General features: G+C 65.5%; 52 protein-coding genes and 4 pseudogenes. 21 read left to right on the plus strand and 35 right to left on the minus strand.

All coding sequences use genetic code 11. The annotated features are described in order from the left end of the window. The coding region (locus C486_RS13675) for a 3-dehydroquinate synthase II (protein ID WP_008457109.1) at positions 1-391 on the minus strand (391 nt) is incomplete at its 3' end. A 223-nt stretch (positions 392-614) separates the two neighbouring features. Here C486_RS13675 and C486_RS13680 point away from each other — a divergent pair. Continuing rightward, entirely contained in the window at positions 615-1,196 is a 582-nt protein-coding gene (locus C486_RS13680; protein ID WP_008457110.1) for a hypothetical protein, read from the plus strand. A gap of 35 nt (positions 1,197-1,231) precedes the next feature. Here the strand turns inward: C486_RS13680 and C486_RS13685 are convergent, their stop codons facing one another. Then, positions 1,232-2,098, minus strand: coding sequence for an HFX_2341 family transcriptional regulator domain-containing protein (locus tag C486_RS13685; RefSeq protein ID WP_008457111.1), 867 nt, complete (start codon positions 2,096-2,098; stop codon positions 1,232-1,234). Between the two features lie 225 nt (positions 2,099-2,323). On the opposite strand from C486_RS13685, the gene C486_RS13690 reads away from it, so the two are divergent. Further along, positions 2,324-3,004 (plus strand): HAD family hydrolase, encoded by a 681-nt coding sequence (locus tag C486_RS13690; protein WP_008457112.1) that lies wholly within the window; start codon positions 2,324-2,326, stop codon positions 3,002-3,004. 42 nt (positions 3,005-3,046) lie between these two features. Here the strand turns inward: C486_RS13690 and C486_RS13695 are convergent, their stop codons facing one another. Beyond that, positions 3,047-3,586, minus strand: a complete 540-nt coding sequence (locus C486_RS13695) for a hypothetical protein (RefSeq protein ID WP_049910570.1) — start codon at positions 3,584-3,586, stop codon at positions 3,047-3,049. Between the two features lie 184 nt (positions 3,587-3,770). Then, complete coding sequence (locus C486_RS21365; protein WP_014865732.1) at positions 3,771-3,908, minus strand: hypothetical protein; 138 nt, start codon at positions 3,906-3,908, stop codon at positions 3,771-3,773. A gap of 168 nt (positions 3,909-4,076) precedes the next feature. On the opposite strand from C486_RS21365, the gene C486_RS13700 reads away from it, so the two are divergent. Beyond that, positions 4,077-5,030, plus strand: a complete 954-nt coding sequence (locus C486_RS13700; protein ID WP_008457114.1) for a cation diffusion facilitator family transporter — start codon at positions 4,077-4,079, stop codon at positions 5,028-5,030. 72 nt (positions 5,031-5,102) lie between these two features. On the opposite strand, the gene C486_RS13705 is transcribed toward C486_RS13700, so the two are convergent. From C486_RS13705 to C486_RS13750, 10 genes are all read right to left on the minus strand, one after another. Next, a complete protein-coding gene (locus tag C486_RS13705; protein WP_008457115.1) occupies positions 5,103-5,897 on the minus strand; it encodes a 2-amino-3,7-dideoxy-D-threo-hept-6-ulosonate synthase in 795 nt (264 codons plus the stop codon). 45 nt (positions 5,898-5,942) lie between these two features. Beyond that, complete coding sequence (trpA, locus tag C486_RS13710; protein WP_008457116.1) at positions 5,943-6,848, minus strand: tryptophan synthase subunit alpha; 906 nt, start codon at positions 6,846-6,848, stop codon at positions 5,943-5,945. Then, positions 6,845-8,164, minus strand: a complete 1,320-nt coding sequence (gene trpB, locus C486_RS13715) for a tryptophan synthase subunit beta (protein WP_008457117.1) — start codon at positions 8,162-8,164, stop codon at positions 6,845-6,847. Before trpB ends, trpA begins: the two co-directional genes overlap by 4 nt. Continuing rightward, the gene (gene trpC / locus C486_RS13720) at positions 8,161-8,997 is read right to left on the minus strand and encodes an indole-3-glycerol phosphate synthase (RefSeq protein WP_008457118.1); all 837 of its coding nucleotides are present in this window, start codon (positions 8,995-8,997) and stop codon (positions 8,161-8,163) included. The genes trpB and trpC overlap by 4 nt, the downstream gene beginning before the upstream one ends. 205 nt (positions 8,998-9,202) lie before the next feature. After that, positions 9,203-9,733 (minus strand): TorD/DmsD family molecular chaperone, encoded by a 531-nt coding sequence (locus C486_RS13725; RefSeq protein WP_008457119.1) that lies wholly within the window; start codon positions 9,731-9,733, stop codon positions 9,203-9,205. After that, a complete protein-coding gene (nrfD, locus tag C486_RS13730) occupies positions 9,726-11,102 on the minus strand; it encodes an NrfD/PsrC family molybdoenzyme membrane anchor subunit (protein WP_008457120.1) in 1,377 nt (458 codons plus the stop codon). Before nrfD ends, C486_RS13725 begins: the two co-directional genes overlap by 8 nt. Further along, positions 11,099-11,836 (minus strand): sulfate reduction electron transfer complex DsrMKJOP subunit DsrO, encoded by a 738-nt coding sequence (gene dsrO, locus C486_RS13735; protein ID WP_008457121.1) that lies wholly within the window; start codon positions 11,834-11,836, stop codon positions 11,099-11,101. The genes nrfD and dsrO overlap by 4 nt, the downstream gene beginning before the upstream one ends. Continuing rightward, positions 11,836-14,331: a molybdopterin-dependent oxidoreductase gene (locus C486_RS13740; RefSeq protein ID WP_008457122.1), complete on the minus strand. Its 2,496-nt coding sequence runs from the start codon at positions 14,329-14,331 to the stop codon at positions 11,836-11,838. The genes dsrO and C486_RS13740 overlap by 1 nt, the downstream gene beginning before the upstream one ends. Beyond that, positions 14,318-14,578: a 4Fe-4S ferredoxin N-terminal domain-containing protein gene (locus C486_RS13745; RefSeq protein ID WP_008457123.1), complete on the minus strand. Its 261-nt coding sequence runs from the start codon at positions 14,576-14,578 to the stop codon at positions 14,318-14,320. Before C486_RS13745 ends, C486_RS13740 begins: the two co-directional genes overlap by 14 nt. A gap of 126 nt (positions 14,579-14,704) precedes the next feature. Beyond that, positions 14,705-15,322 carry a helix-turn-helix domain-containing protein gene (locus tag C486_RS13750; RefSeq protein WP_008457124.1) on the minus strand — a complete coding sequence of 206 codons (618 nt, stop codon included), beginning with the start codon at positions 15,320-15,322 and terminating at the stop codon, positions 14,705-14,707. 210 nt (positions 15,323-15,532) lie between these two features. Here C486_RS13750 and C486_RS13755 point away from each other — a divergent pair, with 210 nt between their 5' ends. Beyond that, positions 15,533-16,003, plus strand: a complete 471-nt coding sequence (locus C486_RS13755) for an MGMT family protein (protein WP_008457125.1) — start codon at positions 15,533-15,535, stop codon at positions 16,001-16,003. 13 nt (positions 16,004-16,016) lie between these two features. Here C486_RS13755 and C486_RS13760 read toward each other — a convergent pair whose 3' ends face one another. The 3 genes and pseudogenes from C486_RS13760 to C486_RS13765 all read right to left on the minus strand — a co-directional run bounded on the left by C486_RS13760 (position 16,017) and on the right by C486_RS13765 (position 18,328). Next, positions 16,017-16,610: an NUDIX hydrolase gene (locus C486_RS13760; RefSeq protein ID WP_014865721.1), complete on the minus strand. Its 594-nt coding sequence runs from the start codon at positions 16,608-16,610 to the stop codon at positions 16,017-16,019. An 81-nt stretch (positions 16,611-16,691) separates the two neighbouring features. Further along, positions 16,692-17,159: pseudogene (locus C486_RS20280) on the minus strand (DUF7109 family protein); the annotation flags it as partial. A 26-nt stretch (positions 17,160-17,185) separates the two neighbouring features. Continuing rightward, the gene (locus tag C486_RS13765; protein ID WP_008457128.1) at positions 17,186-18,328 is read right to left on the minus strand and encodes a cell wall biogenesis glycosyltransferase; all 1,143 of its coding nucleotides are present in this window, start codon (positions 18,326-18,328) and stop codon (positions 17,186-17,188) included. Positions 18,329-18,477: 149 nt separating this feature from the next. Here C486_RS13765 and C486_RS21755 point away from each other — a divergent pair, with 149 nt between their 5' ends. Then, entirely contained in the window at positions 18,478-18,648 is a 171-nt protein-coding gene (locus C486_RS21755) for an HVO_0758 family zinc finger protein (protein WP_008457130.1), read from the plus strand. Positions 18,649-18,851: 203 nt separating this feature from the next. Here the strand turns inward: C486_RS21755 and C486_RS13770 are convergent, their stop codons facing one another. From C486_RS13770 to hutU, 8 genes are all read right to left on the minus strand, one after another. Then, positions 18,852-20,042: a DHH family phosphoesterase gene (locus tag C486_RS13770; protein WP_008457132.1), complete on the minus strand. Its 1,191-nt coding sequence runs from the start codon at positions 20,040-20,042 to the stop codon at positions 18,852-18,854. Between the two features lie 149 nt (positions 20,043-20,191). After that, positions 20,192-21,082 (minus strand): SDR family oxidoreductase, encoded by an 891-nt coding sequence (locus tag C486_RS13775; RefSeq protein WP_008457134.1) that lies wholly within the window; start codon positions 21,080-21,082, stop codon positions 20,192-20,194. A 158-nt stretch (positions 21,083-21,240) separates the two neighbouring features. Continuing rightward, positions 21,241-21,666 carry a DUF5791 family protein gene (locus C486_RS13780; RefSeq protein WP_008457136.1) on the minus strand — a complete coding sequence of 142 codons (426 nt, stop codon included), beginning with the start codon at positions 21,664-21,666 and terminating at the stop codon, positions 21,241-21,243. Between the two features lie 140 nt (positions 21,667-21,806). Then, positions 21,807-23,282, minus strand: a complete 1,476-nt coding sequence (gene arcD / locus C486_RS13785) for an arginine/ornithine antiporter ArcD (protein ID WP_008457138.1) — start codon at positions 23,280-23,282, stop codon at positions 21,807-21,809. Between the two features lie 564 nt (positions 23,283-23,846). Continuing rightward, the gene (gene hutH, locus C486_RS13790) at positions 23,847-25,421 is read right to left on the minus strand and encodes a histidine ammonia-lyase (protein WP_008457141.1); all 1,575 of its coding nucleotides are present in this window, start codon (positions 25,419-25,421) and stop codon (positions 23,847-23,849) included. Beyond that, entirely contained in the window at positions 25,414-26,631 is a 1,218-nt protein-coding gene (gene hutI, locus C486_RS13795) for an imidazolonepropionase (protein ID WP_008457142.1), read from the minus strand. Before hutI ends, hutH begins: the two co-directional genes overlap by 8 nt. Then, positions 26,628-27,542: a formimidoylglutamase gene (hutG, locus tag C486_RS13800; RefSeq protein ID WP_008457143.1), complete on the minus strand. Its 915-nt coding sequence runs from the start codon at positions 27,540-27,542 to the stop codon at positions 26,628-26,630. Before hutG ends, hutI begins: the two co-directional genes overlap by 4 nt. Continuing rightward, positions 27,539-29,269, minus strand: a complete 1,731-nt coding sequence (hutU, locus tag C486_RS13805) for a urocanate hydratase (protein WP_008457144.1) — start codon at positions 29,267-29,269, stop codon at positions 27,539-27,541. The genes hutG and hutU overlap by 4 nt, the downstream gene beginning before the upstream one ends. An 87-nt stretch (positions 29,270-29,356) precedes the next feature. On the opposite strand from hutU, the gene C486_RS13810 reads away from it, so the two are divergent. The 5 genes from C486_RS13810 to C486_RS13830 all read left to right on the plus strand — a co-directional run bounded on the left by C486_RS13810 (position 29,357) and on the right by C486_RS13830 (position 34,569). After that, on the plus strand, positions 29,357-30,001 hold the full coding sequence (locus tag C486_RS13810; RefSeq protein WP_008457146.1) for a helix-turn-helix domain-containing protein: 645 nt from the start codon (positions 29,357-29,359) through the stop codon (positions 29,999-30,001). Between the two features lie 90 nt (positions 30,002-30,091). Next, on the plus strand, positions 30,092-31,174 hold the full coding sequence (locus C486_RS13815; RefSeq protein WP_008457147.1) for a tubulin/FtsZ family protein: 1,083 nt from the start codon (positions 30,092-30,094) through the stop codon (positions 31,172-31,174). Positions 31,175-31,590: 416 nt separating this feature from the next. Then, positions 31,591-32,472 carry a coiled-coil protein gene (locus C486_RS13820; RefSeq protein ID WP_008457151.1) on the plus strand — a complete coding sequence of 294 codons (882 nt, stop codon included), beginning with the start codon at positions 31,591-31,593 and terminating at the stop codon, positions 32,470-32,472. Between the two features lie 204 nt (positions 32,473-32,676). Further along, a complete protein-coding gene (locus C486_RS13825; RefSeq protein ID WP_008457152.1) occupies positions 32,677-33,111 on the plus strand; it encodes a nuclear transport factor 2 family protein in 435 nt (144 codons plus the stop codon). A 90-nt stretch (positions 33,112-33,201) separates the two neighbouring features. Beyond that, positions 33,202-34,569 (plus strand): carboxylate--amine ligase, encoded by a 1,368-nt coding sequence (locus C486_RS13830; protein ID WP_008457153.1) that lies wholly within the window; start codon positions 33,202-33,204, stop codon positions 34,567-34,569. 365 nt (positions 34,570-34,934) lie between these two features. Here the strand turns inward: C486_RS13830 and C486_RS13835 are convergent, their stop codons facing one another. Both C486_RS13835 and C486_RS13840 read right to left on the minus strand, forming a co-directional pair. Beyond that, positions 34,935-35,735: a sulfite exporter TauE/SafE family protein gene (locus C486_RS13835; RefSeq protein ID WP_008457154.1), complete on the minus strand. Its 801-nt coding sequence runs from the start codon at positions 35,733-35,735 to the stop codon at positions 34,935-34,937. Positions 35,736-35,941: 206 nt separating this feature from the next. After that, entirely contained in the window at positions 35,942-38,374 is a 2,433-nt protein-coding gene (locus tag C486_RS13840) for a heavy metal translocating P-type ATPase (RefSeq protein WP_049910572.1), read from the minus strand. Positions 38,375-38,719: 345 nt separating this feature from the next. On the opposite strand from C486_RS13840, the gene sppA reads away from it, so the two are divergent. From sppA to C486_RS13855, 3 genes are all read left to right on the plus strand, one after another. After that, complete coding sequence (gene sppA / locus C486_RS13845; protein WP_008457157.1) at positions 38,720-39,715, plus strand: signal peptide peptidase SppA; 996 nt, start codon at positions 38,720-38,722, stop codon at positions 39,713-39,715. A gap of 152 nt (positions 39,716-39,867) precedes the next feature. Next, on the plus strand, positions 39,868-41,193 hold the full coding sequence (locus C486_RS13850; protein WP_049910578.1) for a DUF373 family protein: 1,326 nt from the start codon (positions 39,868-39,870) through the stop codon (positions 41,191-41,193). Between the two features lie 49 nt (positions 41,194-41,242). Further along, on the plus strand, positions 41,243-41,968 hold the full coding sequence (locus tag C486_RS13855) for a diphthine--ammonia ligase (RefSeq protein ID WP_008457161.1): 726 nt from the start codon (positions 41,243-41,245) through the stop codon (positions 41,966-41,968). A gap of 105 nt (positions 41,969-42,073) precedes the next feature. Here the strand turns inward: C486_RS13855 and C486_RS13860 are convergent, their stop codons facing one another. Then, positions 42,074-43,048 (minus strand): sugar phosphate nucleotidyltransferase, encoded by a 975-nt coding sequence (locus tag C486_RS13860; RefSeq protein ID WP_008457162.1) that lies wholly within the window; start codon positions 43,046-43,048, stop codon positions 42,074-42,076. A 149-nt stretch (positions 43,049-43,197) separates the two neighbouring features. Between C486_RS13860 and C486_RS13865 the strand changes: the two genes are divergently transcribed. Continuing rightward, positions 43,198-43,488, plus strand: a complete 291-nt coding sequence (locus tag C486_RS13865; RefSeq protein ID WP_008457163.1) for a transcriptional regulator — start codon at positions 43,198-43,200, stop codon at positions 43,486-43,488. 187 nt (positions 43,489-43,675) lie between these two features. Further along, entirely contained in the window at positions 43,676-44,044 is a 369-nt protein-coding gene (locus C486_RS13870) for a DUF7344 domain-containing protein (protein ID WP_008457165.1), read from the plus strand. On the opposite strand, the gene C486_RS13875 is transcribed toward C486_RS13870, so the two are convergent. Then, the gene (locus C486_RS13875) at positions 44,041-44,508 is read right to left on the minus strand and encodes a Rieske (2Fe-2S) protein (RefSeq protein ID WP_008457166.1); all 468 of its coding nucleotides are present in this window, start codon (positions 44,506-44,508) and stop codon (positions 44,041-44,043) included. The two genes, C486_RS13870 and C486_RS13875, sit on opposite strands and share 4 nt — an antisense overlap. 96 nt (positions 44,509-44,604) lie before the next feature. Beyond that, a complete protein-coding gene (locus C486_RS13880; RefSeq protein ID WP_008457167.1) occupies positions 44,605-45,483 on the minus strand; it encodes an aminotransferase class IV in 879 nt (292 codons plus the stop codon). A 133-nt stretch (positions 45,484-45,616) separates the two neighbouring features. On the opposite strand from C486_RS13880, the gene C486_RS13885 reads away from it, so the two are divergent. From C486_RS13885 to C486_RS22350, 3 genes and pseudogenes are all read left to right on the plus strand, one after another. After that, positions 45,617-45,976 carry a MarR family transcriptional regulator gene (locus C486_RS13885; RefSeq protein WP_008457168.1) on the plus strand — a complete coding sequence of 120 codons (360 nt, stop codon included), beginning with the start codon at positions 45,617-45,619 and terminating at the stop codon, positions 45,974-45,976. Further along, on the plus strand, positions 45,977-46,306 hold the full coding sequence (locus tag C486_RS13890; RefSeq protein WP_008457170.1) for a type II toxin-antitoxin system PemK/MazF family toxin: 330 nt from the start codon (positions 45,977-45,979) through the stop codon (positions 46,304-46,306). Positions 46,307-46,472: 166 nt separating this feature from the next. Beyond that, positions 46,473-46,882 (plus strand): annotated as a pseudogene (locus C486_RS22350) (IS5/IS1182 family transposase); the annotation flags it as partial. Between the two features lie 10 nt (positions 46,883-46,892). Here the strand turns inward: C486_RS22350 and C486_RS20285 are convergent. Then, positions 46,893-47,075: a hypothetical protein gene (locus C486_RS20285; RefSeq protein WP_081704368.1), complete on the minus strand. Its 183-nt coding sequence runs from the start codon at positions 47,073-47,075 to the stop codon at positions 46,893-46,895. A 210-nt stretch (positions 47,076-47,285) separates the two neighbouring features. Here C486_RS20285 and C486_RS21060 point away from each other — a divergent pair. The 3 genes and pseudogenes from C486_RS21060 to C486_RS13905 form a co-directional block, all read left to right on the plus strand. After that, a pseudogene (locus C486_RS21060) lies at positions 47,286-47,435 on the plus strand (IS5/IS1182 family transposase); the annotation flags it as partial. Positions 47,436-47,525: 90 nt separating this feature from the next. After that, positions 47,526-48,089 (plus strand): sugar O-acetyltransferase, encoded by a 564-nt coding sequence (locus C486_RS13900; protein WP_008457172.1) that lies wholly within the window; start codon positions 47,526-47,528, stop codon positions 48,087-48,089. A 438-nt stretch (positions 48,090-48,527) separates the two neighbouring features. Beyond that, positions 48,528-48,746 carry a HalOD1 output domain-containing protein gene (locus tag C486_RS13905; protein WP_008457174.1) on the plus strand — a complete coding sequence of 73 codons (219 nt, stop codon included), beginning with the start codon at positions 48,528-48,530 and terminating at the stop codon, positions 48,744-48,746. Positions 48,747-48,790: 44 nt separating this feature from the next. Here C486_RS13905 and C486_RS13910 read toward each other — a convergent pair whose 3' ends face one another. The 4 genes and pseudogenes from C486_RS13910 to C486_RS13925 all read right to left on the minus strand — a co-directional run bounded on the left by C486_RS13910 (position 48,791) and on the right by C486_RS13925 (position 52,755). Then, entirely contained in the window at positions 48,791-49,480 is a 690-nt protein-coding gene (locus tag C486_RS13910) for an anthranilate synthase component II (protein WP_008457176.1), read from the minus strand. Beyond that, complete coding sequence (gene pabB / locus C486_RS13915) at positions 49,464-51,020, minus strand: aminodeoxychorismate synthase, component I (RefSeq protein WP_008457178.1); 1,557 nt, start codon at positions 51,018-51,020, stop codon at positions 49,464-49,466. Before pabB ends, C486_RS13910 begins: the two co-directional genes overlap by 17 nt. Positions 51,021-51,184: 164 nt before the next feature. Further along, positions 51,185-51,880, minus strand: a pseudogene (locus C486_RS13920) (DUF4332 domain-containing protein). Between the two features lie 71 nt (positions 51,881-51,951). Next, entirely contained in the window at positions 51,952-52,755 is an 804-nt protein-coding gene (locus C486_RS13925; protein WP_008457182.1) for a shikimate dehydrogenase, read from the minus strand. Positions 52,756-52,993 lie beyond the last annotated feature (238 nt).

Below are 52,993 nucleotides of genomic sequence, written 5' to 3' on the forward strand. Positions count from 1 at the left end.
CGTATTCCGTTCCGAGGATGCGGACGTACGCGCCCCGGTCGAAGTCGCCGTCACGGCGCAGCGTCGAGAGATCCGCCGATCCCGAGAAGTCCTCGGGGAGGTCGATGGTCGCGTCGCCCTCGCCGTTTTTCCCGACGACGATGGCGTCCGCCCGCGTGGCGGCGTCTCCGGTCTCGTCCTCGGCCTCGTCGATGTCGTCGACCAGGGTCACGTTCCCGTCGGTCCGAAACGCCGCGACGTTGATGTCGCCGAGTTCGTGGACGCGCTCGACGTCGTCCTCGTCGACCAGTACCCAGTCTGCACCCGCCTCGAGCGCGGCGGTGATCCGTGCCCGGCGATCGTCCCAATCGCCGACGGTGTCGTCGGCTTTTACCCAGACAGCTCGCGTCATGAATCGACGGTCGAAGGGAACCGGCTTGAACGTGGCGAATCGGGGAGGGGCGACACAACGACCGCCGAACACCGGGCGAATCGACGTGAGCCGCCGACTCGCCGATCGTCGCGACCGTCACGGCCGTCATCTATCTTCGGATGGTATGGATACTCTCGATAGTAACGATTGTACGAATACCTTCTCAGAAGTTGATAATACCTCTCCGGACGATCGGTTTCATATGGGTCAGCGCCACCTCGAGAAGAGCGATGAACCGACCATCGACTGCGCCGCCCGTCGACTCGGGGTGGAATCCGTCGGCGACGTCGCCCGAGCGGCGTTCGACCACGCGGGCGAGCTGGCGACGCTCGAGTGCGGCCACACCGCTGCCGTGCTCGGTGCCGTTCGCCTCGCCGCTCGCCGTACCGGCGTCGGTGAACCCGCGCCCGAGCGGCTCGCGGAGTCGTTCGACGTCGATCCGGAGCGGGTCGCCACGGCCGACGCGGTGCTGGCGACGTATCTGAGTCCGCCCGCCGATCAGGACGAGATCCGCTCGCTGCGCCGGACGCTCGTCGTGGCCCGGGAGGTTCGGGCCGCGGTCGAGCATGGTCGGAACGCTGGCCCCGAGCTTCCGGGCTCGCACCTCGCTGACGCCGCGCCCTTCCTGCTCGCTCGCGCGAGCAGCCACCTCGATTCCCGCACCGACCGCGAGTACCCGGGGCTCGAGACGGCGGCGCTTCGCGACCACATCGAGCGCCTCGAAGCCGACCTCGAACTGGCTCGGCTCGGGACGAAACTGTACACGCTGGTCGACGAGGACTGAGCCGCCCGGGGTCTCTTCGGCTGACGCCCGTACCGCTATCGTGGCTCGGTGCCCTCCTCGATGAGTTTGTGTCGGAACGCCCGGTAGGCGTTTTCACCTCGTGTCGTCAACTCCACGACACGCCGCCGACCGACCGATTCGATCGTGACGTATCCGTCCTCGACCAGCGGCTCGAGGACGTGCGTATCGAGCACGCGGAACGCCCCTTTGTCCTCGCCGGAACGCTCGTCGGGGGAGCGGCGATCGGCCATGAAGTCGAGTTCTCGATCACGAGCGTACTCGATGAGATCTTTCTTCTTCGGCGGGGCCGTCCGATCGTCGTGGTACCCTTCCCACGCGGCCGGGTCGTCGAGGAACCCCATGATCGCCACCTGATCGCGCGTCGGCGACTCGATCGGGTAGGTCGGTACCTCCTCGATCTCGTCGAGGCCGAACGAGACCGGCTCGTTCGCTCCGTCGTGGGCGTACTCCGACGGCTCGACGTAGTAGGCGTGGGCGTCCGTCGAAACGTCCATGCACGCGATCGTCGCGCCGATCGCCGGGATCGTGCCGGCGCCGGAAACGTTGACGTACACCTGATCGTCGGCGTGTACGTCGGCCAGCGTCGTCACGTCGCCGAGCACCGCGTACACGTCCGTGAGATCACACTCCCGGGTACGGACTTCGGGGACGATCGACTCGAGTTCCGTTCGCAACTCCGCGTGATAGTCGGCTGCTGCCGTCGCGTTTCGTTGGCCCGTTCCATCGTCCGCCTCGCTCGGTTCCCCACCCCGTCGTCCGCTGCCCGTGTGCTCGTCTTCGAGCAGGTAGACCAGATCCGCCCGCTGGGTCTTGATCGGCTTGAGGATCCGATCGAACTCGTATCCCAGCGGCACGACGTGGACTCGCTTGACGACCTCCATACGCCGACAGACTCGTCAGTAAAAATAACTGCTACGGATCGCCGGTCGGACTCGAGTCGAATCGCCGCCAGCCGGCGGTTTCGACCGACCGGCCGAACGTTCGTCCGGCCAAACATGAAAGGGGGCCGGAAATATCGGGCGATTCACGACGGCAGCCGCCATCCCTTCGTGTGGGGAGCGGGTCGGCGAAACGTTCAGAACGCCCGAGACCGTACACGATTCCAGATGGCCGCCTACGACGCGATCTGTTTCGATCTCGATGCCACCCTCTGTGAATCGACGCAAGACCCCATGACCCTGCTCGAGTCGACCTTCGACCGTGCCGGCTACGAGCCGTTCTGTACGCCCGCGGACCTGCGGACCGCCGTCCCGGACCTGCCGACCGCCGAGACGGACCGCGAGTTCTACGAACACCTCTTTACCGCCGTCGCGGATCGCGCCGGCGTCGATGCCGACGTTGCGCCCGCGCTCGCGGCGGAATACCTTGCGGTGCAGGACCCGACCGCCGTCGACTTTCGCCCGGGCGCGAAAGCGGCGCTCGAGCATGCCCGCGACCGAAGCCGTGTCGGACTCGGGCTCATCACGAACGGCGGCCAAAAGACGCAGACGCGGAAGCTCCAGGCGTTGGGCATCGGCGACGCCTTCGACGTGCGCGTTTTTACGGACCCGAGCGCCGGGATTCACCCGAAACCCAGCGCGGCCCCCTTCAAGCACGCGCTGACTGAACTGTCCGTCGCGCCCGATGCGGCGATCCACGTCGGCGACTCCCTCCACGCCGATATCGCGGGTGCTAACGCGATGGGACTCGACTCGGCCTGGCTTGATCCCGGCCGCGACGGAGCGACCGGCGAGCACGAGCCGACCTACGAACTCGCGTCGCTCGAGGCGTTCGAGACGATCGTCTGAACCGGCCGGTTGACGGCCTCGATGGCCGATACGGCGTCGCCGTTAGCGGTCGGGGAGCAGATCCGTGTGCACCACGGCCCGATACTGCGTATCCGTCCCTTCCTCGAGTCGCTTGAGTAGGGCCGCCGCGTCCGGGAAGCTCTCGGGCAGTTCGAACGCGTCGGACGCCGCGTCGTCGCGTTGCTTACAGAGCTTGACGAACGCGACCAGCGCGTCGTAGGTCCCGCTGCGGGCGTAGACCACGCCGATGTCCCGCTCGAACCCATCGCGCCAGTGCTCGATCACCGGTTCGGCCGCGCGCCGCGGCCGTCGCATCCGCTCGGCCAGTTCGTCGGTGTCGATGCCGGTGTCGGCCTCGCCGGTCAGGGCCTCGAAGGCCGCCTGCATGTCGTCGGTTTCGGCCTCGAGCGCCGGCGCATCCGCTTCCGCCTCGAGCAACTCGGCGAACGCCTCGAGTTCCGCGCGGCGGATCGCGACGGGGTAGACGAAATCGTGGGTCTCTTTCGGGAGCGTGTACGACTTCGCTGCGACGCCTTGCTCGCCGGGATCGGACTTGCCCAGCATTAAGTCGAGTATTCCCATACTCGAAACAGGTATGGTCAGTCGAATAAGCCTTCCGCGCTCGGCTAGTCGTTCGCGGGTGCCCAGCGCGGAAGCGACGACACGCCGTTGGGTTCCGGGTGTGGAATCAGTTTGTCCGTACTGAAGGGACGCCCTCGCACTCGGGGTCGGTTACTGCTCGCCGCCGCGCCCGCAGCGACACCGTCTACTCGAGGCGCTCGAGGTTGACCGCGAGATCGGCCTCGTCGACGACGTCGCGGGCGTGACGCCGCACCTGGCGACGATTTCGTCCGCGAGCGTGCGTTTCTCGCCGTCGGTCACGGACTCGAGACGAGGAGGTCATTTCGATCGAGTCGCTCCGGACCGGTGACGGAGCCGTCGCGCTCGATAGCGACGAGACGCCGTGTGGTCTCTTTAACAATATAGGCGTAGAAATTTGTTATGGTTAGCATAGAAAACGCCGATTAATAGCAGCTGAATTAATAACCCAGCGCTCCGAGTCCGACCTACGATGGGTCGGAACGAGTCGACTCGCTCTCACGGCGACTCACACGCACACGACGGGCACGGGCACGGACACGACCACGGCGGGGACACGACGAGCAGCCGCAAACTCGCCGCCGTCTCGCTGATCAACGTCGTCGGCTTCGTCGTCGAACTCGCGGGCGGACTGGCGTTCGGTTCGGTCGCGCTCATCAGCGACGCCGTCCACATGCTGTTCGACGCGCTCGCGTACGTGATGGCCTTCGCCGCCGCCTACGTCGCCGAGCGCTACGGCGACGGTGACCGCTGGTCGTACGGCCTCCATCGCCTCGAGCCGTTCGCCGCCTTCCTCAACGGCCTGCTCCTCCTCCCGATGGTCGGGTTCATCCTCTGGGAATCCGTCCAGCGGTTTCTCGATCCCATCGCGATCGGGACCGGACCGACGATCGCCATCGCGATCGGGGGCTTGCTCGTCAACGTCGGGTCGGTCGTCGTCCTCCACGGCGACGCGATGAGTCTCAACGAGAAGGGGGCGTTCTACCACCTGCTCGGTGATGCCGGCGGCTCGGTCGCCGTCATCGTCTCGGTGCTGGCCGTCGAGGTCACCGGTCTCCGCGCCATCGACCCGATCACCGCGGCGCTGATCGCCGCCGTCGTGGCCTGGTCGGCGATCACCGTCCTGCGCGGCAGCGGCGAGATCTTCTTCCTCAAGACGCCCCTCGAGAGCGGCGTGATCCGCACTCACCTCACCACGATCGAGGGCGTCGACCGCGTCGCTGACTTCCACGCGTGGCAGATCTGCAGCCAGATCACGGTCGCGACGGTCCACGTCGAAACCGGCGTCGAGACGATGGCCGAAGCCGAGACGGTCGTCGGCCGCGTCCACGACGAACTCGACCGCCACGGCGTCGATCACGCCACCGTCGAACTGAGCCCGCGGTACGCCGACCGGGACGTCCACCTCGATACACACTGTCACTGAGGGCCGGCACGTCGCGAGCGCCGCCGCTGTGGACCGGTCGAACGCACCGGCAGAACTGGAGAATTTGGAGAATTAGGCCTCGAGCGCCAGCCCCGCTTCGGCCAGCGCGTCGTCGACCGAGAGATCGTCGTGGACGACGCCCGCGACGGCCCGGGCGATGGCTTCGGGGTCCTCGTGCTGGAAAACCGAGCGACCCATGGAGATGCCAGCGCCGCCGGCGTCCATCGTGCCGCGGACCATCTCGACCGTCTCGCGGTCGCTCCCCTTCGAGCCGCCGGCGATGATGACCGGGAGCCGCGTCGACTCGACGACGTGCTGGAAGCTCTCGGCGTCGCCGCTGTATCCCGTTTTGACGATGTCAGCGCCGAGTTCCTCGGCGAACCGAACCGCGTGGCCGAGCGCTTCGGGGTCCGTCGAGTCGACGCCGGGGCCACGGGCGTAGGCCATCGCGAGGACCGGCATGCCGAACCGCTGGGCCTGCTCGGTGATTTCCGAGAGCTGGCTGATCTGCTCGGGCTCGTGGTCCGAGCCGACGTTGATGTGGAGAGAGACGGCGTCGGCACCGACCCGAACTGCCTCCTCGACAGTCCCGGTCAGCCGCTTGTCCTGCTCGTCCGGCCCGATCGTCGTCGAGCCGTTGAGGTGGACGATGTATCCCTTGTCGTTTTTGTTGTCGTGGACGCGCGGCGCGATCCCTTTCTGCGTGAGAACCGCGTCGGCCCCGCCGCTCGTTACGCCGTCGATCGTCGATTCGATGTCTTTCAGCCCCTGGACGGCACCCATCGTGATACCGTGGTCCATGGGGATGATTACGTACGATCCGTCTGTCCCGATCCGGTCAAGTCGTGCGTCGATTCCTGTGGTCATTGCGGGAGTGTAGCAAGCTTGCAGTTATGGCTGTTCTGGTTCCAGTCATTCGTCGTGATCGTCCGTGATACTGTCTGCACCGCGACGTGCGCCGCGTTTGAGTTCCTCGGCTTTGGCCTCGAGTGCAGCGGCCGCGTCGCCGGGTGCCGCGCTCGAGGCGACACTTCGGGACGCCGTCTCGGAGCCCGCTGGGCCGTGGGCAGCGATGATATCGACCAGGGCGCTCCCGACGATGACGCCGTCCGCGCCGGCATCGATGATTTCGGCCGCGTGGTCGCCCTCGCTGACGCCGAAGCCGACGGCTTTGGGGACGTCGTACTCCGAGAGCCGCGCGAGGCTGTCGTGGGTCGCCCCCGAGACGTTTGCGCGTGCGCCCGTCGTCCCGAGACGCGCCTGGACGTAGGCGAAGCCCGACACGTGAGACATGATCCGGTCCAGGCGCTCGCCCTCGGTCGTCGGCGCGATGATGAAGACGAGATCGAGCCCGGTGTCGTCGCAGGCCGCCCGCAGCGGATCGGCCTCCTCGGCGGGCAGGTCGGGGACGATGATCCCCGAGAGACCGGCCTCGGCGGCGCGCTCGACGAACGGTCGCACGTCGGGTTCGGCACCGTACTGGAGGAGCATGTTGTAGTACGTCATCACCAGCAGCGGTGCCTCTGTCTCGAGGTCGGCGACCAACTCGAAGAAGCCCTCAGGGGTCGTGCCGGCCTCGAGCGCACGATTGATCGCGGCCTGGATCGTCGCTCCCTCCGCGACCGGTTCCGAGAACGGGAGGCCGAGTTCGATCAGGTCCGCACCGCCCCGGTCGAGTGCTTCGACGTACGCCTTCGTGTCCGCGAGCGAGGGATCGCCCGCCGTAATGTAGGTGATGAGCGCGGGGTGGTGCTCCCTGATGGCCGCTTCGATGTCGCTGTCGTACCCGCTCGCCGTCGACCGTCCGGCGTCAGTCATCCGTCGAACACCTCCACGTCCGGCGCGGCCTCGAGATCGCGGGTCTCGGTTTCCTCGAGGACGGTCTCGAGGTCCTTGTCCCCACGCCCGGAGACGGTGACGACGACGAGGTCGCCGAGGTCCCCGTGGCCCTCGTCTCGCGGCCGGTGCCCGCCTGCGGTCTCCCCGGCGGGTCCCGCCGCGCGCTCGAGATAGCCCAGCGCGTGACTCGATTCGAGCGCCGGAATGATGCCCTCAAGCCGCGAGAGACGGTGAAAGCCGTCGAGCGCGGCGTCGTCGTCGACGGTCGCGGGCACGACTCGCCCCGTCTCGACGAGATACGACAGCTCCGGCCCAACGCCGGCGTAGTCGAGGCCGGCGCTGACGCTGTGGGATTCGACGATCTGGCCGTCGGTTCCCTGGAGGAGCTTCGTCATCGCGCCGTGAAGCACCCCGTCGGTTCCCGTCGAGAGCGTGGCGGAGTTCGGTGCCAGACCCGCGTCCTCGTCGATCTCGAGGCTCGAGCCGCCGGCCTCGACGGCGTAGAGGGCGACCTCGTCGTCGGGAACGAAGGCGTGGAACGTCCCCATCGTGTTCGAGCCGCCGCCGGCGCAGGCGATGACGCTGTCGGGGAGCCGGCCCGCCGTCTCCCGGATCTGCGTTCGCGTTTCGTCGCCGATGACTGCCTGGAAGTCCCGGACCATCTTCGGGAACGGGTGCGGGCCGACGACCGAGCCGATCACGTAGTGGGTTCGCTCGACGGTCGTCGCCCAGTCGCGCATCGTTTCGTTGATCGCCTCCTTCAACGTCCCGCTGCCGGCCTCGACGGGGTTCACCTCGGCCCCGTTCATTCGCATGCGGTAGACGTTGGGGCGCTGGCGATTGACATCCGTTCGACCCATATAGATCTCGCAGGGCATGTCGAGGTGGGCCGCGGCCATCGCCGTCGCGGTGCCGTGCTGGCCGGCCCCGGTCTCGGCGATGATCCGCTCTTTGCCCATGTATTTCGCGAGAAGAACCTGTCCGAGCGCGTTGTTGAGCTTGTGGGCCCCGCCGTGGAGGAGGTCCTCGCGTTTGAGGTAGATGTCGCGGTCGTAGCGCTCGCTCAGGCGATCCGCACGCTGGAGTGGCGTCGGCCGCCCGCCGAAATCGCGCAATCGCTCCCGGAACTCGTCCATGAAGCCGTCCTCGTTCTCCAGAACGTACCGCTCGTAGGCGTCCTCGAGTTCCTGCAAAGCGGGCATCAGTGCCTCGGGAACGTACTGGCCGCCGTAGTCGCCGAACGTCCCGGTCCGCCCGGATGCACTCTCATCGTCGTGTTCGCGTTCCATGCTCATGTCTGGCTGTCTCCGTCGTGTGCTGTCGTCGTCGCGGACGCCGTTGCCAAGTCCGCGGCATCCATCGATTCCGCTCGAACGAGCCGTCGCGTGTTCTCGGTCACGTCGCTGTCGCCGCCGTGGCCCATGATGGCGCTGCCGACCAGCAAGGCGTCGGCATCCGCCTCCCGCATCCGCCGGACGTCGCCCGGCGACGACACTCCGCTCTCGGCGATCAGCGTTACGTCCTCGGGGACGTTGGGTGCGACCGACTCGACGGTTTCGAGATCGACCTCGAGAGTCGCCAGGTCGCGGTTGTTCACCCCGATCAGGTCGGCACCCGCTTCGAGGGCGGTCTCGAGTTCGTCCCGGTCGTGGACCTCCACGAGGGGCTGGAACCCGCGCTCGCGGGCGGCCGCCACGAGGGCCTCGAGATCGTCGACGAACCTGACGATCAACAGGAGCAGGTCCGCTTCGACGAGGTCCATGCCGCTCTCATCGACGATGAAGTCCTTCCGCAGGACCGGGACGTCGACGGCCTCCCGAATCCGAGTCAGCGCCTCGGGCGAGCCGCCGAAGTGGCTCGGCTCCGTCAACACCGAAATCGCCGCCGCGCCGCCCGCGACCATCGCTCGAGCCAGTTCGACCGGATCGTCGTCTCGAGTCCCCTCGGCCGTCGGACTCGTCGGTTTCACCTCCGCGATCAGTGGCACTCGCCCGTCTGCCTCGGCGTCGGCCAGCGCATCGGCCAGCGAGCGCGCGTCCACGTCGACGACGCCCTCACCGCCGGCACGCTCCCGTGCGGCCGCGAGTATCGACTGCACCGCGGGGGCGAGCTCCGTATCGGGGTTCATTATTGTACATCGACGTACTCATGTGTACATAAGGCTTGCGTCACGTCCCGGCACTCGCCTCGAGAACGACGCCCTCACTGTGGTTGGACAGCAGGAGAACGGGAATCGCCGCCTTTCGACGGCGACGGGTCGTCGCCGGTCGGCCGGACGCCAGACCGCACGGGGGATCCCGCGGCGCGGACGACTCCCGCGAGGTTTCGGTCGGTCACCCGTCGATGGCGGCGGCAGTCATCGTCGCTAACGCCCGATAATAGGGCTCGCGCGTTTCTCGCTCGACGTCGTCGAGGAACTCCTCGATCCACAGTCGTGGATGCTCGTCGAGAAATCGCTCACACGTCTCCGGGTCCTCCCGTTCGAGGAGATACGCGGCGAACTCGAGTTCGGTCGCGATGTGGTCCGGCAGGTCCGGCCACTCTGGCTCGAGGCCGAGCCCATACGACTGGTACCACTTGACGACGGCACGCGCCGATGGCCCGAGCACTGCGTCGTCCCCATCTCGATAGAGGCTCTCATAGGGCGGACACACGGGTTCGGCCGGCCCGACGAACAGCCGCGCGTACTCGACGCGGAGTTCCTCGACCGTGGTCTCGGCCACCTCGGGTTCGATCCGTTCGAACGTCCCGTCCGACACTGCCTCGAGGAGGTCCGCGGTCGGCTGTCGCCAACAGCGGGCCAGCACCGAGTATCCACCCGCCAATCGACCGCGGTCGTCGCCCTCGAGCACCGAGTTACGCATCGCCGGTCACCTCCCCATCGGCTCCGCCGTCGGGACGACGGCCGCCGTCGGTCGCGACGGGACCGGCCGTCGTTGCAGTCGAGTCGTCCCGCCCGGCGCTGACCGGGGTGCGATCGTCGGGCTGGATCGGAACGAACCGGAGGCCGAGCGTCACGATCAGCGCGCCCACAGCGATGAGGCCGACTGCGATCAGCAACTCGACGATCGTGGGGGTGTAGCTGCCGGTCGTCGCCCAGATATCCGCCTCGAGTCCGGTGTAGCCGGTTCCGGTCGTCACGCCGGGTGCGGCATCGATATTCACATCGTGATACCCGGTGAATATCAGGTACACGCCCTCGAAGAGGATACCGACGATCGCCGCGACGCTGGCCACGAAGACCGCTTTGATCCGACGACGGAGGGACGGCACGGCGAGCAACGCGATCGGAAGCACGCCGCCGATGACCGTCCACAGCCAGAAGTGGATCGTATCCCCGACGAGGAACGCGCTAGTGATCGACCAGAACTCGAAGTGCGCCGCCCACGCGTGGGGCAGTCGTTCTGCCGCGACCAGGTAGACGACGTGGACGGCCACGAAGATGCCGAGCAATTTCCCGAGTTCCGGCACCAGTTCTCGAGGGAACCGAAACCGCGTGAACCGGTCGACGAGGATGCTGGTCACCAGCAATAGCGCCAGCCCCGACACCAGCGCTTTCATGATGAACATCGGCGCGACCAGCGGGTTGAACCAGTCGCCACGGCCGATCTGGGTCGCGAAGATCCAGCCGGTCACCGAGTGCAACCCGACCGCAAGCGGCATCGCGACCGCCGCCGCCCAGAAGGCGCGTTTGCGGTCGCGTTCCCGGCCCGCGGGCGTGTCCGCGACGCCCAACGCCAGCCGCGACCCCATCTTCGCGAGATCCCGTCTGGTGAGCAACCACAGATACCCCACGTTGAACAGCCCGTAGAGGAGCACGATCCCGAAGTCCCAGACCATCGGCGAGCGGGGGTCCGGCGACGTCAGGAAGCCGGTCACCCGGCTCGGGCTCCCGAGGTCCGGCAGGATCAACAACCCGGCAACGACGATACAACCCAGACTCAACAGCACGCCCAGCGCGGCCAGACTGTCGTACCGCTTCGAGTGGAAGAACTTCGGCGCGCTCGAGATGATCAGCCCCCCCGCCGAGAGGCCGATGAACAGGACGAACAGCATGATGTACAGCCCCCAGGAGAAGATGTTGTCCATCCCGGTGACTACGAGCCCCTGCTGGAGCTGATACGCCCAGGCACCGAGCCCGGCCACGATCAGCACTCCCAGTAGGGCGAGCCAGGCTTTGCCGCGCGTTCCGAACCGGGGGACGACGACGCCGGCGTCCGGCGCGGAACTCATTGGCCGTCACCTCCGTCAGTCGCGACACCATTGGGGTTCCCGGCGGCTTTCTTTTCGGTCCCCTCGAGTTCGTTGCCGCTTCGCGTTCGGCCGGGGCTCATCTCGCCGCGGATGTAGTAGGTGTTCGGATCGGTCTCGAGTTCGTCGAGGAGTTGTTCCGTTTCATACTTCTCGATGTATCGCGAGGCGGTACTCTCCTCGTCGTCGAGGTCGCCGAAGATGCGGGCATCGGCCGGACACGCGACCGTACAGGCCGGGTCGAGGTCTTCCTTCACCCGGTGACTACAGAAGGTACACTTCTCGACGACGCCTTGCTTGCGCTCCTCGACGTTGCCGGTCCCGTCTGTGGGCAGCGTCTTGGGGTCGTCGAAGTTGAACACCCGTGCGTTGTACGGGCAGGCGCTCATACAGTACCGACAGCCCATGCACTTGTCGTAGTCGATCTCGACGATGCCGTCGTCGCGTTTGTAGGTCGCGTTGACCGGACAGACCTTGACGCAGGGGGCGTTGTCGCAGTGCTGGCACGCAAGCGGCAGATGGTTCATCGAGAGCGTCCCGTCGCGTCCGTTTTCCGGGTACGAGCCCTCGGGTGTGTCCATCGCGTCGCCGCCTTCCGTGAGGATTCGGTTCCACTGTTTGTCGAGCGAGACGTTGTTCTCCTGGCTGCAACTCACCGCACACGCGTTACAGCCGATACACCGCTCGAGGTCGATTACCATGCCGTAGTCGGTCATCAGTTGTCACCTTCGTTCGGGTATCCCTCGAGCCAGTCGGACGGCTCGGGGGCCGTGTATTTGCTCGTGTCGATGTCTCTCGGTGCGGGTTCGACGTCCGCTCGAACGTCGTAGAACGCGAATGTCGGGGCCAGATCGTTGACCTCCATGTGGGTGAGATCCTGGTGGCTCCCGTGGACGTAGTCGTCCGTCCACCAGCCTTGATCGATATTGATCAGTCCGGGTCGCATCCCTTCGTTGTAGCTGGCGCGGACGACCACCTCTCCGCGGTCGTTGTAGACGCGGACGTAGTCGCCGTCGTCGATGTCCCGATCCTGCGCATCCGACGGATGGATGTCGAGGGTCGGTTCCGCGTTGAACTTCCGGATCATCGCGTTGTCCGCCCACTGGGAGTGAATCCGCCACTTGGAGTGTTTCTGCATGAAGAGCAGCGGATACTCGTCGGCGAGGTCGTGATCGGTGGCTGTTCTGTCCTCGATCGGCCGCGGGAGGTCGAGCACCGTGCCGTCGTCCTCGACGGGGTGGTCCTCGTCGTAGAGTTCGATCCGCCCGGTATCGGTCGGGAACGGATCGGTGTACTTGATTCCCGCTTCTTCGTCCTCGACGCGAACGTTCCCCTTCCGGCGGAGTTCGTCGAAGTCGAACCGATCGTCGTTCGACGCGATCTTCCTGAGTTCGGCGCGCTTGTCGTCGAGGAACAGTTCGTCGTACCCGAGCTTGTCCGCCAACTCCGCGATGATGTGGTAGTCGTCCCGCGCATCCCAGAGCGGCTCGTGTGCCTTCGTCCGGTGTGAGATATGTGGATGTGACCCCCACGCGTCGGTGATGTCCTCCCGTTCGAACCAGTGGGCCGCCGGCAGGATGATGTCCGCGTGCTGGACCGTCGGCGTCCGATGGAAGTCCGCCATTGCGAACATGTCGACGTTCTCGAGGAGGTCGTGCCAGCGCTGGCGGTTCGGGAACTGGTTGGCCAGCATGTTCGACTCCATCCCGTAGATCGCCTTGATCGGGAACGGGTCGCCGTCCTCGAGCGCGGCGGGGATCTCGTGCATGGACAGCGACTGCGTTCCCGGCGCGCCGTCGGGAGAGCTGTACTCGCCGCTGTTCAGCGTCGTCCCGGAGGGGTGCTGGGCGTGGATCGTGCCCGACTTCCCGTAGTCCCCCGTCAGCGCCAGCAGGATGGCGTAGGTCTGGCCGAAGACGTGCCCGTACTTGTACCGGCCGAGCGCGTAGCTCGGCGCGATCCCACCCGGGCCGCGGGTTGCGAGCCATTGGGCTGCGGTTTTGATGTCGGCCGGATCGAGGTCGGCGACGGATGCCACTGTCTCCGGCGAATAGTCCGCGACGTGCTCCTCGAGCAGCGACAGCCCGGTCGTCGTCCGGATGCCGTCGACCTCGTACTCACCGAACAGTTCGACCGCCGCGTACGTGTCGGGCTCGAGCGGCACCGGCTCGCCGGTTTCGGCGTGGATACCGACGACCCGATCGTCGTCGGCGTCGCCGTCGAGATCCCGCATCCGAAGCATCTCGTCGGTATCCTCGCGGACGAGTGCACCCGCGGTCGTTCGCTCGCGAAGGAAGTCGTCGTCGTAGGTCCCTTCGGCGAGGACGTCGTGGATCATCGCGAGCGCGAGGTGGGTGTCCTTGCCCGGTTTGATCGGCAACCAGAGGTCCGCTTTCGACGCTGTCGTCGTGTACACCGGATCGACGACGACCAGTTTGGCACCGCTTTCGAGGGCGTCGAGGACTTTCGAGGCGTCGTTCTGGAACTGACTCTTGAAGAGATCGGAGCCCCAGACGATGATCGTGTTGGCATTGACCCAGTCGGCGGACTCGTTCGTCGGCGGGAGGAAGAACCCGTGTCCGGTGATCCGATTGAATCCGACGCCGACGTTCGAGTCGATCGACCAACTCTGTTGGGTCCCGCCGAACATCGACGCCAGCCGGCCGAAGATCGTGGTTCCCATGCCATTGTCCCCGGACCCGGTGTGGAAGAACACGCTCTCCGGCCCATACTCCGATCGGACCCGGCGCATCTCGTCGGCGACGTACTGCAGCGCGTCGTCCCACGAGACCTGCTCGAATTGGGCGTCCTCGCCGCGGCCACCCGGATTAGGAGCGCCGGGTTCCCAGTCGGATCGGACCATCGGGTACTTCAGTCGCTTCGGACTGTACACGCGCTGGACGTGTGACTGTCCGAGGAGACACCCCCGTCGATACCGTTCGTCGTCGGTCATCTGCGGTTCGACGAACTTGATCTGGCCGTCCCTGACGTGAACGTTGAGGGGACACTTACCCCGACAGTTCGGGGCACACGCCGTATTGAGTACCTGCGTTTCGTCGAACAGGCCCTCGACCGCGGCGTCCGTCTCGTCCCGCGTGAGCGATTGGAGGGCGCTGTGCCCGCCAAGCCCCAGCATGCCGGCTGCCGCCCCGGCCGAGAGGAGGACGGACCGCCGACTCACGCCGGCCCCGTCCTGCTCACTCATCGTCATCACCCGTGTCTATCGGCCGGTCATCGACGCCGAACTCCTCGAGAACGGCGTCGTGGTACTTCTCGTGGAATTCCGCCTCCGTCATGCGGCCGGTACTGACCCGGACCGCATCCCTGCTCATCTCCTTGCCGAGCTTCGGATCATACGGGCTGTCCGCGAGGAGTTCGTCGGCCGTCTCCTCCCAGACCGCTGCGTCGATACCGACTGACTCGTCGTCGATCATCTGCGTCTCGTCTGAGTTTCCCATCGTGATCCCTCCACCTTCGGCTACGAACCGCGAGGCCGAGCACTCGCGGGCAAATAGTTTCGTCCTTTATAAGCAGCGGCGCGGTGGTCGATGCCAATCCAGCCGAAACCTCACGTGACAGCCGGGCTACCCTTCGAGAAGGTCGAGCAACAGTTTCGATTCGGCAGCGCTGAGTCGCTGTGAGAGCGTCGACTTCGAAATCCCGAGTCGGGACGCCAGCGCCTCGAACTCGATCCCCCGCGGATCGTCGTAGTAGCCGGCTTCGATCGCCCGCGTTAGCGTCTCCTGTTCGCGCTCGGTCAGTAGCGAGATATCCGCGGTTCGAACGTCGGTAAACTCGTCCGTGTCGGATGTCGTGAGTCGTCGCAACGAGACGTGGTCGACGACCTCACGGAGCTCCTCGATCAGCTGCTGTAACGTGTCGCGGTCGGACAGATACGTCGTCACTACCGTCGTGCCGTCCTCGACCGCTCCGAACAACGGGACACACTGATGGCGACGAAAGACCGCACACGGACAGGACTGATCGATGGTGGTTTCCGTCTGTGTGACCCCCGTCGCCTTCGTCCCGACATCCGAGAGGACGTAGCACGTATCGTTCATGAGCTGGTGCCGGACCATCGGCTCCTCCTGGGTCCCCTCGAGAATGCAGTCCGTTCCGGTGAGATCGAACCGGATTTCGGCCCGGATCTCCCGTTCGTCACCCGGGTGGCTAACGGTCGTCCCGTCTTCCGTTGCGTTCATAGCTAAAGTTCGGAACATCGGGGACAAGAGTCCGCGTGGAGTTCTCAGTCGCCAAGAACCATCGGAAGCGGCCACCGTTATCACGCCGCGACCGACGCGGCATCGGTCGCGGCCGTACCCGCGACGTATGCGGCGGTCCCGCCGGCTAGAGGGGGTTCGGTCCGACGTGGGACCGGCGACTATTCAAGTCCCGACGGGCTACAACCACCTATGGAGGACGTTACGGACGCTGGAATCTACGCGCGGGAATCGCCGTATCTCGACCGGTACGTCCAGCTCGGTGTCGCCAGCGGACGGGTGCTGAGCGTTTCGTTTCCGGACAGTCCAGACGACGACGCCGAGGACGACCATCCCGTTCTCGATCGGATCTTCGACTACCTCGACGGCCTCGAGGAGATCGCCTTCGAGGACGTGCAGGTCGCGATGACCATGCCGACCGATCGGCGGGCGGTCCTCGAAGGGGTCCAAGGGATTCCCTACGGTGACCAGATCTCCGTCGAGACGCTCGCCCGGATGACGTCCGGGCTCGATCACGAGGACGAGGACGATATCATCCTCGTCCGGACCGCGCTCGCCGAGAACCCCGCGCCGCTTTTGCTCCCGGATCACCGCGTGCGTGACGGCCCAAGCGCCGCGCCACCGGATGTCGAACAGAAGCTACGATCGCTCGAGGGACTGTAACGGGCGGTCGGTCTCAAAACCCCGACCGGTCGACCGTTTCCGGCGCTTCGAACTCGGTCGCCAACTCGAGTAGTTGGACCAGAATCCGGCCGGTCGCACCCCAGACGGTGTAGCCGTTTACGTGGAAGTAGTGGATGATGATCTCGCCGTAGTAGGGATGAGACCGACGCTCGTACTCGTAGTTGTCCGGGTCGAGCAGCCCCGACAGCGGGAGGACGACGATCTCGGCGACTTCGCTTTCGTCGCGGACGTACTCCCGATCGGGGACGTGGGCGACGAACGGCGTCACGGCGTACTCGGTGACGGTCCGAATGTCGTCGAGTTGCCCGACCACTTCGGCGTCGCGTCGCTCGAGGCCGATCTCTTCGTTGGCCTCCCGAAGCGCCGTCTCGAGGATCGTCTCGTCTTCGGGCTCCGCGCCGCCCCCGGGAAAACTCATCTGGCCGGGGTGCTCGCCGAGGTGGTCGGCGCGCCGGGTAAAGAGCAGGGCGTCCTCGCCGTCGCGGTCGACGATCGGCGCGAGGACGGCCGCGTCGTACTCCTGATCGGCGATCTCGGTCGCCTCGTAGTTCGCGATCGGACCGAGTCTCAGTCTCCGGTCCGTCATTCCTCGAGCGCGTCCTCCAACCGCCGTCGTTCGTCCGTGAGATCGACCGGTGCCCACGCCTCGACGTCNAGATGTGTATAAGAGACAGTCCTCCAACCGCCGTCGTTCGTCCGTGAGATCGACCGGTGCCCACGCCTCGACGTCGTAGCTCACGTCGATCAATGTCTTGATCCGCTCGGTCTCGCCCGCGGCGACGGCCTCGTCGGCAGCCTCGAGCACGCGCTCGCGGGCGGTTTCCCCCAACGCCTCGCGGTCTGGGGCCCGCGGCTCGATATCGAGGATGTGTGGGACGTCCTCCGCGTGCTCCGGCACCGTCGGAAACGCCGTCGGGCCGGCGACCAGCAACGCCTCGCCGTCCGCGTCGGGGGCGTACCGAACGAGCGCGAACGACTCGACTGCCTCGTCGATGGCCGCCGCGAGGGCCGCATCCTCGACGGTCCGTCCGTCGGCCCGGTAGGCGGCCTCGGCGAGCGCCCGCTCGAGTTCCGCGCGGGTCAACCCGCCGAAGAGGTCGACCACGCCGGCCAGTTCGTCGGCGGTCGCGTCCATACGCTGCCCAACGGCCGATGGCGGGATTAGTCTTGCGAGCCAACGCGGTGCTCCCGCCAGGGACGGGCGGCCGCGAGTACGTCGGCGGGCTCGAACGGGGCGTCGGTCCACCGCGGCAGGCGCGTGTCCGGCCCCGGCGGTGCGATCGACTCGGCGTAGCGCGCCACCTGGTCCCGTTCGTCCGCGGGGTCGTACGCCAGACCGTTGAACGCCGCGTCGGCGCGGTACTGGTCGATCAACTCGTTACCGGCGGCCCGGTATCGCTCGGGGAGGGTCTCGTACGCGGGGGTGACGCCGTGGTCCTCTATCACCCCCAAGAGGGTGGCCGCGACTTCCCGACTCATCCCTTCGAGCCCGGTGTCGCCGGCGACCGCCCGGTGGTCGTGTTCGTGGCGACCGAGGTCGACCTGTGCGGAGCCGTCGAAGCCGGCGATCTCGTAGGCGTCGCCGAGCGTGCCGACCTCGAGTCCCCACGCACGCGGTGCGCGAAGCCGCCGGGCGAGGCGGGCACTCGCGGCGAACTCGCCGGCGAGCGCGTACCGGAACGCGCCGAGGTAGTCGACGATCGGCGCGTCGCGGGCGTCGGCTAGGGCTCGAAGCAACGGTTCGTAGAACAGTCGGCAGAGCCGCCCGTAGAGCCGGTCGCCTTCGACGCGCGCGTAGTACCCTTTCGAAAAATCGAAGTCCATCGTCAGCGGTGCGAGCAGGCGCTTGACGTGTGCGGCCTCGTAGCTGCGCGCGTCGGCGTCGTGGACGACGACTGCGTCGGCGACGTCCGCGGCGGGACCGAGGGCGAGCCAGACATCCCGCCCCTTTCCGAACCCGCCGTCCAATCCGGCGTCGGCGAGCACGGCATCGACGGCCGGCGCGTTACACCACAGGACTCTGGTCGGCAGTGCGAACGAACGGAGCCAGTCCCGAAACGGTCCGATGCGGTCGGCGTCGGCCCGAACGGGGACGAACACCGCCGCGGGTGCCGGCTCGAGGCGCTCGAGTTCCCCGAGGACGCGCTCGGCGGCGGGGCTCTCGTACTCGCGGCCGGTCATCGGGACGACGACGGCCGTCTCGGCGACCGCAGCGGCGGCGTCGCGGGCGAGGTCGCCACCCAGTCCCGCCTCCCCATCGCCGAACTGGTGGAGCGTGGCGATCCGCTCCTGGACGTACTCCATCGGTGGGGTCTTCGAGCGGACCGGTAAAACGGCCACGGATGCGGCCGGACAAACCGGGTCGCGGAACGTGGTCGGCACCGAACACGGAGCCGAGTCGAGACCGGCGAAAGCACCGGTCTTTTTCTTCCCCTCCTGCTTACAGGGCGAACATGAACTCAGTCCGGAAGGCGCTTCGCGCCGGCGACCTCGAGAAGGACACCTACGATCGGCTCGTCTGTGGCGAGTGCGAGAAGCCGCTGAAGACCGAAAACGACCCGGACGAGATCAAGACGGTTCGTATCTGTCCGGACTGCGGGGACGAGTGGAAGGAGATCCGCTAAACTGACGTGCGGTCGTTGCTTGCGCGACCGACTCGACGATCGCGGCGAGAACGGCGTGTGAGCAGTCGCCACGATGGCGGTTCGATGACGAGCGTCCGTATGCGACCGGCACCACCGGGCCGCCATCGGACACCTGCTCGCACGACAGCGTTGCGACCGGTGTCGATCGAGTAGTCCCGACGAGCGCCGCTCGGCGCGGCCGGCTAGCGTTCGCCCGCCATCGCGGAAAAGAGTCGTTCCTCGAACTCCGCACGGCTGATCCCGTCGGAGGGCCCGATTCCGTTCATGTGGTCGACCGAGAGCTGACCGCCACCCATCCGTGCGTGGCCGCCGGCACTGGCCATCGGGATGTCGTTGATGGCGTGGCGCAGCGTCTCGCCCATGTGAACCCGGTCGTCGCGCGACCGACCGGAGAGGTGGAGCGTCCCGTCGTGTTCGCCGTAGACGACGACGGCCGTCACCCCCTCGAGATGCATGAGCTCGTCCGCGGCCTGGGGAATCGCGTCGACGTTACCGATCTCACCCACGTCACAGACCGCGAAGGGGCCCTCGATTCGCTTCTCGGTGATCGCCGTCGCCTTGACCTGTAAGACGTCGTCGCTGACCTGCGGGTTGGCGATCCGATCGAGTAAGTCCTCGTCGATCCCCGAGAACAGCGCGGCGCAGGCGTCGAACTCGGCCCGGGAGCAGCCGTTGGTCAGGTGGTTCGTGTCGGACTGAATGCCGTAGAGCAGCCCCGTCGCGAGCTCCGGCGAGACCTGAACGTCGCCCGAGCCGTCCTCGTCGGCCAGCGACGCGTCGATATCCGTTAAGTACTCGGCGATGATCGTCGACGCCGCGCCGTAGTCGGTCCGGACGTCGGTGAACTGCGTCCCGGCTCCGTTGCCGGGGTGGTGGTCGACGACCGCGATCGGTTCGACCGTTTGGGCTCCGGTAAAACCCCGCGGCGTGTTGTGATCGACCAGGACGACCGGGCCGGCGGCGAGTTGGGAACTCGCCTCGATGGACTCGAGGTCCAGATCGAGGACGGTCCGGAACGCGCGGTTCTCCTGATGGCGGATCTCGCCGGAGTACTGCAGCGTCGCGTCGGTATCGACCGAGTCGGCGATCCGCGCGACGCCCATCGCACACGACATCGCGTCCGGATCGGGATTCGGATGCATCAACACCGTCACCTCGTCGTGTGCGGCCAACATGCGCCGCAGGCGGGCACCCGGCGGACGACGGAACCAGCGAACGGCCCACCACCCGCCGAGGACGAGGCCGACGACAGCGAGAACGAGAAGCGAGAGAACGAGCGGCTCGAGGGACCGGACCGCGTCGGCAAGCGACTCGGTCACAAGCGGGGTCGCCCCGACGACGGGACCGTCGGTCGGGACGCTCCGATAGCTCATATCGGGTGATCAAATCGAACCATCAAGAAATTTCCCCCGATTCCCCGGGATTCGGCGCGAACCCTCAAATTGAGAATATATCGATATTACGCCACTGAAACGGCGGACACGCCGATCGAACGGTTTGGAGCGGGTGTCCGACGAACCGGTCAGCGATTCCGATAGGTCTCGATCGCGTCGCGGTACCCCTCGCGGTACGTGGGGAAGGCGAACTCGTAGCCTAGTGCCCGGAGCGTCTCGTTCGAACAGCGTTTGCTCGTCAGGATCCGGCGACGGCCCGCCTCGGAGAGGTCGTCGTCCGCGAGTCGCTCGGCTTTCGTCCGCTTTGGTGGCTGCTCGACACCGCATTCGTCCGCCAGCCAGTCCGCAAACGCCCACTTCGCGGCCGGTTCGTCGTCGACGACCTGAACGACTGCACCGCGTGCGAGGTGCTCCGTGAGCAGGTAGCGAACCGCACCTGCGGCGTCGTCCCGGTGGACCATGTTCAGATAGCCCTCGGTGACGGGTCCATCGAGATAGCGCTCGAGCCGGTATCGACCGGGGCCGTACAGCCCGGCGTAGCGCGCCACGGTCCCGTCGAAGCCGTATTCCTCTGGCAGTTCGAGGGCGATCCGCTCGGCCTCGGCGAGCACCGCGGTCTTTTCGGTGATGGGCTCGAGCGGCGTCTCCTCGTCGACCCAGTCGCCGTCGTGGTCGCCGTGGACGCCGGTCGAGGAGGTGTAGACCAATCGATCGGGGGTGTTCTCGCGTTCCCCGAACGCCTCGACCGCCGTCCGTAACCCGTCGACGTACACCTCCCGGGCGGCCTCGGCACCCCGTCCGCCGCTGCTCGCGGCGAACACGATCGCGTCGACGTCCGGAACCGCTGTGAGCGCGTCCCGATCGGTGATGTCCGCCCGCACCCCCTCGAAGCCGGCGGCGGCGATCCGCTCGACGCCCTCCGCGGATCGGCGGACCCCGATCGGCTCATGGCCTCGCGAGGCGAGCTGTCGGCCGAGTTCGATGCCGACGTACCCGCAGCCGAGAATTGCAACCTTCATAGCTCGACTCGTGGCCGGCTCTACATAGTTTCATCGCCCGAGGCGATTGCCGTGTCGTTCACCGTGACTCGTCGACCGAATCGACCGGCCGGTGGACGTACTCGTGGACGGCGACGCAGCCGACGGCGGGTGATCGAGCGGGACGCCCTGTTCGGTAGTCAGGGCGCGCCGTCCGCGATCACGTACTGGATGTGGACGAACTCCTCGAACGACATGGGTGCTCGCCCTTCGATCTTCTGATGGATCTCCTTTGCGTCCAGGTCGATCTCGAGGTGACTCTCGACCGCGTCGACATCGAGGACCGCCGTCGACATGCCCAGTAGCAGGTGCTCGAGCGCCATCGTCACGATCGTCTCCGGGTCCGGTGTCCCTTCCTCGAGCGACTGGATCCGGGCGGCCTGCTCGAGGGTCAACGCGGGCGAGTCGCCTGCGGCCACCGCCTCGAGCGTCTCCCGCTCGAGGTCGGTTTCGTCGGCGACGGCCTCGAGGCCGCGATCGTCGACGATCGTTGCAAAATCGGCCTCGTACTCGGCCCGGAGGACGGCGGGCGAGTCGGGAACGGTCATCCGCTGGTCGTAGAACATATGCGAAGGGACGGGAATAATGTAGAAAGATATTGTGACATTCCCGTTGGTCCCGTGCCGGCGCAACCGGGCGGCCGGCGTCCCGATATCGCCGACGGGTGGCGGCCGGTCGACGGCTCGCTTCGACCGCGCGGCCGTCGCTACTCTTCGCCGCCCGTGACGCCCGTCGCCCCGTCAGTCGCCGATGCGGTCTCACGGGACTCCGCTCGCGTCTCGGACGTCATCTGCCAGCCAGTCACGCCCATACAGAGGAGCACGAGCGGCGACAGGAAGCCGAAGAAGTAGTACGGCGCGTACGACAGCGTCGGGACGCCCAGCGTTCCGGCCATGAACAGGCCACCGCTCGACCACGGGATGAGGACCGCAGTCGTCGTGCCCGACGCTTCGACGGCACGCGAGAGGTTCTCCATCTTCAGCCCCTGTTCACGGTAGAGGTTTCGAAGAGACATCCCGGGGACGACGATGCTGATGTACTGTTCGGCCGCGAGGACGTTCATCGAGATCGCGGAGAGGACGGTGACGCCGGTGAGACTCGCCTCGCCGCGGCTCAGTCGGCCGAGGTGGTGTGCGAGAACCGCTAGCACGCCGGCGCGCTCGAGTAACCCCCCGAGCGAGAGCGCGGCGATCGCGATCGTGACGATCCACGCACCGCCGAGGAGGCCGTCGCTCTGGAGCAACCCGCTTACCAGTTCCATCCCGGTCTCGGGGGCCGTTCCGGACTGTGCGACGGTCCACGCTGTGGCGAATCCGGTCCCCTGGATGCCGACGGCGGTGAGGACGCCGGCGAACACGCCGACGCCGAGCGCCGGCAGCGCCGGCAGGCCGTAGACTGCCAGTCCGAACGTCAACACCAGCGGCACGAAGACGAGCGGTGTCACGACGTACGTGCCCTGAATGGCACCCTGGATCTCCGCGATCCGTCCGGCGGGAATCGTCCCGGAGGCACGGAGGCCGAGGATGGCGTAGAGCACGACGGAGAGGCTGAACGCGATGAGCGTCCCGAACCGCATCGCGTTGATGTGATCGTAGAGGTCGGTGTTCGTCACGGCAGCGGCAAGGTTCGTCGTGTCCGAGAGCGGGGACTGCTTGTCACCGGTGTATGCGCCGGTCAGAATCGCGCCGGCCGTCATCGGCATCGGAATGCCGAGTCCGGCCCCGATACCGATGAACGCGACGCCGAGCGTCCCCGCGGTCGTCCACGATGAGCCGACGGCGAACGTGACGATCGCCGCGAGGATCGCGGTCATCGGCAGGAAGATCGCCGGCGTGAGCAGTTCGAGCCCGTAGTACATCAGCCCCGGAATCGTCCCCGCCTGAATCCACGTGGCGATAAGCGCATAGACGACGAACATGATAAGGATGACCTGCATCCCCATGAGGAGGCTATCGGTGATTCCGTCGTACTGGTCTGCCCACGACAGGCCGAGGTGGTACCGGGCGAACAGCCCGGTAAACGCGATCCCCCAGAGGAGCGGGAACTGCGGGTCCAACTCGAGCAAGACGATCCCGACGCTGAGGAATCCGAGCATCGCCACGACGGGGACGAGCGCCGCAAGCAACGACGGCCGTTTCTCGGGATCGATATCCTCGAACAGTTGCGGCTCGAGCGCTACCATCGGGTCACCTCGAGCCCGATCCAGTCGCGATCGAGTCGAGTCGACGACGGGAACCGCTGTCGACGGACAACCGATCGGTCGGTGTCGGCAGTGTCTCCCGCGTCCGGAACGGCGTCCACACGCTCGAGCGGTCTCGTGGACGGTGCTGCCCCAAGCCGGGATCGTTGTCTCGGTGTCTCGGTTCGATGCTGGGCGCGCGTCGGGTGAGTGATCCTCGCTACCATGCAAACAACACTCGTGGTTCAGTCCAAGTAGTTCTGGTTTCCATACGGTGAAGTGTTTATGTACCCGGCTGTCAGTGCGGCGCGTTCGTCCCGACGAATCCAGTCCGGTTGTATATCGGTTTCCGTTCCGCGCTCGCCGTCGCTCAGAGTGACAGTCCATGCTCGCATACTGTCGGCATTCGGGACCGGTGTGAGAGGCGTTGCAGTCAGCACACGGAAACGCCGGAGCCGCGTCACCGCACTCGCGACCGCGGTCCAAAACAGGGGAAAACAAGCGTCGAAACGGACGGTGCATCGGGACGGCGTTCGATGGGATCGGGCGGCCGTCGCGTCGCAGGTCTCACGCCACGCCGTCGTCGAGGTCCCGTTCGATGGCCGCGAGCAACTCATCGGAGCGGATCAGGTCCGCCATCGTCTCGATGTCGCGGTGGATGGGACGATCCGCCTCGAGGTGCGGGACGTGGTCGCGGATGGTTCGGTGGGCGGCCCGCGTCCCGACGCCGGGAACGCGGTCGTCGACGAAGTCGAGCGCCTGGGCGGCACAGGCCAGTTCGATGCCGACCACGCGTATCGTCCGATCGACGGCGTCGCTGGCGACGTGCGCGCTCTGGGCGCTCATGCTCACGTGATCCTCCTGGTTGCCGCTCACCGGGACGCTGTCCGTCGACGGGCGGCCCTGCGTCTGGATCGTGCTGACGAGATCCGCGGCCGTATACTGAGCGATCATGTAGCCCGACTCGAGGCCGCTGTCGGTGGTCAGGAACGGCGGTAAGTGCGGCTCCTGGACGTTCGGATTGAGCAGCCGATCGACCCGCCGTTCCGCGATCGATGCCAGGTTCGCGAGAGCGCTCGTCACGTAATCCAGCCGCAACGCAAGCGGCTGGCCGTGGAAGTTCCCGCCGGAGAGCACCGCCGCCTGATCGGTGCCGCTCGCTCGGTCGTCGGCCTCGTCGGCGGGGAAGACCAGCGGGTTGTCCGTCGCACTGTTGAGTTCCGTCTCGATGGCCGTCCGGAGGTGGCGAATCGCGTCGCGGACGGCCCCGTGAACTTGCGGGAGACACCGGATCGAGTAGGCGTCTTGGACCCGGTCGCAGTTCCGGTGTGATTCGACGATTTCGGAGTCGCGCGTCAGCCGGCGGATGTTCTCCGCGCTCGTGGCCTGTCCCTGATGCGGGCGGACGCGCTGGATGCTGGCGTGGGCGTTCGCCGTGGTGCTCATCGTTGCTTCTGTCGTCATCGCCCCGGCGACGTCCGCCATCCGCATCGCCCGCTCGGCATCGCGGACGACGAGCGCGCCGATCGCGACGGTCAGCTGCGTCCCGTTGATCAGTGCCAACCCTTCCTTCGGCCGGAGATCGAGCGGCTCGAGGCCGACGCGGGCCAGCGCCTCGTCGCCGGCGAGGCGGTCGCCGTCGACGATCGCTTCGCCCTCCCCGATGACGACGAGTGCGAGGTGTGCGAGGGGTGCGAGATCGCCGCTCGCCCCCAGACTTCCCTTGGCCTTTACGACGGGGTGGACGCCGTTGTTGAGCATGCCGACGAGGAGATCCACGACGCACTCGCGGACGCCGCTGTACCCCGCGACGAGCGCGTTGAGCCGCGTCACGAGCATCGCCCGGATCTCCGGTTGCTCGAGGTCCCGACCGGTGCCCGCGGCGTGGCTGCGGACGAGGTTGTGCTGGAGGGCTTCGATCTCGTCGTCTGGAATCCGTTCCTGAACGAGTTCGCCGAATCCGGTGTTGACACCGTACACGGCCTCTCCGGAGTCGACGATATCGACGATCCGCTCGCGGGACGCGCGGACTCGCTGCCGCGCCGATTCGGGAACCGAGACGGTAGCTCCCTCGCGGGCGACGCGTTCGACGCCCGCCGGCGTGAGCGAGCTCCCGTCAACGACGACGGAGTGGTCACTCACGGTGGACCACCTCCCCGCCTTTCACGACGGTTCGAACGGTCGACACGCCGAAATTGTACGGGAGATGCTGGTAGTCGGCGACGTTCGCGACGACCAGATCGCCCGGCGCGCCCTCGCACAGCGTCCCGGTCCCGTCCGTGCGATCGATGGCAGCGGCGGCGGTCCTGGTCGCGCTGCGGATCGCCGCGGCCGGTCGCATTCGCATCCCGTTGCAAGCGAGGTCGATAGCGAACTCCATGCTCTGTGAGTAGCAGTTCGGGTTGAAATCCGTTGCAATCGCCACCGGCACGTCGGCCGCCTCGAAGGCCGCCGCGTCCGCGTACTCGGCCCCAAGCGAGAACGCCGTCCCGGGGAGCAGGACGGGTGTGACACCCGCCTCGCCGAGCGCGTCGATATCGTCGTCGGTCGCCTGCAACAGGTGATCGGCACTCGTCGCGTTCAGGGAGGCAGCCAGCTGGGAGCCGCCGAGTCGCTCGAACTCCTCGGCGTGGACCTTCGCTGCCAGGCCCGCCTCTTGTCCGGCCTCGAGAACGCGGCGGGACTGTGCGACCGAGAAGACGCCCGCTTCACAGAACACGTCACAGAACTCGGCGAGGTCGGCCGCCGCGACCGCCGGAAGCTGCTCCTCGACGACGCGATCGACGTAGTCGTCGGTTGTTACTCCCTCGGGGACGGCGTGAGCCCCCATAAACGTCGGCACCACGTCGATCGGGTGTCGCTCGTCCGCCGTGGCGATCGCCTCGAGCAGTTTCAGTTCGGTCTCGACGTCGAGCCCGTAGCCGGATTTCACTTCGGCCGTCGTCGTCCCGTGGGCGAGCATGACGTCGAGCTGTGCCACGAGGTCCGCAACGAGTTGCTCGCGGGAGGCTTCGCGCGTCGCCCGAACGGTCCGCAGAATGCCACCGCCCTCCTCGAGCAGTTCCTGATACGACGCCCCCGCGAGCTTCGCGGTGAACTCGTCCGCCCGGGTACCCCCGAAGACGGCGTGCGTGTGAGGATCGACGAAACCCGGCAGTATCGTCCGGCCGGTCGCATCGATGGCGGTCGCCGCGTTCTCCGGCGGATACGCCCGCGTGACGTCGTCCGTCGATCCCGTTGCGACGACGACGCCATCGTCGATCGCGACGGCCCCGTCCGGGATCACCTCGAGCGTGTCGTGCTCGGTCGGCGTCGCGAGCTGGGCGGCGTTGGAAACGACGAGGTCGGTCATGCTGCCCACCCCGCGAGGGCGTGTGCGACGGTCCGCGCCGCGGCATCGACGGTTCGGCCGCTCTCGTCGAGCGGCGGCGCGCATTCGACGACCTCGAAGCCGGCAAGTCGGTCGTCGGCCGCGAGGCGACCGACGATATCGAACACCTCCCGTGGCAGCAATCCGCCGGGCGTCGGAGCGCTGACACCGCAGTAAGGGGCGTCGAGAACGTCGATGTCGACGCTACAGTAAAGACGGTCGACGTCCTCGAGCGCGGCCAGCGCTCGCTCGACCGCTCCGGCGGGATCGGCCGCCGTCTCCGTCGCGGTGACGACGGCCCCACCGTGCTCGCGGACGAACTCGTGGTAGGCCGTGCTCGTCTCGAAATGGCGCGCGCCGAGACACGCGTAGCCGTCCAGCCCGGCCTCGTGTAACTGGCGATAGGGCGTCCCGCTGGTCGGGCCGTCCCGCGTCTCGCGGACGTCAAGGTGGGCGTCGATGTTGACGACGCCGACGCTGGCGTCCCCGAGCAGCGGGGCGACGTTCGAGTAGGTCAGCGAGTTGTCGCCGCCGAGGAACACCGGGAGGGCCTCGCGCTCGTGTATCGCCGCCGCGCGCTCGCGGACCGCCCGCTGGACGTCGGCGACGGAGCCGTCGGGAATCGGCACGTCACCGAGGTCAGCAACGCTCCGGACGGGACCGCTCCCGAAGTGGTGGGTCTTCACCCCCGACAGCGACTCCCTGAGTGCACGGGGTCCCGCTGCCGCCCCAGCTCGGGAGATGACCGCACCGTCGTACGGCTCCCCGACGAGGACGGCATCGAACGCGTCGGCCTCCTCGAGAGTCGTCGCGGTAACGACGTCGCCGAACTGTTCGTCGGCGGGGTCCGACGACGGTCCCGACCACGTCGGTGGGTCGATAAACGAACTCATTCGTCCTCCCGCATCGGCACGTGGACGTCCGACGTTGCGGCCTCCTCGAGCGCCTCGTCGTAGCCGGCGTCGGCATGGCGAATGACACCCATCCCGGGGTCGGTGGTAAACACGCGCCGGGCCTTCCGTGCAGCGAGGTCCGAGCCGTCGAGAACGACGTGGTTGTTGGTATGAAGTGAGTTCCCGATTCCCACGCCACCGCCGTCGTGGACGCTGACGATGTCCGCGCCGGCAGCGCAGTTGAGCAAGGCGTTGAGCACCGGCCAGTCGGCGACGGCGTCCGAGCCGTCGCGCATGGCCTCGGTCTCCCGGTTCGGGCTGGCGACGCTGCCCGCATCGAGGTGGTCGCGCGTGACGACGACCGGGGCCGAGATCTCGCCCTCGGCGACGAGGTCGTTGATGTGCAACGCGAACCGTGCGCGTTCGGTCAGCCCGTCGTCGGCCTGGTAGCCCAGCCAGCAGACGCGGCTGGGAAGTCCCTGGAAGGAGACCTGCTCCTGTGCGAGGTCGATCCAGCGGTGGAGTTGCGCTTTGTCCGGGAACAGTTCCTTGACGGCCTCGTCGGTCCGATGGATGTCCGACTCCTCCCCGGAGAGGGCCACCCAGCGGAACGGCCCCTTGCCGCGGCAGAACAACGGCCGAACGTATGCCGGCACGAACCCCGGGAAGTCGAAGGCGGTGTCCAGCCCGCGGTGTGTTTCGACCTGGCCGCGGATGTTGTTCCCGTACTCGAACGCCACCGCACCCTGGTCCTGCATCGCCAGAATCCCTTCGACGTGGCGCTCCATCGTGTCGAGACTCTCCGCGACGTACCGTTCGGGGTCGGACTCGCGGAGCGCGTCGGCCTCGGCGACGGTGTAGCCGCTCGGATAGTACCCCTCGAGTTCGTCGTGGGCACTCGTCTGATCGGTGACGATCTCCGGCACGAACTCCCGCTCGAGGAACTCGTCGAACATCTCCGCCGCGTTCATGTGGAGCGCGATCGAGCGCGGTTCGCCGGCCGCGGCAGCGTCGCGGGCCAGTTCGATCGCCTCGTCGATGTCGTCGGTCTTCTCCATGCAGTAGTCCGTCTCGAGCCGCCGGTCGATGCGCCGCTCGTCGACCTCGGCTGCGATACAGACGCCGTGGTTCATCGTCACCGCAAGTGGCTGTGCACCACCCATTCCGCCGAGGCCGGCGGTGGCGGTGATGGTTCCGCGGAGTCCCTCGCGGTCGGGGAAGTGCTGGCGTGCGACCTCGGCCAGCGTCTCGAAGGTCCCCTGGATGATCCCCTGCGTGCCGATGTAGGCCCACGAGCCCGCGGTCATCTGCCCGTACATGATGAGCCCCTTCGACTCGAGTTCGTGGAAGTGCTCCCAGTCGTCCCAGTTACCGACGAGGTTCGAGTTCGCGATCAACACGCGCGGCGCACGTTCGTGCGTTCGAAACCGCCCGACCGGTTTCCCCGACTGGACGAGCAACGTTTCGTCGTCGTCGAGGTCCCGGAGTTCGTCAAGGATCGCGTCGTACGCGTCCCAACTCCGCGCGGCGCGACCGGTTCCGCCGTAGACGACGAGGTCCTCGGGCGCCTCCGCGACCTCGGGGTCGAGGTTGTTGTTGAGCAGTCGCAGGGCGGCTTCCTGTCGCCACCCCTCACACTCGATGTCGGTCCCCGTCGGAGCCCCCTGGTATTCGCGCCAGTCCGACGACGGCTCGCCGATTTCGTGACCGGAGTCGTCTCGTGTCATGCGTCTAGTGCTCACGCTAGCGAACGTGAAATCCTGTCACTCTCCCTTTGGCCAATATTTTTTAAGTAAACGAGGCGAACGTGCCCTATGTACAAGGCGGTGTTTCGGATCGAGAGCGATGATCCGTACTCGAGCTCGACGGCGAAAAACGAGACGAGCATCGAGTTGTGGTGTAACGATCACTGTGACTTGCTCCACGTGACTGGGGACCAGCAAGCCGACGTGGAGGCGCAGGTGGCCGCGGAAGTCGGGGTTCGACAGCGGATCGAAAACGACAGCGACCGGACGATCGTCACGGAGTCGTGTCTGAAACAGTACGGGGGCGACTATATCGAAGCGCCGCTTGCCGCCAACGATTGTCTCCTCTTGCCGCCGTTACGGTACGAGAACGGGGCGAAGATCGTTCGCGTCCTCGCGCTCACCGCGTCGAACCTGACCGCGTTCTACAGCGACATCGCGGCCGACTCGACCGTGACCGTCGAGTCGAAAAAAGAACTGCAAACCGTTCGATCCGAGACCCCGGTCCTTTCGGTCGATTCCTTCCTGCCGACGCTCTCCGACCGTCAGCGCGAGGTGTTTCTGACCGCCTACGAGTGGGGGTACTACGAAATCCCGCGCGGGACGACGACGGCTGACATCGCGGACGCGCTGGATCTCAGCCGACGGACCGTCGACCATCACCTCAGACGCGCCGAGGAAAAGATCGCGGACGCGTTCGCCATGTACCTCTAGGGACTGAGTCCGCGTGGTCGGACTGGTTCCCGCCGCCGAACCCTTCATCCGATCGGAACTTTCAACAGACCACCAACATATGTGGCGTACATGAAAGTAGCCCTGATCGGAGTCGGCCAGGCTGGCGGCAACGTCACCGAGCGGCTCGCCCGGTTCGACGCGGACATGGGTTTCGAAGCCGTACAGGGGGCGCTGGCCGTCAACTCGGCGGAAGCCGACCTCGAGTCACTGCAGTTCGTCGAGACGCAGTTGATCGGTGCCGACCGCGTGAACGGACACGGCGTCGGTGCCGACAACGAACTCGGGACGGAGGTGATGCAGTCGGACATCCAGCAAGTGCTGGACGGTCTCGACGGGCGCGTCACGTCGAAGGCCGAAGCCGTCTTCGTCGTCGCCGGTCTCGGCGGCGGCACCGGGAGCGGCGGCGCGCCGGTCCTCGTCCATCACCTCCAGCAGATCTACGACATCCCGGTCTACGCGCTCGGCATCCTCCCGGGACGGAACGAGGGCGCGCTCTATCAGGCCAACGCCGGGCGCTCCCTGAAAACGCTCCTCCGGGAGGCCGATTCGACGCTGCTGATCGACAACGACGCCTGGCACGAACAGGGCGAGAGCATCGAGAGCGCCTTCGAGACGATCAACGAACGGATCGCCAAGCGGGTCGGCCTGCTCTTTGCAGCCGGCGAGGCCGTCAACGGCGTCGGCGAGAGCGTGGTTGACTCGAGCGAAGTCATCAACACCCTTCGCGCGGGCGGGGTCGCGGCGCTCGGCTACGCGACCGAGGTCGCAAGCGAGGACAGCGGCGAGAACATCACGAACACGATGAGCGTCGCTCGACAGGCGCTGTTGACGGGAACGAGCCTGCCGGACGCGACGACGGCCGACTCGGCGCTGCTCGTCATTGCCGGCCGGCCCGACGCGATCCCACGCAAGGGCGTCGAGCGCGCCCGTCGCTGGCTCGAGGACGAAACCGAGAGCATGCAGGTCCGCGGCGGTGACTTCCCCATGGACAGCGACCGACTCGGCGCGCTCGTCTTGCTCGGCGGCGCGGAGCGCTCCGACCGGATCGAGGCGTTCATGGAACGCGCCCGCGAGGCGAAAGACGCCCAGGAAGCCGGCGCGACGGACCACGCCAAGGAGCTCGCCGACGACCGTCTCGAGAACCTCTTTTAGCGCGGTCACCCGCCGATCCCCCTTCGGCACCGCCGTCGCCGGTTCGCTCGCGGTCACGTCACGAACGGTGCCGTCCCGATCGATCAAGCCGGCCCGGATTTATATTGCCGACAGCAGCCGTGGCACGACCCAACACGAGGGAAGCAGGCCCCTGCTAACGGTTTTCAGGGGTATCGTGACCGGTACTTTTAAATTATAGGGGCCAGTAGTACCAGTCACCAGAACGCCACCGGGGCGCGTATCGCTCGACGATCGATGACAGGAAATCTTATTCACCGAGGTTTCGCAGATCGTGAGCAGTCGCTTCGAACGGTCGATCGGCTTCCTTCGAGTCACTCGCCGAACCGTCGGCGACCGACTCGAGTAGCCGTCCGACGGGTTCTCCGGTGCGGGTATGGCACAGAGGTTTGACTAACATGGTAGACGAATCGAAGAACATCGAACTGACAGAGGACGACTTAGAAAACAAATCGAAAGGACAGCTCATCAAGATGGCCGGTCAACTGCGGGACCGGCGAAACGAGCTGAACCAGATGGCCTCCGACCGGGCCTCCAAGCGCGACGACCTCAACGCGAAGACTCGCGAGAAGGTCGACGAAGCCCAGGAGCACCGCGAGCAACGCGACGAGCTCAACGAGCAGGTCCAGGAACACAAAGAGAGCCGCAACGAGCTCAACGCCGAAGCCAACGAGCTGTTCGACAAGGTCGAACAGCTCAAGTCGGACATGGAGCTCGACGAGGGCAAGGATCTCGAGGAACTCGAAGAGGAGATCGAGGAACTCGAGTTCAAACAGCAGACCGAGGTCCTCTCGAGCGAGGACGAGAAGGAACTCATCGAGAAGATCGAGAGCAAGCGCGAGGAATACGAGGAGCGCAAGCAGAAACTCGATCAGAACGAGGATCTCGAGGCACTCGTCGAGGAAGCCGAGGAAGTGCGATCGGAAGCCTCCCAGCACCACCAGAAGGTCACGGAACTGGCGGACAAGGCCCAGGAACATCACAACCAGATGATCGAGGCCTATCGGGAAGCCGACGACATCCGTGACGAAGCCGACGAGATGCACGAGAAGTTCGTCGAGGCCCAGGAGGCCGCCGACCGCCACCACGAGGACTTCGTCCGCGTCCAGAAGCGCCTGCGCGAACTGGACAAGCAGGAAGAAGAGGAGCGCAAGTCCGAACGCGACAAGAAGAAAGAGGAGGCCAAAGAGGAGGCCGAGGAAATCTATCAGAAGTTCAAGGAAGGCGAAACACTCGACACCGAGGACCTGATGAAGCTCCAGAAGACGGGACTGCTCTAAGTCGATTCCGTCTACCGCGATTTCTCCCCGAGTCTTCGGGTTTTCGAGCGCCCGGACAGCGACTGCGCCCTCGTGGCACGTCCGGAACGCGGCCGGCGGTCACTCTCTGATCGCCGGATCGATGTGCCGGACCTCGTGAGTTCTCACCGCGTGTACTCGGATCGCGCTCTTTTGTGCGCTCCCGTTTTTGATACCACCGCATGCATGTTACCGACTGAACGGCGAGCGGCCGAGCGGACGGCCACCCGGGAACCGCTCACGGCGTTTTACGCTGCGTTCAACCGCGTCGTCACGGGCCGAGGCGGAGCGGATGAACTGGCACCGATACTCGAGGCTGGCGTCGTCTGGACCGATGCAACGACCGGCGACCGCGCCGGGCGAACGGAGACGGGCATCGACGCGGTTCTCGAGAACGTGGTGCTGGCGATGGGGCAACGGGCCGCGCATCTCCAAGTGCTCCCCGAGCGGTTCGTCGACGCTGGCGAGCGGACGATCGTAACGGGTGCCTACGTCGGAACGATCGACGGTCGCCCCTTCGATGCTCCGTTCGCGCACGCGTTCGCCGTTCGAGACGGGCGGATTCGTCGGTGGACGGCCTACAGCGACCCCACGCTCGAGCGGAGCGTATTCGACGCCTAACGCCGCGTCTCGCGATCGAATCCGGAGCGGCGAACGACGCTCCGAATTATTCGATCTATAACAATGCAACAAGCCCCCCAACTACCGGTTATGCAACGTCACAGGGACGACGCGAGCGTGCTCGTGCCCGGGATCGACGCACCGAGCACCGTTGCCTGTCTCCGCTCACTGCACCCGCGGGGCATCCGGACCATCGTGGGCTCGGAGTCACGGTCGACGCCGGCGGCCAGTTCGGCCTACCGTGACGAGTTCGTCACGCTGCCGGACCCGGAAACCGAACTCGCCGCGTACGGGGATGCGCTGCTCTCGCTTGCCGAACGCCCGAGCGTTCGGACGATCGTGCCGGTCCGTGAGGAAGACGTCTACGTGCTCGCAAAGCACAAGGCGGCGTTCGCCGACGAAATCGCGACTCCGTGGCCCGACTTCGAGACGCTGCGACGAGTGCAGGACCGCGTCGAACTCTTCGCAGCCGCCGAGACGGCCGGCGTCGGCACGCCCGAGACCGAACTCCTCGATCAGTGGACCGACTGGAACCGTGAGACGATCGTGAAACCGCGCTACACCGTGGCGTCGCCGACGTATCTCGGGGCGCGGTTCGAGGACGCGGAGATCGGTTCGACGGTGTACCAGCGGCCGGGGACGCCACCGGACGAGCAAGCGGTCATCGAGAAACGCGGCCACACCCCGCTCGTCCAGGAACGGATCGCCGACTCGCGGGAGTTCGGCTTCTTCGCGCTCTACGACCGCGGTGACCCGGTCGCGACCTTTCAGCACTGCCAGCGTCGCGGCTGGGAGTACTGCGGCGGCCCCAGCGCCTACCGGGAATCGGTCCACATTCCGGCCCTCGAGACCGCGGGTCGCGCGCTCTTGAGCGAACTCGAGTGGCACGGGCTCGCCATGGTCGAGTTCCTGCGTGATCCAAGCGACGGCGAGTTCAAGCTCATGGAGATCAATCCGCGGTTCTGGTCGTCGCTGCCGTTCTCGGTTCGGGCGGGAGCCGACTTCCCCTACTACTACTGGCAGTTGGCGATGGACGAGCCGATCAGGTCGGAACCGACCTACGAGGTTGGACTGGGTGGCCATCTGCTGCGTGGTGAACTCAGCTACCTCCACAGCGTGGCGACCGAGGAGTACCCGCTCGTCGATCGGCCGTCACTCGGGGCGGCCGTCCGCGAGGTGGCTACATCGCTCGTCACTCACCCCCGATTCGATTACGCGGCCGCCGACGATCCGATGCCGTTCTTCCAGGACGGGGTAAATCTCGTGCGGGCGTGGCTGGCTAGCCGGTCCAACGAGGACCCCGAAACCGAGCGGGATGTCGAAACTGCGGCCGCTATCGGGACGGAGATCGGGGACGGCAGCACGGACTCGTCCGAGACGGGGTCGCCGGCGGACGGAGACCCGACGCGGTCAGCTCAGACCGACGGCGGGTCGCGATCCGGATCACGGCCGAGATAGGGAGTCACTGAAAGCGGTACCGCGAGCCACCCGCCTCCGTAAACGGTCTCGAGCGCCACGTTTCGACCGCATATCGAGCGATCAGAAATCTACTGCCGGCGCGAAGGGACTGTGGCGACGGGCCTCCCTCGCAGTTCGTCTACGGCGCAGAACGCTACACAGGTGAGAGCGTAAGTTATAGTAGCAACTGAAACGATTTACACACCGATCGTAACGCTGTCCTGCGATCAGGTGTGCAATGACTTGCAGTTGCTACTATCGTCCGTGTGGAACTGAGAGACGCACGCTTTGTCCGTACCGCAGAGAGGACGATCGACCGGAATGGAGAGCGAATTAGTGTGAACTGCTCCCACGGGGGCTCTCGGTCAGTGATTCATTGCTTCACCGAGCGGTTGATAATGCGGAAGCATCGGATGGGGAAGATGAATCCCGATCGCCATCAACCCATGTGCCAACAGGACATACCCGAGTACAATGAAGACGATTCCGAGAAGGCGATGGAGTCGGTGGCGATGGGTCGCGTCAACGGACTCGATGAGCGTTCCGTAAGCGAAGACGGCTGGAATCGTTCCGAGTCCAAGCGTCCCTAACGCGAGAAATCCGGAAACGGCAGAGCCGGTCGCGAACGCGAACAGGTATGCTGGATAGAGAATGGGGCAGGGCAACAACCCGTGGAGCGCACCGAGGCCGATGATTCCGGGACTGTTCACGTATCGGTCGACGCGAACAGCAATCCAGTTCGTTACCCGCTGCACACCCGGAATTCCAACGCCGGTGCTCCCACCGAGAAGGTATTTTATTCCTGCTGTAATGATAAATACGCCGATCAGAACGCCGACGCTCCCGCGAACGAAATCCGCGATCATTGTCAACTGATCCGTCGTGACGAACACGAAACCACCAACCGCGCCGAACACCCCGCCGATCAGCGCGTAACTGAGTGTCCGCCCCAGGTTGAACAGGGCGTGTTGGCGAACCTCATACGCTGTCAGATGCCCACGCTGGCTTCGCGTCCCCGTCGTCGCTGCCCCACCATCCGGACGTGGAGCCATCCGTTCGGCATACATCGTCACCAACGGTCCACACATGCCAATACAGTGTGCTCCACCAAGCATCCCGATGGCAAGAAACAGGATCACGTCCACGCGTAGGAGTGACTCAAGCATAACAGGTTGTTCATCCGTTCAGGACGCGTCCTATTGCTAATTCTGGTCCGGTTACCGAAAGCAACCTGCACTGGTGGCTATCACATTGTCTTTGAAGTGGACTGAACTCACTCCCACATCTATCCGGAGTGGTGTCACGTATGGCGCGTTCGTGACTCCCAGGGATCGATCGAACCGGAGAGCAAACTCGTACAACGCCCCATCAGTCACTGATCGTCGGACAGCAGAGGTCGGGTCGAATTCGTGACGACTAGCAGACTGCTGCCAGCCATCGCGAGTGCTGCAAAAAGCGGGTTCAGGAGGTTCAGAATGGCCAGTGGGATCGCGATTGCGTTGTAGCAAAACGCCCACGCGATATTGCCCTTCACGCGTCGGTTCGTCGCTCGAGCGAGTTCGAAGACCGTATCGACGGATGCGAGATCGTCATCGACGAGGGCGACGTCCGCGGCATCAGCAGCCATCGCGGTCCCACCGCCCAACGCGATTCCCAGATCGGCGGCAGCCAGCGCCGGTGCATCGTTGGTCCCATCCCCGACCATCACTGTTCGTCCCGTGTTATTGAACCGCTTGACGGTCTCCGCTTTGCCTTCGGGGGGAACACCCGCAAACACGTCATCGATGGCGTCGTGCTCTCGAAACTGCTGTGCCGCTCGAGCGTCGTCTCCAGTAAGCACGACGACATCCTTCCCGTCGTCCGAAATCGATGCCACCGTCTCATCCCAGGTCGGTCGCAACTCGTCTCCGACGACGATAACGCCTTCAGCGGTCCCGTTGCACCCGACGGCGACCGGAATCCGCCCTGTGTCACGGCTGTTCGTAATTCGATCGGTGATGTGCGCAGGGACATCCCAGCCCTGATCGCGGAACAGGTCCGGATGGCCGACAATGATCTCGTCCCCGTCGACGATACCCGTGACTCCGTTCCGGTAACTGTCAAAGGCGTCGACGCGATCGGCCGTTGCATCGGCGTCCGACGCGGACTCGGCCGCGCCACCGTCGAAGCCCGATCGTTCAGCGGCGATGGCTTTACCGACCGGATGTGACGAGCGCTCCTCGAGACGTGACGCTTTCTCGAGCAACGACGTCTCGAGGTCGGTCTCGGTGACAGTCATTTCACCCGTTGTCAGCGTGCCCGTCTTGTCAAAGATCACCGTCTCCGCACCACGGATTCGCTCGAAGATGCTGTCATCGAAGACGACGATCGACCGTTCTAATGCGTCGCGAATCCCCGCAGCGACTGCGAGTGGCGTCGCCAACCCGAGTGCACACGGACACGAGACGATCAACACCGTGAGCCCGATGAGAAGGGAATAAACGCCAGTCCCGAGCAAGAGATGGACGCCCGTAACGAGAACTGCGAGAGCAAGCACAACCGGCACGAAGATCGTCGCCAGTTTGTCCGCGAGTTTCTGAATCCCATGGGACCCGCTCTGGAGGTCCCAGACGAGTTCGGAAATCCGATCAAGGCTACTCGTCGCGTCGTCCCCGACGCGGACAGTCACCGCGCCGTCCGTCACCATCGAACAGCCGACGACGGCATCGCCCACCGTCTTCCGGACGGGAAGCGACTCACCGGTGACAACCGCTTCATCAATGGCTGCGTCACCGTCGATGATCTGCCCGTCGACAGGAACCCGCTCTCCAGCTCGGACGACCACACGATCATCGGTCTCGAGGTCCTCGACTGCAATGTCTTCGTACTCTCCAGTCGCATGAACGCGACGGGCCTCATCGACTCGAATAGACGTGAGGTCCGAGAGGCGCTCAGTTGCCGCTTGTTTGATCGACGATTCGTAATAGTTGCCGACCGTGACGATGACGATGATCGCGACGGTCACGTCGTAGTAGATGTGTTTGTCACCGAACACAATCGAGAGCGTACTGTACAGGTACGCGCTCACGGCCGCAATTGCGACGAGCAGATCCATATTCGGCGACCGTGTCCGAACGCTGACGTACGCACCCTGCAAGATCGGCTTTCCAGTTACGGCGAGGATAATCGTCGTAAGCGCCGCGATGACGACGTAGAACGGTGTGGCGACGGAACTCGCGAGTGCGCTCTCGAAAAACTCCGTGACTCGATCACCGTAAAACAGGCCGCCGAAGTACGTCGGGTAGATAATAACGAGGTACTGTAGCATCACGGACATTCCCATGAGAACGCCGACCGCGACTCGCCCCATCTCCCAATTGTTCGCTCTCCGGCGGCGAAACGTATCGTCACGGGAGTAGGCACTATAGCCGAGCCCGCTGATCTCCTCCTGCAGGTCCGCTTTCGAGACCTGATCCGGATCGTGATCGATTCGAACCGTGTCGGTTACATAACTCGAGCTGGCGTCGCTGACGCCATCGATCGTCGTCGCGGCCGACTCGAGAAACGTCTCACAGGTCGCACAGTGCATTCCATCGACCTCGAGAAACGTCGCTTCATGATCGTCCGGGACCTCTCGATCAGTCTGCGAGCTATCTCGAGCGCGACGGATGTCTTCGGTGTCAAGCTCATCGAGATCACCGAGGGTGTTGTAGACATCACGACAGCCAGTACAGCAGAACTGCTTGTCGTCTTCTACAATGTCGCTCCCACCGATGGGGAGCTCACAGAGTGTGCAGTTGGGCTCCGATGGAGTTTGGTTAGACATTCAATAGTACCATGACAGCCGCTCTGAGTTGTCGTCTGACGCTCCCATCGAAGTGTAGTTGCCTCGGGGCTTTAGTTGATTGGATTCGGGAGCAGCGATGCCGATGATCGCGAGCAGACACGAGGGTCTACCATTGGTGACGCATCATCGATGGCGGGTTTCTATTCCGACTTACCACTCTATTATTACCGGCTCATCTCAATTGTTGACAATCGATCACGTCATCCGTGGGCGGCGTTGAATCGACATCGACTCCTCATATCGTTCCGAACCTCATTGCAGGTCAGACCGCCAACGATTAACGGAGCGCACACGCAGCTATCGATATGACTCGAGGTGCTATCCGTGGTCAGTAGCGGCGGTCTCAATCGACTCCTGACGGTCGCCCTCGGTGGGCTCGCCTCCGCGGTGGTCGCACTCGCCCTGTTCGTCGTCTATCCGGAGACGTTGACGGACCTGGTGGGCGTGCTGGTCGCGCTCGCGGCTGTCCTCGTCGGCCTGCGGTTTGCGAGCAACGCTGCCGATTCGCTGTATCCGACCTACGACGTCGCCGAAGTCGCCGTCGAGGGGCCGATCAGCCGAGACGGCGGTGGCGGGCCGCTCCCAACGACTCCGGGCGCGACGCCGGCCGACGACGTCGTCGAGCAGATCGATCGCGCGAACGAGGACGAGAGCGTGCGGGCGCTCCTCGTGAAGCTGAACACGCCCGGTGGCGAGGTCGTTCCCAGTGACGACATCCGCCTTGCGGCCGAGCGGTTCGACGGACCGACCGTCGCCTATGCGACTGACGTCTGTGCCAGCGGGGGCTACTGGATCGCCAGCGGTTGCGACGAGCTGTGGGCTCGCGAGGGATCGATCGTCGGCTCGATCGGCGTCATCGGCTCCCGGGTCAACGCCAGCGACTTCGCCGAGAAGATCGGCCTCTCCTACGAGCGGTTCGCCGCCGGCGAGTTCAAGGACGCCGGCACTCCGCTGAAGGAACTCGAGGACGAGGAACGCGAGTACCTGCAGGGTTTGATCGACGACTACTACGACACCTTCGTCGAGCGGGTCAGCGACGGCCGTGATCTGGACGCGGAGTTCGTCCGGGACACCGAGGCCCGGATCTATCTCGGCGAGGAGGCCCACGAGATGGATCTGGTCGATCAGCTCGGCACCCGTCGGGAGATCGAGACCGAACTCGCCGATCGCCTCGACACTGAGGAGGTGACCGTCGAGGAATTCGAGCCCGAACGGCCGCTGATGGCCCGCGTCGGCGCGGGAGCCCAGCAAGTCGCGTACGCCTTCGGTGCCGGGATCGCCGGCCTCGACGACGGGCGCGGGTTCCGGCTGCGGAGCTGATTTCGACGCGTCGCGGGGCCGACGCGGTCGCTGCAGTCGCCGCAGTCGGTGTGTACATCGGCCGGCGGTCGAGCGAGTTCGGCACGGATATCGCCGCGACCGTCTCCGAACGAGTAAGTGGTTTTATCGTCGCACAGAATGCATCGCCTACCGTGACAACGCTGGTCGTCTGTCTCGACCGGACCGATGATGTCGGCCGCAAGACCGGCCTTCGGTCGCCCGTCGTCGGCTGGGAGGCAGTCCGCGCGCTCGTGACCGACGTCGGCCTCGCGGACCCGGAGGACTCGGGGGTCAACACCTTGCTCGAGTCGCTCCGGGTCGCCCAGAACTTACGCGACGAAAACGAGGAGGTCGTCGTCGCGGTCGTCTCGGGGGACCACGAGTCGATGGTGTCTGCCGATCGAGCGGTCGCCGAGCAACTGGACGACCTCATCGCCGAGTACGACCCGGAGTCGGCGGTCGTGGTGACCGACAGCGCGGAGGACGAACGGCTGATCCCGATCGTCGAGAGCCGCGTCCGGGTCGACTCCGTCGATCGCGTCGTCGTCCGGCAGGCCCGCGACATCGAATCGACCTACTACCTGCTCAAGCAGTTCCTCGCCGACGAGGAACTGCGCCAGACCGTCCTCGTTCCGATCGGATTGGCCCTGCTGGTCTTCCCGCTGCTCGCGACGACGGTCGGCCCTGCACAGGGTGCGGCCGCGATTACCACCGTCATCGGCCTCTTCCTGCTCTATAAGGGGTTCAACGTCGACGAACTCCTGGCTCGAGCGGCCCGTCAGACCCGGGAATCGCTGTACTCCGGGCAGGTGTCGGTCGTTACCTACGTCGTCGCTGCGGGACTGACGTTCGTCGGCCTGTTCGTCGGCGCACTCGGCATCTCGAACCTCGGGAAGACGCCGGGAGTGGTGATTCCCGCGACGCGGTTTGCCTTCGATAGCATTCCCTGGCTGGCGATGGCCGCGCTGACCGCCAGCGCCGGCCGACTGCTCGACGAGGCGATCGGCGACGATCCGATCCGGACCTCCTTTCTCAATCTCCCGTTTATCGTCCTTGCCGTTTCGCTGGTCGTCCGCGGGTTCTCGGCGTACTTCCTCGAGCAACAGGCGGTGATCGATCCCGTCGTCGTTCCCGCAAACGAGTTCGGCATCGTCACCAACAAGCAGTTCGTGATGGCTGCCGGTGAACGCCTCGCCCTGTTCGTCGTCACTGCGATCCTCGTGAGCCTCGTCGGGGCGCGCGTCGCGGCCTCCCTCAGCGACTCGAGCAAGGCCGCCGAACGGGGCGACGGGGGTTCAGAGACGAACCTCGCCAACGGCGGGCAGGCGGATCGGGACGGTGACCGCGAAGCTGGGGCCGGGACCGATGGGGCCGCGGATGCCGGGACCAACGCGGTCCCGGAGCGGCGCGATCCCGAACTCACGGACGGCGGGGCCGACGCGAACGCGGACCCGGACGGCGGCAATCGGGACCGGTGACCCGTCCCTGACACGGTATTCATTTACCCGCGCCGAGCGACCACTGACTATGAGCGACGCAGACGGTGCGTGGGTGAGCCTCTTTTCGGGCGGCAAGGACTCCGCATGGGCGCTGTACCGTGCTCTCGAGGCGGGGCTGCCGGTCGAACGACTGGTCACCGTCCACCCCGCGGGCGACTCGTACATGTATCACGTTCCCGAAACGGAATTGGCGGCGCTGGCCGCCGAGAGCATCGGTATCGAACTGCTCGACGTCAAGCCCGCCGACTTCGGGGCCGACGCGGCCACCGATTCGGGCGCACAGGGCGACGCCGAACTCGAGCCACTCGAGGCCGCGCTCACGGACCTCGATCGCGACCTCGAAGGCGGTATCGCCGGGCTCACGGCTGGAGCCGTCGAAAGCGAGTATCAGACGAGCCGCATTCGAGGGCTGTGTGAGCGCCTCGACTGTGACCTGTTCGCCCCGCTCTGGCAGGAACCCCCCCGCGATCTGGCCGACGCGATGCTCGCGGCTGGGTTCGAGATCGAAATCATTCAGGTCGCGGCTCACGGCCTTGACGAGTCGTGGCTCGGGCGAACGCTCGACCGGGACGCGATCGCCGACCTCGAGACCCTCCACGAGGAGTACGGCGTCCACATCCTGGGCGAGGGCGGCGAGTTCGAGACGTTCGTGGTGGACGGACCGCACATGGACCGCCGGATCGACCTCGAGTACGAGACGGAGTGGACGGGGACGCGGGGACGGTTGCGGGTCACGAACGCACGACTGGCGTAACGGCTCTCGCGGCGTTCGTCACGACTTACAGCGAGTCACGCCCGCGCAGATCGGCCGGCTCGGACCGCATTTCGACGGAACCGAGACTGAACTGCCGTCGCGGCGCTACCGCTTCGATCCGTTGGTGATCGTCGTGTGGGCACCGATGAGCGCTCCCGCGAGGTCGAGGTCCTCGATGTGGGTCCCCCGATCGATGATCGAGCGCCGAATGTCGCCGTTGCGTACCGTCGCGTCCGGGAAGATGATCGTGTGCTCGAGGTCGGTCCCCTCCAGCGTCACGTCGCCCATGACGTGGACGTTCTCGCCGATCGTAGCGTCTTCTAGCGTCGCGGAGTCGGCGACCAGCGACTCACCGTTCAAGTGCCAGGCGACGGCGTCGAGGTAGCTTTCGGGGGTGCCGATATCGAACCACGCGCCCTCGAACGTGAATGCGTAGGTGGCTTCGCGGTTCTGCAGCCACTGGACGAACCAGCCGGGTTCGTCGGGGTTGTTGCCGTCCTCGAGATAGGTCGGGAGAAGGGAAAGCGAGTCCTGCGGGAACGCATAGCAGGCGATCGAAACGAGCGTGCTCTTTGGATCGTCGGGTTTCTCCTGGAAGTCGACGACGCGGTCACCCTCGAGTTCGACGAGCCCGTAGGACGTCGCTTTCTCTCGGGAGCCGACGTCGTAGGCGGCGAGCGTGGGTGCCCCTCGCCGTTCGAACTCGTCGAGGAATTCGTCGATATCGAAGCTGATCAGGTTGTCGCCGGCGATGACCAGCAGGTCGTCGTCGACGTTCTCGCGGTCGATCAGTTGGGCCAGGGCACCGACGACGCCGAACTTGTCGTCTTCCTCGGTCGTCTCTTCGATCGATAGCTGTGGCTTCTCGAACTCGCTGTCGGCGAGGTGTGCCTCGAAGTCGGGCGCGAACCGCTCGTTCGTGCTGACGTAGACCTCCTCGATCCGGTCGTCAGCCTCGAGTTCCGAAAAGATCCGATCGATGACAGTCGACTCCCCGATCGGGAGGAACATCTTGGGCCGATGCTTGGTAATTGGCCACATTCGCGTCGCGTACCCGCCTGCAAGGACGACGGCCTTCATGGCCCTGACTTCAGTTGGTGCCGGTAAGTTACTTGCCCTTTCACTGGGCTTGCACCGCGATCCGGCCGGGTCGTCGACTCACGACGCGGCTGTCGGACCAGCTGACGTACTGCCGTGAGTATAAGTGCAAGACCCGCGTGACCCAACGTATGCGCCAGGCCGACGAAACGACGCGACAGAAACTCGCCGACGCGCTCCGCGCCGAGCCGGCGACGCCGAGCGAACTCGCGACCCAGTTCGATCTCACGCCGCATGCGGTGGTTCGGCACGTCGACCACGTCTCCCGGTCGGTCGACGGAACGGACGAACGGCTGCTCGTCGCGCCACCGACCTGTCGGGACTGCGGGTTCGACGACTACGACGACCTGTTGAACCTCCCCTCGCGGTGTCCCGACTGTAAGAGCGAGTCCATCGACGAACCGACGTTCACCATCGAGTGACTCGGATGGTCATCGTCGACGGACTGTCAACACCCTCGGTAATTCAGTCTCCAATCCGATACTAATATTTACGGCGCAGGTGAGAACCCGATACGAACTCTCGAGCGAACGGCGGCGATGCGGCCGGGCGACGGCGACCGTCGCCCGTTCATCGTCGTGGCCGTTCGACTCGAGCCTACGGAGCAATATGACTTCCAGATCCCACCCGGAGCGTGACTGCGTCGAGTCCGTACAGGCAGTCCTCGACTTGCTCGACGGGCACGACGGGATCGACGCGTCCACCGAGTCGCTCGACGGCGCATTCACCCTCCTGGCCGACCAGCGCCGCCGCCTGCTACTTGCTGTCATGCGGACCTACGGCGAGGAACTGACGCTGCCGGACGCGGCCGAGGAAGTCGCCGTCCGCGAAACGGGACGCAAGGTTACGAACATCCCGGCCGAGCGCGTCAGAGAAGTCTATCTCTCACTCTACCACGACCACCTGCCGCGGCTCGTCGACGCCGGCCTGCTCGAGTACGACCAGGAGCGGGATCTCGTTGCCCCGGACGGGGTCTAGAACTCCACGTTCGAGGTCGACGCGCGGTCGAGATCGTCGCTCTCGAGCGGCCCGGGACCGACGAACTCGTAGTCCGCGTCGGTCAGGTAGACGTCGCCGTCCGAGACGGTGACCTCGAGATCGGTGAGGTACGCTCCCTCGCAGGGGCCGAAGGTACAGCGGCCGGAGTCGGCCGCGAAGTACGCACCGTGGTTCGCACAGACGAGTTCGCCGTCTCGCATCGGTGCACCGGAGCCCTTATCCAATTTGATGTGCGTGAGATGCTGGCAGTAGTTCAACCAACAGGCGATCCCGTCGGCGTTCGGAGTCGACTCCGACGCCGTCCGGTCGTCGCCGTCCGTCGCTGCCGTCCCGTCGGTGACGAGAATCGCTTCCCGTTCGTCACCCGAGTCGTCGGCGACACGAAAGAGGAACGTCGAGTCGTCGGGAACGTCCGCAAGCGCCGTAATCCGTCCTGCGTCCATCACCCGCCGGTTACCGGTCGGTCGTCCTGAACGTTACGACCGCCGGCGCACACCGTCTGACTGCGGGTTACACAGGGCGGCCGGTCGAGATCGGTCTCACTCCGCCCGGTAACACGACTCCTCGACGCGTTCGTCGTACAGTCCCGCCAGTCGGTCCGTGATCGGGCCACCGCCGATGGCGTGCCCGTCGAGCGTCGCGATCGGTCGGAGTTCCCACGTTCGATTCGTGAGCACCGCTTCGTCGGCCTCGAGCACGTCAGCCGGCTCGTATCGCCCTTCGTGGACCGGAATCCCGTCCTCGCGGGCCAACTCGAGCACGATGTCGCGGGTGATCCCCGGCAACACCGGGCCGTCGGTCGTCGGCGTGTGGATCGCGCCGTCACGGACGAAACACAAGTTGCTCGTGGCTCCTTCCGTCACTCGGCCCTCGAGATCGCACAGCAGCGCTTCGTCGCTGTCGGCCGCGAGTTCCGCGCGAGCGAGGATGCCGTTCAGGTAGTTGTGGGTCTTGGCCGTGGCTGGGAGCGCCTCGTCGGGGGCCCGACGCGTTTCGACCGTCTCGACCGTCGCCGGGCTGTTCCAGACAGGGTTTCCCTCGAGCCCGCCCCGCGGGAGGGGTGAGACGTAGACGACGACAGTCGGATCGACCTCGGGAGCGGGGGTGAGCTTCCCCGGCTGGACGCCGCGAGTGATCGAGAGGCGAACGTAGGCGTCCGCGAGGTCGTTGGCAGCGAGCGTCTCGTCGATCCGCGCTCGGAGATCGGCGGCCGACAGTCCGTGCGCGAGCGAGAGCGCCTCGCAGGTTCGCTCGAGGCGCTCGACGTGGGCGTCCCACGCGAAAATCCGCCCGCCGTAGGCCCGCAGCGTCTCGAAGGCGGCGTCGCCGTAGCGAAAGCCCCGGTCGTCGACGCTGACGGTCGCCTCGCTGGCGGGGACGAGGTCGCCGTCGACGTGGTAGATCGGGTCATCGGTCATGGCGGTGCGCTCGAGTCGCGGTATCTCGTCGTGACACTCGGAAGAGTATGAACCCACTGCTCCTCGAGGGTGTCCGAGAGTGTCACGTCCGCCGTCCCATTACAGCTATTACATTCCGTTACATAGATCCAATATGCCCATCGACATCGAACGGTTCGAGGAGGATTCGGTGACGGAACTTCGGGCGAACGGACGGACGAACGCGGAAGCGATCCTCTCGTTCCTGGCGTCGTCGCCCGAGCAGGCGTTCACTCCCAAGGAGATCCACGAGGCAACCGACGTTGCACGCGGGAGCGTCGGCGTCGTTCTCTCCCGGTTAGAAGACCGTGGACTCGTCCGCCACCGCGGCGAGTACTGGGCAGTTGCCGACGACGAGGACCTCGAGACGACGCTCACCGCGTTGGCGACCGCTCGCGTGGCGACCGATCGACTCGGTCCGGAAGATCCCGACGAGTGGGGGCCTGGTGTGGAGACGGACGGTGACGACCAGTAGATGACTGAGATGCAAGGAGAGGTCTGGTGGGGACCTGCACCGCACAAATCCGATGCCGCGTATCGTCCGTGGCTCGTCGTCAGCGACACTTCACATCCGTTCGCAGCCGAAGAGTGTATCGTCGTCGGGATGACGACGCAGAACCATCCCGATAGCATCACTGTTCCTGCCGAAGCGTGGACTCGAGGCGGATCGAACGAGGACGCATACGTTTCTCCGTGGTACGTGACGACGATCAAACACCGAGACCTCGACAACCAGCAGGGGAAACTCGCGGACGCTCTCGTTGCCGACGCTATCGAGGTGCTTCACGACTACACGTCACTGTGACGAGCACCGACGGGCATCCGCTCTGATGTGTCGTCTGACCGTCACCATGCCGACCGGACAATGCACCTACTGTCAGACCGTCGTGACCGCGGTCCGTATTGCGGGTGTGTCTCGAGTGCGCGCTGAGCAGTACTGGATACTGGCCCCTGAGTCAGATTTGAGGAATATGTCCTCTCGTCTCTCACGCTTCACAGATCGTCTCGTAACACTGGCAAAACGCTCTGCCTCCGGCGATCCTGCGCCACCGGTCAAGAAAGGTGATGGCGGCTACGCTGACTGGGTAATCGTTGTGATCCACGGTCTCCGCGAATACCTTGACCTTCCATATCGACGGCTCCTCGATGTTCTCCACGAGAGACACGGGATCGGTGAGAAACTGAACCTTGAACCGACCGAATTACCGGACTTCACGACCGTCTGCACACGGAAACAGCGGCTCAAGATGACAGTCTGGCAAACCCTCCTTCGACTCTCTGCTGATCTTCACGATGCCGGAGACGTGTGGACTATCGACGCAACTGGCTTCGACCACCACTCGCCAGCCGTCACTACGCAAACTGGACAGATTACACCTTTCGGAAGAAATCTACTGGTCTGCAGTAATTCTGGGGAGTCCGAAATAGAAGGCCGGGATCAGGACACCGGTCAGAACGAGTCCGAGGATTATCGGTGTAGTTCCCGTTGGATCTGGACTGACGGTGAATGAGATTGAAAACCCGAGAAACAACGCAAGCACGACCGAAATCACCCCTCCCACGATGGTCTTCATAGTCAGCGATCCTGTTGGGAATTCAATAAGCGTGGTGATTCCTCTGCCAGAAGTACAATTCACTTGGCAAGCTGATTCGTAGGGCCATTACCGAGTGGAATGCGTCGTTGCTCCGCGTCTAAACAAGGCCGCTGCATCGTATTCGGATTTATCTGGAAATATTCTATCGCGAAGCGTTCGACCGTTTGAGCGAGAGACCACAAATGGATACTCTACGGCCAGAGGGCTCTGTCTGAAATCGTCTTCTCACTGATCAAGCGCACGCCCGGCGACGCTGTGCATGCACGAAGCTGGTACCGTACGTTCCGTGAAATCGTCCTGCTGTGTGCCGTCTACAACAGCAAACGTGCGACGGGCTAGGCAAATCCAACGCTGTATGGCGATTCACTACGGTCTGACGAGACGAAGTGTCATCGAAAAACCCTATTGGGCTGAGTATCAGTGGCAGGTATGGCCAGCGAAAAGGAAAAGATGCTGAACGGGGAGCTGTACGACTCGAGCGATCCCGAACTCGTGGCCGACCGAAACCGTGCGCGAGAACTGACGAGACGATACAATAACACGGGACCGGACGATCGGGCTGAACGGCAACGAATAGTGGAAGAACTCTTTGGTTCGGTTGGGGATGAGTGTCAGATTGAGCCGCCATTTCGCTGTGACTACGGATACAATATCCACGTCGGTGAGAACTTCTATGCGAACTTCGACTGCGTCATATTGGACGTGAGTCGAGTGGAGATCGGTCGGAACTGCATGATCGCACCTGGCGTCCACATCTACACGGCGACCCATCCGATCGACGCGGCCGAGCGAATCAAAGGGCCGGAGTACGCCGAACCGGTTACGATCGGTGACAACGTCTGGATTGGCGGTCAGGCCGTTATCAATCCCGGCGTGACTGTCGGAGACGACAGCGTCGTCGCCTCCGGAGCGGTCGTGACCGAGGACGTTCCCGACGAAGTCGTCGTGCAAGGCAATCCCGCGACCGTGGTAAAAGACCTGAGCAATAGCTGACGGCACGAGCCCGAGGGCCGATTCTGGTTGCCCTTTCCCTCCGAAGTGGACCGACCGGTCCGTTTTCATCCCAGCATGGGACGTGCCCTGTGCGTCGCACGATTCTTCCTGCGACTGCCCCCATTGGAGCATCGCGGGTCGGTCGTCTCCAAACCGCCCAACCGGTCAATATCCTAACGTTCTTTAGGATAGATTGCGTACCGCACAGACGCGCACGAAAGTGCGCAAGAGCCGGAGTCCTGCCACCAAGCTAGCACTCCGGCTCACATGCGGCCCCCGCGTAGCGGGAGCAATCCACCATTGGCGTTGGCGAAATAAAGAAGTGCCGACGTACCGCCGACCCAGTCGTAGCCGTTGCTGTGTCCCTCGCTGGATTGCGTTTCGCTCNCTGTGAGGCAGCGTTCGCACTGACGGTCGTCGAACTCCCCGAGAATCACGATGCATTCAGCACTCACAACGGCTCTCGCTCGTATCGCGGCCCGTGAGGGCTGTGACCGAGCCGCGTTGCCACCGCTGTACGACGCGATCGATCCTGAGGCGCTTGCCGCCGTCCTCGAGTCGAACGCGGCCGTGACCGTCCGCTTCGAGTACGCGGGCTACCGGGTCGTGATCGGTCCCGGCCCCGACGCGGTCGCGGTGATCGATCGGGAGCGCTGACGGGTCGCCGATCGGCCCGCTCGAGGGCCTCGCGGACGGCCCGATCACGCGTCGGCGCGGGCGGCGACCCGACGGAAGTTCGCGATCAGTCGCTTGCCAAGCGCGAGCGAGATGTCGTCGCCGCGGCCGTCGTCTGCTGTGCCCGTCGTCGCGTCCGACTGGGCCCGCGTGAGGATGCTCTCGGGATGGAACTGCACCCCGATGTGGGGTTTCTCGCGGTGGCGGACTGCCATCAAAACGCCGCGCTCGTCGGTCGTCCGGGCGGTTTCCGCGAGCGTCGTGGGCAGGCCATCGCGCTCGACCGACAGCGAGTGATAGCGGCCGACCTGAAACGCCTCGGGCAAGCCGTCGAAGATGCCCGCCCCGTCGTGGGTGATCGGCGACGGCTTCCCGTGGACGACCTCGGGGGCGTGGCCCACCGGCGCGCCGTTGGCCGCACACAGCGCCTGATGGCCCAGGCAGACGCCCAGAATCGGGTACTCCGTTTCCGCAAACAACGGGATCGAGATGCCCGCCTCCTGTGGGGTCCCCGGCCCCGGCGAGACGATGATCCCGGTCGGCTCGAGGTCGCGAACGCCCGCGAGATCGAGTTCGTCGTTTCGCCGGACGAGCACCTCGTCCGCGACCTCGCCGACGTACTGGACGAGGTTGTACACGAACGAGTCGTAGTTGTCGATCACGAGTATCCGCTCGCTGCGGTCGCGGTCGCCGGTCGCGTTACTCACGCCGTTCACCTCCGGGTGTCGCCTCGAGTCCCAGGTCGGCCCGCTTGCCGAGCGCGTCGTCGACTGCCGTGATGAGCGCGCGGGCCTTGTCGAGGGTCTCGTCGTACTCGTGGTCGGGGTTGGAGTCGTGGACGATCCCCGCGCCGACCCGCAGGTGGTACTCGTCGGCGTGGCGGACCAGCGTCCGAATGACGATATTGAGGGTGGCGCGGCCGTCGAAGCCGAAGATGCCGACGCTACCGGTGTAGGGCCCGCGCCGAGTCGCCTCGAGTTCGTCGATGAGTTCCATCGTCCGCGGTTTCGGCGCGCCGGTGATCGTGCCGCCGGGGAACGTCGCCGCGATGGCGTCGGCGAGGGTGGCGTCCGACCGCAGCCGGCCGGTGACGTTCGAGACGAGATGCATCACTTCGGCGTAGCGGTCGATCCGGCGGTACTCCTCGACGTCGACAGTGCCGTACGCACAGACCTTCCCGAGATCGTTGCGCTCGAGATCGACCAGCATGGCGTGCTCGGCCCGCTCTTTCTCGTCTGTGAGCAGGTCCGCCTCGAGCGCGTCGTCGGCGGCGGGCGTGTCCCCGCGCGGTCGGGTGCCGGCGATGGGCTCCGTCCTGACGAAGTCGTCGTCGCGTTCGAGCAGCAGTTCTGGACTCGCGCTCACGAGCGTTGCCGACCGGAACTCGAGCAGACAGGAGTAGGGGGCTGGGTTGACCCGTCGTAAGGCGTCGTAGGCGGCGACCGGATGGACCGCGGCGGGCGCGACCAGTCGCTGGGAGATGTTCGCCTGAAACGTGTCGCCGTCGCGGACGGACTCCTTGACTCGACGCACCCGCTCGGCGAAGGCCTCTCGGCCGCAATCGCTCTCGAAGGTCGCCTCCTGGCTCGAGACCGGCGGCTCGCCGATCTCGGGATCGCCGTCGCGGACGGCTCGCGCGAGTTCGAGCGCCCGCTCGCGGCCGTGCTCGTAGGCTGCCTGTAGGTCAGCGTCGGTCCCGACTCGCGGGCAGGCCGTGATCCGCAGCGTCACCTCGCCGTCGGTCGGTTCCTCCCAGGCGACGAGCCGGTCGTAGACCGCGACCTCGAGACGAGGCAGTCCGCGGTCGTCGACGGCCGACTCGGGCAACGCCTCGAGTTCGCGAGCGATGTCGTACGAGAGCCAGCCGACGGCACCGCAGGGGTAGGGCACGTCGCAGTCACCGCGGGCGATCGACTCGCCCGCCAGCAGTCCGTCGAGCGCGGCCAGCGTCGGCGACCCGTCGTCGTCGGCTCGCCGAACCGCGTCGGGACCGACGGTGAGCCGGTCGACGGGGTCCACGCCGAAGTAGCCCCAGCCGGGCTGCCCGCCGGTCGTCTCGAGGAACACGGCTCCGTCGGGCCCGTCGCGGGCCCGCCGATAGGCGAGAAACGGGTCGGCAACTGGCACGCGGACTTCGACGGGAACGCGACAGCCGGTGTGTGTCGTCGCACCGTCCGCCTCCGACGCGTCCCTGTCGCGGTCGCGAGCGGCGGCGCGAAACGCGTCCGGCGTCGTCACGACACGGGGATCGCTCATGCTTCTCGAGACGGAGCGAGCGAGTAATCCTCTTGCGATTTCCGGGGTGGTGATGCCACACCGAACGGCGGGCCGAACTGTGCCCGCCGACGGCGTGCCGGCGAAGCGACAAGTACCGCAAAATGAGATGACTCGAGAGTGGACTCGGGGTCGGTGGCGGAGCGTTACCTGACTTCGGCGCGGTCGATCCAGCCCTGAATGCGCTTTTCGGAGATATCGGTCTGGGCGGCCAGTTCGGCGGCGTCTGCGTCGGCCAGTTCGGCGACGGTGTCGACGCCGGCACCGGTGAGACGGTCGGCGTAGGCCGGGCCGATCCCTTTGATCGCGTCCACCGGCTCCTGCGTCGTCTCGTCGGGCTCGGCGGCAGCGGCCGTGTCGTCGACCGACGGGTCGGACTCGGTGTCCTCGGATGCGGCGTCGGCGTCGCCGGCCGTTTCGGACTCCATTTCCGCCGTTTCGGAGTCAGTCTCCGTGTCGACGGTCATGTCAGCGTTCGATTCCGATTCCGTCTCGGGTTCCGGTTCCGCGGCCGCGTCGGCGTCGGGTTCGGCTTCCTCGGCGGGCTCGGGTTCCGTGGCCGTGTCGACATCGGGTTCGGCTTCCTCGATGGGCGACGGCTCCGCCGGCTCGGAACCCTCATCGGACTCCGCCGCCGACTCCGCCGCGCTCGAGTCGCTTGCGGACGCTCGTGACGGCTCCGGGGTGATGCCGCCGGTCGCGGGGTCGGTTCGATCGGCGTCGCGCCTGTCGTTCGTCGCCCCTTCCCGCTCGACCGTTACCCCGACCTATCGAGCGCCTCCGCGCTCCGAGTCCGACTCATCGAACCCCAACAGGGACTTCAGCTTTTGGAGGATTGCCATTATCTCGTGGTAGTCGGTTCCACCACTTAAATTCGCCTGATACTGACAGGGTGTCGACCGAGTCGCGGGCGTTACAGTCGCGAGCGCAGCGCTTCGTTCATTACGTCGACCGGTGCGTCCTGACCGGTCCAGATCTCGAAAGCTTCAACGCCCTGATAGAGCAGCATCCACGCGCCGTCGACCGTCGTCGCCCCGGCGTCGGCCGCATCCTGAAGCAGTCGCGTCTCGAGCGGGCTGTATACCGCGTCGAGCACGGCGAGGTCTCCGTGGAGCGCGTCTGCGGGCACCGGCGTCGCGTCCGCGTCCATCCCCACGCTGGTCGCGTTGACCAGCACGTCGGCGTCCGCCAGCAGTTCCTCGAGGGCCGCGAGTCCGTGGCCGGTCGCGCGGGGGACCGCTGCGGCCAGGTCGTGAGCCTTCGACTCGGTTCGGTTGGCGATCGCGACCGTCGCGCCGGCGTCGGTGAGACCGAAGGCGATCGCTCGGCCGGCCCCGCCAGCACCGACGACGACAGCCTGCTCGCCCTCGAGCGCGACGTCGTGCTCGCGAAGCGCGCGCAACGCGCCGATGGCGTCGGTGTTGTACCCCGTCGGCGGGCCCGAGCCGGAGAAGTCGATCGTGTTGACTGCGCCGATCCGGGTCGCCAGATCTTCGGGCGCGACGATCTCGAGGGCTGCCTGCTTGAACGGGATCGTCACGTTGAGCCCCGCGATCCCGAGCGCGTCGGCGCCACGGATCGCGTCTTCGATGTCGTCTGCCTCGGGTTCGAAGGTCGCGTATCGCGCCTCGAGTCCGAGTTCGTCGTAGGCCGCCTCGTGCATCGGCGGCGACAGGGAGTGGCCGACCGGGTTGCCGACCAGACCGTATACGTCCATAGCCATGGTCGCTCACTCGTTTCGGCAGGAATATAATGGGTCTGGCTTCGGCAGGGCGTCACATCCCGACCGAGATTCGTTTCGCGTCGCTTTTAGGCTCGACTTGAGTAGCCGACGCCATGCTCTCCGGAACCCCGCTTTTTCTCCTCCTGTTGGCGGCCGGCATCGTCGCGCTGTACGGCGGTGCGGAGTTGCTGGTCGCGGGTGCGGGCCGACTGGCGCTCGGAATCGGGCTGCG

This window comes from Natrinema gari JCM 14663 (genome assembly GCF_000337175.1).
Taxonomy (GTDB): Archaea; Halobacteriota; Halobacteria; order Halobacteriales; family Natrialbaceae; genus Natrinema; species Natrinema gari.

What these genes read in the sequence shown, in the direction of transcription:
- C486_RS13780 (WP_008457136.1), bottom strand. Translation starts at nt 21,666, where the DNA reads ATGTTCTACGACCAGCGGATGACCGTTCCCGACTCGCCCGCCGTCCTC.
- C486_RS13765 (WP_008457128.1), bottom strand. Translation starts at nt 18,328, where the DNA reads ATGGAGTACGTCCAGGAGCGGATCGCCACGCTCCACCAGTTCGGCGAT.
- C486_RS13760 (WP_014865721.1), bottom strand. Translation starts at nt 16,610, where the DNA reads ATGACGGACCGGAGACTGAGACTCGGTCCGATCGCGAACTACGAGGCG.
- C486_RS13740 (WP_008457122.1), bottom strand. Translation starts at nt 14,331, where the DNA reads ATGACGATGAGTGAGCAGGACGGGGCCGGCGTGAGTCGGCGGTCCGTC.
- C486_RS13840 (WP_049910572.1), bottom strand. Translation starts at nt 38,374, where the DNA reads ATGTCTAACCAAACTCCATCGGAGCCCAACTGCACACTCTGTGAGCTC.
- trpA (WP_008457116.1), bottom strand. Translation starts at nt 6,848, where the DNA reads ATGACTGACGCCGGACGGTCGACGGCGAGCGGGTACGACAGCGACATC.
- pabB (WP_008457178.1), bottom strand. Translation starts at nt 51,020, where the DNA reads ATGAGCGATCCCCGTGTCGTGACGACGCCGGACGCGTTTCGCGCCGCC.
- C486_RS13680 (WP_008457110.1), top strand. Translation starts at nt 615, where the DNA reads ATGGGTCAGCGCCACCTCGAGAAGAGCGATGAACCGACCATCGACTGC.
- hutG (WP_008457143.1), bottom strand. Translation starts at nt 27,542, where the DNA reads ATGAGTTCGTTTATCGACCCACCGACGTGGTCGGGACCGTCGTCGGAC.
- trpB (WP_008457117.1), bottom strand. Translation starts at nt 8,164, where the DNA reads ATGAGCATGGAACGCGAACACGACGATGAGAGTGCATCCGGGCGGACC.
- C486_RS13875 (WP_008457166.1), bottom strand. Translation starts at nt 44,508, where the DNA reads ATGGACGCAGGACGGATTACGGCGCTTGCGGACGTTCCCGACGACTCG.
- C486_RS13925 (WP_008457182.1), bottom strand. Translation starts at nt 52,755, where the DNA reads ATGGACGTATACGGTCTGGTCGGCAACCCGGTCGGCCACTCCCTGTCG.
- C486_RS13755 (WP_008457125.1), top strand. Translation starts at nt 15,533, where the DNA reads ATGGAGGACGTTACGGACGCTGGAATCTACGCGCGGGAATCGCCGTAT.
- C486_RS13770 (WP_008457132.1), bottom strand. Translation starts at nt 20,042, where the DNA reads ATGAGCTATCGGAGCGTCCCGACCGACGGTCCCGTCGTCGGGGCGACC.
- C486_RS13750 (WP_008457124.1), bottom strand. Translation starts at nt 15,322, where the DNA reads ATGAACGCAACGGAAGACGGGACGACCGTTAGCCACCCGGGTGACGAA.
- C486_RS13830 (WP_008457153.1), top strand. Translation starts at nt 33,202, where the DNA reads ATGCAACGTCACAGGGACGACGCGAGCGTGCTCGTGCCCGGGATCGAC.
- C486_RS13865 (WP_008457163.1), top strand. Translation starts at nt 43,198, where the DNA reads ATGCGCCAGGCCGACGAAACGACGCGACAGAAACTCGCCGACGCGCTC.
- C486_RS13885 (WP_008457168.1), top strand. Translation starts at nt 45,617, where the DNA reads ATGCCCATCGACATCGAACGGTTCGAGGAGGATTCGGTGACGGAACTT.
- C486_RS13880 (WP_008457167.1), bottom strand. Translation starts at nt 45,483, where the DNA reads ATGACCGATGACCCGATCTACCACGTCGACGGCGACCTCGTCCCCGCC.
- C486_RS13690 (WP_008457112.1), top strand. Translation starts at nt 2,324, where the DNA reads ATGGCCGCCTACGACGCGATCTGTTTCGATCTCGATGCCACCCTCTGT.
- C486_RS13810 (WP_008457146.1), top strand. Translation starts at nt 29,357, where the DNA reads ATGTACAAGGCGGTGTTTCGGATCGAGAGCGATGATCCGTACTCGAGC.
- C486_RS13905 (WP_008457174.1), top strand. Translation starts at nt 48,528, where the DNA reads ATGCATTCAGCACTCACAACGGCTCTCGCTCGTATCGCGGCCCGTGAG.
- C486_RS13825 (WP_008457152.1), top strand. Translation starts at nt 32,677, where the DNA reads ATGTTACCGACTGAACGGCGAGCGGCCGAGCGGACGGCCACCCGGGAA.
- C486_RS13775 (WP_008457134.1), bottom strand. Translation starts at nt 21,082, where the DNA reads ATGAAGGTTGCAATTCTCGGCTGCGGGTACGTCGGCATCGAACTCGGC.
- dsrO (WP_008457121.1), bottom strand. Translation starts at nt 11,836, where the DNA reads ATGACCGACTACGGCATGGTAATCGACCTCGAGCGGTGTATCGGCTGT.
- C486_RS13725 (WP_008457119.1), bottom strand. Translation starts at nt 9,733, where the DNA reads ATGCGTAACTCGGTGCTCGAGGGCGACGACCGCGGTCGATTGGCGGGT.
- C486_RS13835 (WP_008457154.1), bottom strand. Translation starts at nt 35,735, where the DNA reads ATGCTTGAGTCACTCCTACGCGTGGACGTGATCCTGTTTCTTGCCATC.
- C486_RS13820 (WP_008457151.1), top strand. Translation starts at nt 31,591, where the DNA reads ATGGTAGACGAATCGAAGAACATCGAACTGACAGAGGACGACTTAGAA.
- C486_RS13685 (WP_008457111.1), bottom strand. Translation starts at nt 2,098, where the DNA reads ATGGAGGTCGTCAAGCGAGTCCACGTCGTGCCGCTGGGATACGAGTTC.
- hutU (WP_008457144.1), bottom strand. Translation starts at nt 29,269, where the DNA reads ATGACACGAGACGACTCCGGTCACGAAATCGGCGAGCCGTCGTCGGAC.
- C486_RS21365 (WP_014865732.1), bottom strand. Translation starts at nt 3,908, where the DNA reads ATGACCTCCTCGTCTCGAGTCCGTGACCGACGGCGAGAAACGCACGCT.
- C486_RS13695 (WP_049910570.1), bottom strand. Translation starts at nt 3,586, where the DNA reads ATGGGAATACTCGACTTAATGCTGGGCAAGTCCGATCCCGGCGAGCAA.
- C486_RS13705 (WP_008457115.1), bottom strand. Translation starts at nt 5,897, where the DNA reads ATGACCACAGGAATCGACGCACGACTTGACCGGATCGGGACAGACGGA.
- C486_RS13900 (WP_008457172.1), top strand. Translation starts at nt 47,526, where the DNA reads ATGGCCAGCGAAAAGGAAAAGATGCTGAACGGGGAGCTGTACGACTCG.
- C486_RS13890 (WP_008457170.1), top strand. Translation starts at nt 45,977, where the DNA reads ATGACTGAGATGCAAGGAGAGGTCTGGTGGGGACCTGCACCGCACAAA.
- C486_RS13745 (WP_008457123.1), bottom strand. Translation starts at nt 14,578, where the DNA reads ATGGGAAACTCAGACGAGACGCAGATGATCGACGACGAGTCAGTCGGT.
- C486_RS21755 (WP_008457130.1), top strand. Translation starts at nt 18,478, where the DNA reads ATGAACTCAGTCCGGAAGGCGCTTCGCGCCGGCGACCTCGAGAAGGAC.
- C486_RS20285 (WP_081704368.1), bottom strand. Translation starts at nt 47,075, where the DNA reads ATGAAGACCATCGTGGGAGGGGTGATTTCGGTCGTGCTTGCGTTGTTT.
- trpC (WP_008457118.1), bottom strand. Translation starts at nt 8,997, where the DNA reads ATGAACCCCGATACGGAGCTCGCCCCCGCGGTGCAGTCGATACTCGCG.
- C486_RS13860 (WP_008457162.1), bottom strand. Translation starts at nt 43,048, where the DNA reads ATGAAGGCCGTCGTCCTTGCAGGCGGGTACGCGACGCGAATGTGGCCA.
- C486_RS13870 (WP_008457165.1), top strand. Translation starts at nt 43,676, where the DNA reads ATGACTTCCAGATCCCACCCGGAGCGTGACTGCGTCGAGTCCGTACAG.
- hutI (WP_008457142.1), bottom strand. Translation starts at nt 26,631, where the DNA reads ATGACCGACCTCGTCGTTTCCAACGCCGCCCAGCTCGCGACGCCGACC.
- C486_RS13700 (WP_008457114.1), top strand. Translation starts at nt 4,077, where the DNA reads ATGGGTCGGAACGAGTCGACTCGCTCTCACGGCGACTCACACGCACAC.
- nrfD (WP_008457120.1), bottom strand. Translation starts at nt 11,102, where the DNA reads ATGAGTTCCGCGCCGGACGCCGGCGTCGTCGTCCCCCGGTTCGGAACG.
- arcD (WP_008457138.1), bottom strand. Translation starts at nt 23,282, where the DNA reads ATGGTAGCGCTCGAGCCGCAACTGTTCGAGGATATCGATCCCGAGAAA.
- C486_RS13815 (WP_008457147.1), top strand. Translation starts at nt 30,092, where the DNA reads ATGAAAGTAGCCCTGATCGGAGTCGGCCAGGCTGGCGGCAACGTCACC.
- C486_RS13855 (WP_008457161.1), top strand. Translation starts at nt 41,243, where the DNA reads ATGAGCGACGCAGACGGTGCGTGGGTGAGCCTCTTTTCGGGCGGCAAG.